This is a genomic window from Streptomyces sp. NPDC057136 (genome assembly GCF_042670885.1).
Taxonomy (GTDB): domain Bacteria; phylum Actinomycetota; class Actinomycetes; order Streptomycetales; family Streptomycetaceae; genus Streptomyces.
In genome coordinates this window covers 54,857-109,961 of the sequence record NZ_JBHUUV010000026.1, presented here as the reverse complement: position 1 = coordinate 109,961, position 55,105 = coordinate 54,857, and the positions used below count along the sequence as shown (strand labels likewise).

General features: G+C 70.1%; 54 protein-coding genes and 1 pseudogene (1 of these 55 only partly in view). 24 read left to right on the top strand and 31 right to left on the bottom strand.

Translation table 11 applies throughout. The features are described 5' to 3' along the window. Nucleotides 1–204: 204 nt before the first annotated feature. The 5 genes and pseudogenes from ACFT7S_RS27030 to ACFT7S_RS27010 form a co-directional block, all read right to left on the bottom strand. Nucleotides 205–359 (bottom strand): annotated as a pseudogene (locus ACFT7S_RS27030) (oxidoreductase); the annotation flags it as partial. Between the two features lie 245 nt (nt 360–604). Beyond that, the gene (locus ACFT7S_RS27025; RefSeq protein WP_382736165.1) at nt 605–1,597 is read right to left on the bottom strand and encodes an alpha/beta hydrolase; all 993 of its coding nucleotides are present in this window, start codon (nt 1,595–1,597) and stop codon (nt 605–607) included. Between the two features lie 156 nt (nt 1,598–1,753). After that, a complete protein-coding gene (locus ACFT7S_RS27020; RefSeq protein WP_382736180.1) occupies nt 1,754–2,815 on the bottom strand; it encodes a helix-turn-helix domain-containing protein in 1,062 nt (353 codons plus the stop codon). 612 nt (nt 2,816–3,427) lie between these two features. Further along, nucleotides 3,428–4,657 carry a low temperature requirement protein A gene (locus ACFT7S_RS27015; protein ID WP_382736163.1) on the bottom strand — a complete coding sequence of 410 codons (1,230 nt, stop codon included), beginning with the start codon at nt 4,655–4,657 and terminating at the stop codon, nt 3,428–3,430. After that, nucleotides 4,654–6,018, bottom strand: a complete 1,365-nt coding sequence (locus ACFT7S_RS27010; protein ID WP_382736161.1) for a dihydrolipoyl dehydrogenase family protein — start codon at nt 6,016–6,018, stop codon at nt 4,654–4,656. Before ACFT7S_RS27010 ends, ACFT7S_RS27015 begins: the two co-directional genes overlap by 4 nt. Before the next feature lie 275 nt (nt 6,019–6,293). Here ACFT7S_RS27010 and ACFT7S_RS27005 point away from each other — a divergent pair, with 275 nt between their 5' ends. The 4 genes from ACFT7S_RS27005 to ACFT7S_RS26990 all read left to right on the top strand — a co-directional run bounded on the left by ACFT7S_RS27005 (nt 6,294) and on the right by ACFT7S_RS26990 (nt 9,181). Then, entirely contained in the window at nt 6,294–6,869 is a 576-nt protein-coding gene (locus tag ACFT7S_RS27005; RefSeq protein WP_382736159.1) for a Dps family protein, read from the top strand. Between the two features lie 141 nt (nt 6,870–7,010). After that, nucleotides 7,011–7,322 carry a hypothetical protein gene (locus ACFT7S_RS27000; RefSeq protein ID WP_382736158.1) on the top strand — a complete coding sequence of 104 codons (312 nt, stop codon included), beginning with the start codon at nt 7,011–7,013 and terminating at the stop codon, nt 7,320–7,322. Between the two features lie 90 nt (nt 7,323–7,412). Further along, nucleotides 7,413–8,534 (top strand): LLM class flavin-dependent oxidoreductase, encoded by a 1,122-nt coding sequence (locus tag ACFT7S_RS26995; RefSeq protein WP_382736156.1) that lies wholly within the window; start codon nt 7,413–7,415, stop codon nt 8,532–8,534. Further along, nucleotides 8,531–9,181 (top strand): FMN reductase, encoded by a 651-nt coding sequence (locus ACFT7S_RS26990; RefSeq protein WP_382736154.1) that lies wholly within the window; start codon nt 8,531–8,533, stop codon nt 9,179–9,181. Before ACFT7S_RS26995 ends, ACFT7S_RS26990 begins: the two co-directional genes overlap by 4 nt. Nucleotides 9,182–9,313: 132 nt before the next feature. Here ACFT7S_RS26990 and ACFT7S_RS26985 read toward each other — a convergent pair whose 3' ends face one another. After that, entirely contained in the window at nt 9,314–10,753 is a 1,440-nt protein-coding gene (locus tag ACFT7S_RS26985; protein ID WP_382736152.1) for a dihydrolipoyl dehydrogenase family protein, read from the bottom strand. A 115-nt stretch (nt 10,754–10,868) separates the two neighbouring features. Between ACFT7S_RS26985 and trxA the strand changes: the two genes are divergently transcribed. Beyond that, nucleotides 10,869–11,252, top strand: a complete 384-nt coding sequence (gene trxA, locus ACFT7S_RS26980; RefSeq protein ID WP_382736150.1) for a thioredoxin — start codon at nt 10,869–10,871, stop codon at nt 11,250–11,252. A gap of 141 nt (nt 11,253–11,393) precedes the next feature. Here the strand turns inward: trxA and ACFT7S_RS26975 are convergent, their stop codons facing one another. The 4 genes from ACFT7S_RS26975 to ACFT7S_RS26960 all read right to left on the bottom strand — a co-directional run bounded on the left by ACFT7S_RS26975 (nt 11,394) and on the right by ACFT7S_RS26960 (nt 14,461). Then, nucleotides 11,394–11,816, bottom strand: coding sequence for a helix-turn-helix domain-containing protein (locus tag ACFT7S_RS26975; RefSeq protein ID WP_382736148.1), 423 nt, complete (start codon nt 11,814–11,816; stop codon nt 11,394–11,396). A gap of 73 nt (nt 11,817–11,889) precedes the next feature. After that, nucleotides 11,890–12,156, bottom strand: a complete 267-nt coding sequence (locus ACFT7S_RS26970; RefSeq protein WP_382736146.1) for a hypothetical protein — start codon at nt 12,154–12,156, stop codon at nt 11,890–11,892. A 61-nt stretch (nt 12,157–12,217) separates the two neighbouring features. After that, on the bottom strand, nt 12,218–13,240 hold the full coding sequence (locus ACFT7S_RS26965; RefSeq protein ID WP_382736145.1) for a LacI family DNA-binding transcriptional regulator: 1,023 nt from the start codon (nt 13,238–13,240) through the stop codon (nt 12,218–12,220). Between the two features lie 69 nt (nt 13,241–13,309). Beyond that, nucleotides 13,310–14,461, bottom strand: a complete 1,152-nt coding sequence (locus tag ACFT7S_RS26960) for a glycosyl hydrolase family 18 protein (protein ID WP_382736143.1) — start codon at nt 14,459–14,461, stop codon at nt 13,310–13,312. A 74-nt stretch (nt 14,462–14,535) separates the two neighbouring features. On the opposite strand from ACFT7S_RS26960, the gene ACFT7S_RS26955 reads away from it, so the two are divergent. After that, complete coding sequence (locus ACFT7S_RS26955; protein WP_382736178.1) at nt 14,536–15,000, top strand: type II toxin-antitoxin system PemK/MazF family toxin; 465 nt, start codon at nt 14,536–14,538, stop codon at nt 14,998–15,000. Here the strand turns inward: ACFT7S_RS26955 and ACFT7S_RS26950 are convergent. Continuing rightward, nucleotides 14,985–15,821 (bottom strand): TIGR02452 family protein, encoded by an 837-nt coding sequence (locus ACFT7S_RS26950; RefSeq protein WP_382736142.1) that lies wholly within the window; start codon nt 15,819–15,821, stop codon nt 14,985–14,987. The genes ACFT7S_RS26955 and ACFT7S_RS26950 overlap by 16 nt on opposite strands. A 148-nt stretch (nt 15,822–15,969) precedes the next feature. On the opposite strand from ACFT7S_RS26950, the gene egtA reads away from it, so the two are divergent. From egtA to egtD, 4 genes are read left to right on the top strand one after another with little or no spacing between them, the layout of a single operon-like run. Then, nucleotides 15,970–17,280 carry an ergothioneine biosynthesis glutamate--cysteine ligase EgtA gene (gene egtA / locus ACFT7S_RS26945; RefSeq protein WP_382736140.1) on the top strand — a complete coding sequence of 437 codons (1,311 nt, stop codon included), beginning with the start codon at nt 15,970–15,972 and terminating at the stop codon, nt 17,278–17,280. Further along, nucleotides 17,277–18,635: an ergothioneine biosynthesis protein EgtB gene (gene egtB, locus ACFT7S_RS26940; protein ID WP_382736138.1), complete on the top strand. Its 1,359-nt coding sequence runs from the start codon at nt 17,277–17,279 to the stop codon at nt 18,633–18,635. The genes egtA and egtB overlap by 4 nt, the downstream gene beginning before the upstream one ends. Then, a complete protein-coding gene (egtC, locus tag ACFT7S_RS26935) occupies nt 18,635–19,390 on the top strand; it encodes an ergothioneine biosynthesis protein EgtC (protein ID WP_382736137.1) in 756 nt (251 codons plus the stop codon). Before egtB ends, egtC begins: the two co-directional genes overlap by 1 nt. After that, a complete protein-coding gene (egtD, locus tag ACFT7S_RS26930; RefSeq protein WP_382736135.1) occupies nt 19,387–20,349 on the top strand; it encodes an L-histidine N(alpha)-methyltransferase in 963 nt (320 codons plus the stop codon). The genes egtC and egtD overlap by 4 nt, the downstream gene beginning before the upstream one ends. Here egtD and ACFT7S_RS26925 read toward each other — a convergent pair. The 4 genes from ACFT7S_RS26925 to ACFT7S_RS26910 form a co-directional block, all read right to left on the bottom strand. After that, a complete protein-coding gene (locus ACFT7S_RS26925; RefSeq protein ID WP_382736133.1) occupies nt 20,292–21,209 on the bottom strand; it encodes a lysophospholipid acyltransferase family protein in 918 nt (305 codons plus the stop codon). The two genes, egtD and ACFT7S_RS26925, sit on opposite strands and share 58 nt — an antisense overlap. Next, nucleotides 21,206–22,015 carry a GNAT family N-acetyltransferase gene (locus ACFT7S_RS26920; protein WP_382736131.1) on the bottom strand — a complete coding sequence of 270 codons (810 nt, stop codon included), beginning with the start codon at nt 22,013–22,015 and terminating at the stop codon, nt 21,206–21,208. Before ACFT7S_RS26920 ends, ACFT7S_RS26925 begins: the two co-directional genes overlap by 4 nt. 295 nt (nt 22,016–22,310) lie before the next feature. Continuing rightward, nucleotides 22,311–22,790: a nitroreductase family deazaflavin-dependent oxidoreductase gene (locus ACFT7S_RS26915; protein WP_382736129.1), complete on the bottom strand. Its 480-nt coding sequence runs from the start codon at nt 22,788–22,790 to the stop codon at nt 22,311–22,313. A 238-nt stretch (nt 22,791–23,028) separates the two neighbouring features. Beyond that, nucleotides 23,029–24,282 (bottom strand): extracellular solute-binding protein, encoded by a 1,254-nt coding sequence (locus ACFT7S_RS26910; RefSeq protein ID WP_382736127.1) that lies wholly within the window; start codon nt 24,280–24,282, stop codon nt 23,029–23,031. Nucleotides 24,283–24,482: 200 nt separating this feature from the next. Between ACFT7S_RS26910 and ACFT7S_RS26905 the strand changes: the two genes are divergently transcribed. Beyond that, on the top strand, nt 24,483–24,698 hold the full coding sequence (locus tag ACFT7S_RS26905; RefSeq protein ID WP_328907291.1) for a dodecin: 216 nt from the start codon (nt 24,483–24,485) through the stop codon (nt 24,696–24,698). Here the strand turns inward: ACFT7S_RS26905 and ACFT7S_RS26900 are convergent, their stop codons facing one another. Next, nucleotides 24,699–25,187: a hypothetical protein gene (locus ACFT7S_RS26900; protein WP_382736125.1), complete on the bottom strand. Its 489-nt coding sequence runs from the start codon at nt 25,185–25,187 to the stop codon at nt 24,699–24,701. It abuts the gene before it with no gap. Between the two features lie 74 nt (nt 25,188–25,261). Here ACFT7S_RS26900 and ACFT7S_RS26895 point away from each other — a divergent pair, with 74 nt between their 5' ends. The 3 genes from ACFT7S_RS26895 to ACFT7S_RS26885 all read left to right on the top strand — a co-directional run bounded on the left by ACFT7S_RS26895 (nt 25,262) and on the right by ACFT7S_RS26885 (nt 29,218). Then, complete coding sequence (locus ACFT7S_RS26895) at nt 25,262–26,266, top strand: MsnO8 family LLM class oxidoreductase (RefSeq protein WP_382736176.1); 1,005 nt, start codon at nt 25,262–25,264, stop codon at nt 26,264–26,266. 77 nt (nt 26,267–26,343) lie between these two features. Further along, nucleotides 26,344–28,764: an ABC transporter gene (locus ACFT7S_RS26890; protein ID WP_382736123.1), complete on the top strand. Its 2,421-nt coding sequence runs from the start codon at nt 26,344–26,346 to the stop codon at nt 28,762–28,764. 88 nt (nt 28,765–28,852) lie between these two features. Further along, nucleotides 28,853–29,218 (top strand): hypothetical protein, encoded by a 366-nt coding sequence (locus ACFT7S_RS26885; RefSeq protein WP_382736121.1) that lies wholly within the window; start codon nt 28,853–28,855, stop codon nt 29,216–29,218. Nucleotides 29,219–29,260: 42 nt separating this feature from the next. On the opposite strand, the gene ACFT7S_RS26880 is transcribed toward ACFT7S_RS26885, so the two are convergent. From ACFT7S_RS26880 to ACFT7S_RS26870, 3 genes are read right to left on the bottom strand one after another with little or no spacing between them, the layout of a single operon-like run. Then, the gene (locus ACFT7S_RS26880) at nt 29,261–30,007 is read right to left on the bottom strand and encodes a succinate dehydrogenase/fumarate reductase iron-sulfur subunit (protein ID WP_382736119.1); all 747 of its coding nucleotides are present in this window, start codon (nt 30,005–30,007) and stop codon (nt 29,261–29,263) included. Next, the gene (locus tag ACFT7S_RS26875) at nt 30,004–31,953 is read right to left on the bottom strand and encodes a fumarate reductase/succinate dehydrogenase flavoprotein subunit (protein WP_382736118.1); all 1,950 of its coding nucleotides are present in this window, start codon (nt 31,951–31,953) and stop codon (nt 30,004–30,006) included. Before ACFT7S_RS26875 ends, ACFT7S_RS26880 begins: the two co-directional genes overlap by 4 nt. A gap of 1 nt (nt 31,954) precedes the next feature. Next, nucleotides 31,955–32,662 (bottom strand): succinate dehydrogenase, encoded by a 708-nt coding sequence (locus ACFT7S_RS26870; protein ID WP_382736116.1) that lies wholly within the window; start codon nt 32,660–32,662, stop codon nt 31,955–31,957. Between the two features lie 96 nt (nt 32,663–32,758). Here ACFT7S_RS26870 and ACFT7S_RS26865 point away from each other — a divergent pair, with 96 nt between their 5' ends. Further along, on the top strand, nt 32,759–33,655 hold the full coding sequence (locus ACFT7S_RS26865) for a LysR family transcriptional regulator (protein ID WP_382736115.1): 897 nt from the start codon (nt 32,759–32,761) through the stop codon (nt 33,653–33,655). A 194-nt stretch (nt 33,656–33,849) separates the two neighbouring features. Here ACFT7S_RS26865 and ACFT7S_RS26860 read toward each other — a convergent pair whose 3' ends face one another. The 3 genes from ACFT7S_RS26860 to ACFT7S_RS26850 all read right to left on the bottom strand — a co-directional run bounded on the left by ACFT7S_RS26860 (nt 33,850) and on the right by ACFT7S_RS26850 (nt 38,008). After that, on the bottom strand, nt 33,850–36,027 hold the full coding sequence (locus tag ACFT7S_RS26860; protein ID WP_382736113.1) for a putative bifunctional diguanylate cyclase/phosphodiesterase: 2,178 nt from the start codon (nt 36,025–36,027) through the stop codon (nt 33,850–33,852). Continuing rightward, nucleotides 36,024–36,842: an SAM-dependent methyltransferase gene (locus ACFT7S_RS26855; protein ID WP_382736111.1), complete on the bottom strand. Its 819-nt coding sequence runs from the start codon at nt 36,840–36,842 to the stop codon at nt 36,024–36,026. The genes ACFT7S_RS26860 and ACFT7S_RS26855 overlap by 4 nt, the downstream gene beginning before the upstream one ends. A gap of 203 nt (nt 36,843–37,045) precedes the next feature. Then, the gene (locus ACFT7S_RS26850) at nt 37,046–38,008 is read right to left on the bottom strand and encodes an SCO0930 family lipoprotein (RefSeq protein ID WP_382736109.1); all 963 of its coding nucleotides are present in this window, start codon (nt 38,006–38,008) and stop codon (nt 37,046–37,048) included. A 357-nt stretch (nt 38,009–38,365) separates the two neighbouring features. Here ACFT7S_RS26850 and ACFT7S_RS26845 point away from each other — a divergent pair, with 357 nt between their 5' ends. The 4 genes from ACFT7S_RS26845 to ACFT7S_RS26830 all read left to right on the top strand — a co-directional run bounded on the left by ACFT7S_RS26845 (nt 38,366) and on the right by ACFT7S_RS26830 (nt 40,270). Beyond that, the gene (locus ACFT7S_RS26845; protein WP_382736107.1) at nt 38,366–38,596 is read left to right on the top strand and encodes a hypothetical protein; all 231 of its coding nucleotides are present in this window, start codon (nt 38,366–38,368) and stop codon (nt 38,594–38,596) included. A gap of 19 nt (nt 38,597–38,615) precedes the next feature. Continuing rightward, nucleotides 38,616–38,750, top strand: coding sequence for a hypothetical protein (locus ACFT7S_RS26840; protein ID WP_382736105.1), 135 nt, complete (start codon nt 38,616–38,618; stop codon nt 38,748–38,750). A 15-nt stretch (nt 38,751–38,765) separates the two neighbouring features. After that, nucleotides 38,766–39,533, top strand: a complete 768-nt coding sequence (locus ACFT7S_RS26835; protein WP_382736103.1) for a hypothetical protein — start codon at nt 38,766–38,768, stop codon at nt 39,531–39,533. Between the two features lie 191 nt (nt 39,534–39,724). Further along, complete coding sequence (locus ACFT7S_RS26830) at nt 39,725–40,270, top strand: hypothetical protein (protein WP_382736101.1); 546 nt, start codon at nt 39,725–39,727, stop codon at nt 40,268–40,270. A gap of 95 nt (nt 40,271–40,365) precedes the next feature. On the opposite strand, the gene ACFT7S_RS26825 is transcribed toward ACFT7S_RS26830, so the two are convergent. Then, entirely contained in the window at nt 40,366–40,860 is a 495-nt protein-coding gene (locus tag ACFT7S_RS26825; RefSeq protein ID WP_382736099.1) for a hypothetical protein, read from the bottom strand. A gap of 346 nt (nt 40,861–41,206) precedes the next feature. Here ACFT7S_RS26825 and ACFT7S_RS26820 point away from each other — a divergent pair, with 346 nt between their 5' ends. Beyond that, entirely contained in the window at nt 41,207–41,866 is a 660-nt protein-coding gene (locus ACFT7S_RS26820) for a class F sortase (protein WP_382736097.1), read from the top strand. Nucleotides 41,867–41,918: 52 nt separating this feature from the next. On the opposite strand, the gene ACFT7S_RS26815 is transcribed toward ACFT7S_RS26820, so the two are convergent. Continuing rightward, nucleotides 41,919–42,761, bottom strand: a complete 843-nt coding sequence (locus tag ACFT7S_RS26815) for a polysaccharide deacetylase family protein (RefSeq protein ID WP_382736096.1) — start codon at nt 42,759–42,761, stop codon at nt 41,919–41,921. Nucleotides 42,762–42,925: 164 nt separating this feature from the next. Here ACFT7S_RS26815 and ACFT7S_RS26810 point away from each other — a divergent pair, with 164 nt between their 5' ends. Continuing rightward, nucleotides 42,926–43,387 carry a universal stress protein gene (locus ACFT7S_RS26810; RefSeq protein ID WP_382736094.1) on the top strand — a complete coding sequence of 154 codons (462 nt, stop codon included), beginning with the start codon at nt 42,926–42,928 and terminating at the stop codon, nt 43,385–43,387. 63 nt (nt 43,388–43,450) lie between these two features. Here ACFT7S_RS26810 and ACFT7S_RS26805 read toward each other — a convergent pair whose 3' ends face one another. The 4 genes from ACFT7S_RS26805 to ACFT7S_RS26790 all read right to left on the bottom strand — a co-directional run bounded on the left by ACFT7S_RS26805 (nt 43,451) and on the right by ACFT7S_RS26790 (nt 48,339). Next, nucleotides 43,451–45,091: a hypothetical protein gene (locus ACFT7S_RS26805; protein ID WP_382736092.1), complete on the bottom strand. Its 1,641-nt coding sequence runs from the start codon at nt 45,089–45,091 to the stop codon at nt 43,451–43,453. Nucleotides 45,092–45,141: 50 nt separating this feature from the next. Beyond that, entirely contained in the window at nt 45,142–46,062 is a 921-nt protein-coding gene (locus tag ACFT7S_RS26800; RefSeq protein ID WP_382736090.1) for a carbohydrate ABC transporter permease, read from the bottom strand. Beyond that, entirely contained in the window at nt 46,059–47,105 is a 1,047-nt protein-coding gene (locus ACFT7S_RS26795) for an ABC transporter permease (protein WP_382736088.1), read from the bottom strand. The genes ACFT7S_RS26800 and ACFT7S_RS26795 overlap by 4 nt, the downstream gene beginning before the upstream one ends. Nucleotides 47,106–47,199: 94 nt before the next feature. Next, nucleotides 47,200–48,339 (bottom strand): ROK family protein, encoded by a 1,140-nt coding sequence (locus ACFT7S_RS26790; protein ID WP_382736086.1) that lies wholly within the window; start codon nt 48,337–48,339, stop codon nt 47,200–47,202. Between the two features lie 97 nt (nt 48,340–48,436). Here ACFT7S_RS26790 and ACFT7S_RS26785 point away from each other — a divergent pair, with 97 nt between their 5' ends. After that, nucleotides 48,437–51,343, top strand: coding sequence for a glycoside hydrolase domain-containing protein (locus ACFT7S_RS26785; RefSeq protein ID WP_382736084.1), 2,907 nt, complete (start codon nt 48,437–48,439; stop codon nt 51,341–51,343). Here the strand turns inward: ACFT7S_RS26785 and ACFT7S_RS26780 are convergent. Then, nucleotides 51,330–52,535 (bottom strand): CapA family protein, encoded by a 1,206-nt coding sequence (locus ACFT7S_RS26780; protein WP_382736082.1) that lies wholly within the window; start codon nt 52,533–52,535, stop codon nt 51,330–51,332. The two genes, ACFT7S_RS26785 and ACFT7S_RS26780, sit on opposite strands and share 14 nt — an antisense overlap. A 269-nt stretch (nt 52,536–52,804) precedes the next feature. On the opposite strand from ACFT7S_RS26780, the gene ACFT7S_RS26775 reads away from it, so the two are divergent. After that, on the top strand, nt 52,805–53,374 hold the full coding sequence (locus ACFT7S_RS26775) for a sigma-70 family RNA polymerase sigma factor (RefSeq protein WP_382736080.1): 570 nt from the start codon (nt 52,805–52,807) through the stop codon (nt 53,372–53,374). Here ACFT7S_RS26775 and ACFT7S_RS26770 read toward each other — a convergent pair. Beyond that, entirely contained in the window at nt 53,308–53,505 is a 198-nt protein-coding gene (locus ACFT7S_RS26770) for a zf-HC2 domain-containing protein (RefSeq protein ID WP_382736078.1), read from the bottom strand. The genes ACFT7S_RS26775 and ACFT7S_RS26770 overlap by 67 nt on opposite strands. A 112-nt stretch (nt 53,506–53,617) precedes the next feature. Between ACFT7S_RS26770 and ACFT7S_RS26765 the strand changes: the two genes are divergently transcribed. Beyond that, entirely contained in the window at nt 53,618–54,127 is a 510-nt protein-coding gene (locus ACFT7S_RS26765) for a hypothetical protein (RefSeq protein ID WP_382736076.1), read from the top strand. 16 nt (nt 54,128–54,143) lie between these two features. Here ACFT7S_RS26765 and ACFT7S_RS26760 read toward each other — a convergent pair whose 3' ends face one another. Beyond that, nucleotides 54,144–55,105, bottom strand: partial view of a sensor histidine kinase gene (locus tag ACFT7S_RS26760; protein ID WP_382736074.1) — the 3' portion only. Its footprint extends 226 nt past the window's final position; only the last 962 of its 1,188 coding nucleotides appear in the window; the start codon falls outside the window, past its right edge; the stop codon is at nt 54,144–54,146.

Genomic DNA, 55,105 nt, shown 5'->3' with positions numbered 1-55,105 from the left:
GCAACGCCCGCCGCCGCGATGTGCCCTGGGTTCGGCATCCCGCTGGGCTGCCGCCGGCCCTGGTGATCACGGCGGAGGCCGACGTGACGTGGGACGAGGGGGAGCAGTATCGATCAGCTGCGCTGCGTCGCGGCCTGTTTCCCGGACCGGTCCATGACTTCGTGTAACTCACGGCCTTACGCGACCGTCTGCCGACGCGGGCGGGCCTCCCGCGCCCCAGTCCTCGGAGGCCGCGAAGACCACGGTCCGGACCACGTGCGAGCACAGGCAGGCGAAGAGTGGCGCAGTGCGTGCTCCAGGGCCAGCGAGTGCCGGGCCAAGCCGCCGGTGGCCCCGATCAGCACCGGCTTGGCGATCAGATGGGAACCGGGCAGGCGTGTCGACGAGGGCTGGCTGGGACCGGCCGAAGCAGTCACGATCCTGAAGGGTTCCACAGTCGTCTTCTTCCTCGTCTCTCGGGCGTGTGCTGCGGCTCGTACCGGTCCGTTCTCCGTCCCGCAGCCGCACCCCAAGCCAACCCGGCACGGGCGGCGGCACCTGCCTGCTCGCGCACGGGGGATGTGCCCTGGGCGCACCTTCGTGCACCCGTCCCGGAGCGGAGGAATCAGCCGCGGTGCCGGTGCAGGGCGACGTGCACGGTGTCGAGGGCCTGGATGAGGGCTGCGCGGGCGGCGGCCGTGTCGCGTAGCGGATCGAGCACCATGAAGCCGTGGATCGTCCCGTGGTAGCGCATGGAGACCACCGCAACGCCGGCCGCCCGGAGCTTCGCCGCGTAGGCCTCACCCTCGTCGCGCAGCACGTCGGCCTCGCTGGTGACCACCAGCGCCGGGGGGAGTCCGGTGAGCTGCTCCAGGGAGGCCTGCAGCGGTGATGCGGTGACCTCGCTGCGCTGCCGTGCATCGGGCAGGTACTGGTCCCAGAACCAGCGCATGGTCTCGCGGCCGAGGAAGTAGCCCTTGGCGAACTCCTGGTACGAGGGGGTGTCGAAGTCGGCGTCGGTGATGGGGCAGAGCAGCACCTGCTGCAGCAGCCGCACCCCGCCGCGCTCCTTGGCGAGCAGGGTCAGCGCCGCCACCAGGTTGCCGCCGGCCGAGTCACCCACGGCGGCCATCCGGCTTCCGTCCAGACCGATCTCGCCGCCTCGCTCGAAGATCCACTTCGCGACCGCGTAGCACTGCTCGACGGCGACCGGATACTGCGCCTCGGGGGCGCGCTCGTACTCGACGAAGACCACGGCCGCGTCTGTACCGAGGGCGAACGCGCGCACCAGGCGCTCATGCGTGCCGGCGTCGCCCAGGACCCAGCCCAGCCCGTGCAGGAACAGCACGACGGGGATCTCGCCGACGCTGTCGGCGGGCCTGACCACCTGTACCCGTACGTGACCGGTCGGCCCGCCCGGCAGTGCGAACCACTCCGTGGAGGTGGCCTCCTCGTCGAGAGGGTCGGGGTCGTCCTTCCCCTGGAGACGGGCAAGGTCCAGCCGGGCATGTTCCAGGTCCGGGTGCGCCGACGGGGGGCAGGTGTGACTGTCCGCGAACGCTCGGGTGGTGCGGTCCAGGACAGGGTGCCGAAGGGGCGAAGGGACGAAGTCGGTCACACGGTCTCCTGCCGAGAGGGCCGAGGGGGCCTGAAGCGAAAGGGTTGTTCGGTGCACCGGGTTCCTGGTCGAGCGGCGGAACGCGATGGGCGGCTGCCGGGCCAAGGCACTGCCGCCGCAGGTACAGGGCGGCCCGCACGGCTCTGAGCGGGGACCTTACCCGCTGGGCTGCGGGAGGTCAGCCACTGGCCGGTCGGCACCGTGGACATCGGCGGCGGCCTTGGGGACGGTCCCGGGCGCCGAGGTGACCGCCGGGGACCGCCCGCCGTCGTCCTGGGCGGTGCGCAGGTTGCGCCATTCACGGGGGGAGACGTCGTAGGCGGCGCGGAAGGCCCGGCTGAAGTGGGCGGGGTTGACGAAGCCCCACCGCTGGGCGACGGCGGACACGGTGGGGGCTGTCCTGCCGCGGCGGGCCAGTTCACGGCCGCACTCCTCCAGGCGCCGTTTCTGGATGAGCCGACCGACGGTGGTCCCCTCACCCTCGAAGATCCGGTGCAGGTACCGGACGGAGATCCGGTGAGTCCGGGCGATGCTCTCCGGCGACAGGTCCGGGTCGCCCAGGTTCCGGTTGATGTGTTCGCGGACGCGCAGCAGCAGGTGGCTGCGGGCGGTGCCCGCGTCCGTGCCGCCCCGGTGGGCGCGCTCGGCGATCAGGGTGGCGAACAGGTCGACGACATTGCCGGCCAGCCGGTCCGCGACGGCCGGCGGGTAGCCGTCGGCCGAGGAGGCCAGGGTCGCCAGGAACGGGAGCAGCATCGCGCCGAAGCCGTCCCCGGTGCCGATGGCGTTGCCCGTGACCTGCCGGATGTCGCTGTCCGGCACGCCCAGCATGCGGCGGGGCAGTTGGAAGACGTGCGTGGCGAACCGCTGCGGATAGTCGAAGGAGTACGGCCGGGTCGTGTCGTACACCACGAGGTCTCCCTCACCCACCTCGGCCCGCCGGCCGTCCTGGATGAAGGTGGCCGTGCCAGATATCTGGACACCGACCGCCACCAGCGCCTCGGACGATCGGGCGATCAGTGCCGGGGTGCGGCTGACCCGCTCCGCGTCGGCCTCCATGGTGGAGACCTGGAGATACCCGAGGCGGTCGGTGGCGATCCGGCCGTCGAACGGGCCGTCGCCCCGCGGGGCGACCGTCATCGGCACCAGCGTCCTGCTCACCGCATCGTTCCAGTACGCGACCTTGTCCCGGTCCGGCACGGAGGCGGTCGTCAACACCAAGCTCAAGTTGCTCTCCGCTCATGGGAAGTGACTCCGGGGCTGCAACGGACGGGAACAGGACGGACGGCTGCACCTCCCGGAAGGCGGCGGCCGGTGCCCGGCAGGGCCGGACAGCTCGTCGTACGGGCAGCAACCTCGCTGGAGAGCGCAACCGGCCTGCTTCGGCGAGGTTTGGGTTCCCGCCCGCACAAAACAGCCAACCAGGGGACCCCTTCGGTCTCCAGGCAGAACCACAGGCAGAAATTTCGGGAGCAGACGGGCACGTCCGGTGCTGTGCCGTACCGGAACAGCACAGGGCACCGTGAGGAAGAGCGACCGGCCCGCAGGACTACTCACCCAACCCTTCACGGCCCGGGCCCTACGAGCGCATCGCCCTGGAAGGACAGCCGGTTCTGCACCGACATCGCGCCGCCGAGCGGGCGAGTCTTCGCCGGAGTGAGCACCACGGACCTCGCCCCCTTCATCCACATGGACCGGATGGGCCAGGTCGACTACGCGTCCGGTGAACCCAAGGGCCACCTGCGGCGAGCAGTTGGAGCCGCCTGGAAGGCACCGCCACCCGGACCACGTCGCCGACGAGCCCGGGGCCATCGGCGACGCAGCCGGTCATCACCCGGGCAACTGGCCGAGCCCGGCGCAGCCACTCCCCCGCGCGGCCGTCCTGCCGTGACCGGCCACCGTGACCACGGCGACCAGGACCGCCAGCAGCAGTCCGACAGTAAGGGTGGGTACGGGCGTGAAGGTGGCCGTGAGGATGAGGCCCGCGGCGAGGGGGAACGGTGTCTGTTCGGCCGCGCCCCTCTGGTGGGGCCTCAGGTGCAGGGCCCAGACGGTGAGCAGGAAGATCGTGGCCGGGACGGTGACGGCGGCAGCGACGGTCGTCGGCGAGGCATCGGTGCGATGGGTGATGTGATCGGCGTTCACTGCCAGGCCGGCTCCCACGGCGGCTGCGGAGGCCAGGATCAGGTAGTGGCCGTAAGCCCAGGTGAACCTTTTGCGGTGAGCCCGGTGCGTCGTGGCAAGCATGGTGTGAGCGGGTCTGGCGAAGTACAGCCACCACATGGCGAAGACAATCAGCAACCCCCCTGCCGCCACCGCGTACAGCCGTCCCGTGCCGTGGTGCTCCGCGAGGGCGCCCCGGACGGCTGTGGCGGCGGCTGCCACGGACTCGCCGAGCACGATGAGCGTGAACAGCCCGTAGCGCTCGGCGATGTGGCGCGGGTGCCATGGTGTCATCCCGGCGGACTGCGCCCACACCGGGACGGAGACCTCGGCCACGATCAACACCGCTATGCCCGGCAGGTGTGCCGAGGCCGGGAGGAAGAGCAGCCCGACCCAACCGAGTTGGCACGCCACCACTCCGGTGGCGAAACGCAGAGCGGTCCTGCGCCGGCCGGGGTCGGAGCGCGCGGCACGCAGCCACAGTGCGGCCAGCGCTGTGCGCATCACGACGTATCCCAGGGTGATGACGCTCAGATCGCCGTCCTCGAACGCCCGCGCCACACCGGCCGCGAGGATGAGGGACCCGGTGATCTGGACCAGCGCCGTCAGCCGGTAGGCGACGTCGTCCGGATCGTATGCGGAGGCAAACCAGGTGAAGTTCATCCACGCCCACCAAATGGTGAAGAAGACGAGCGCGAAGCGCAGGGGACCCGCGGCATAGTGCCCTTCACTCACCGCTTCATGAAGGCCCCCGGACGCCTGCGCCACCGCGACGACGAAGCACAGGTCGAAGAGGAGCTCCAGTGAAGTGGCGGCCCGGTGCGGCTCGTTCGGGTCCCGGCCGTGCATGACCCCCGGGCGCCCGCGTCCGTCCTTGTACGTCGTCGAAGAACTCATCGGCGCAGGGCCCCGAGGGCTGCTTCGACGGTCCGGTGGAAGGTGGGGTAGGTGTAGATCATGTGCCGCAGCTGCTCGATGGACACCTCGGCATGAACGGCGACGTTCAGCCCGTAGAGCACCTCGCCCCCCGACGGACCCGCCGAGGTCGCTCCGACCAGGACACCCCGGTCGGCGTCCTCGACGAGCTTGACGAATCCCTCATTGCCCGCCCCGTGGATCCAGCCGCGCGTGGAGGAGGCGATCGGCACGGAGCTCGTACGGACCCGCAGGCCCTGGTCGCGGGCCTGCCGCTCCGTGAGGCCCACCGCCGCGATCTCCGGGTCGGTGAAGGTGACCCGGGGCAGTGCCCGGTAGTCGGCGTCGGGGCCGGGCTGCCCGAGGATGTCGCGCACCGCTATCTGTGCCTGGTACATCGACACATGGGTGAACGCGCCCCGGCCGGTGATGTCGCCGACCGCCCACAGTCCCTCGCCCGCCCGCAGCTGCCCGTCGGTGTCCACCGAAGCACCCGCCGGGTCGAGACCGACCGTATCGACTCCCAGCGTGGCCAGGTCGACGCGGCGGCCGGTGGCCACGAGGAGCCGCTCGGCGGTGAGCGGCTGCTCCACGCCGTCGAGGTGCACCGTGAACGCAGTGCCGTCATGACTCACCCGCCGGGCCCGAGACGCGGTGAGCACGGTGGCACCGTCGGCCCGCAGGACGCTGTCGGCCAGTTCCCCGGCCTCCGGTTCCTCCGTCGCCAGCAGCCGGTCCTGGCCCTCGACGACGGTGACCACACACCCGAAACGGGCGAAGACCTGGGCGAGTTCGACGCCGATGGCGCCCCCGCCCAGGACCAGCAGGGAAGCGGGCAGCTCCTTGGTCGCCATGGGGTCCCGGTTGGTCCAGTACGGCGTCGTCTCCAAGCCAGGAACCGGTGGGATCCGGGGCCGTGTTCCGGTGGCCAGTACGATGCCGCGCCGGGCCTCGAAGGTACGGCCACCGGCTGTCACCCGGCGTGGCCCGGCCAGGCGCCCGGTGCCGCGGACGAGCCGGCCACCCTTGCCGGTCAGCCGGTCGGCGGCCACCTGATCGTTCCAGTCGTCGGTGGCCTCGCCCCGGATGCGGCCGGCGACCCGGTCCCAGTCCGGAGTCACGTCCACCTCGCCTGCGAGCCCCGGAACGCGACGGGCCTCGGCGAGGAGGTTCCCGGCCCGGATCATCATCTTGCTGGGCACACAACCCCAGTACGGACACTCGCCTCCGACGAGCTCCGCCTCGATCCCCACCACGTCGAGTCCGGCCTCGGCCAAGGTCCCCGCGACGTACTCCCCGCCGGGCCCCAGGCCGACCACGACCACATCCGCCTGCTCACTCATGCGCGTGCCTCTTCTCATTCTTCGTCCGGCGTCCGCTGTCTTGAGAGGGCGGATTCACCGACCGTAGATCGGCACGGCACCCCCACTGCGTCCGCCAGCGCACGAGCTCTTGCCCAGGAGCGAACGCCGGGCGGACACCGCTTCCGGCCCTGATCCGCCGGACAGGCCCTTGTGCGCTGATGAGCATCACCGCATGCGCTCCTGGGCAACCCGGGCCCCGATTCAGCCCTAGCGTCGTTCCCGTAAGCAATCGGAGCACACCCAGGAGGCACCTCATGTCCACTGAATCCAAGCGCTCGGGCAGCCAGCCGTGGCTGCATCAGAAGAGCGACGTCATCCAGGAGTTCGGGACCGTCAAACAGTTCCCGATCGGTCTGTCGTTCCAGACCCGTATGTACTCCTGCCAGCGGCTGAACCAGATCCTGGCCGACACGCAGATCCTCTACGGCCTCTACAAGAAGCACCATTGGCTGATGCGTGGGGCGACCTTCTACCAACTTCACCTGGTCCTGGACAAGCACGCAGGAGAGCAGCTCGAAATCGTCGACACGCTCGCCGAGCGGGTGCAGACCCTTGGCGGTGTGGCCGTGGGTGACCAGCGGCACGTCGCCGAGATCACTGCCATCCCGAGGCCTCCGAACGGTGTGGAGGAGGTCCCCGCCATGCTGTCACGGCTGCTGGAGGCCCACGAGACGATCCTCGCCGACGCCCACGACGCGGCGGCGCGCACCGCGGAACTGGGGGACGACGGCACCAACGACCTGCTCGTCTCCCAGGTGATACGGACCGGCGAACTGCAGTCGTGGTTCCTGGCCGAGCACCTGGTCGACACCCCCCTCGTCCGTACATGAGGACCATCTGGGCTTCTGGCTGATCGCCGCGGTCTTCACCCTGATCATGGCCTTCTCCACCGTGCCCACCCCGCTCTACTGCTAGCCCGTGGCGGCCCCCGCACCCAACTGCTGCTGGGACTGGCTCTTCTGGCGGTCGGCGTGGTCGTGCTGACCGCCGCGGTCCGGGTGTCGAGCCTGGCCCTCTTCCTCGTCGGCAGTGCGGTCTCGGGCGCCGCCGTCGGCACCGCCTTCAAGGGCAGCGTCACCACGGTGTTGTCGCCGGCCGTACCGGAGCGGCGCGGGGAAACCCTCACCGGGCTGTTCCTGGCGGCCTACCTCGGGCTGTCCCTTCCGGTGCTCGGTCTCGGCCTGGCTGTGCAGTCGGTCCGGGTCCCCGAAGCGGTGCTGGTCTTCTCCGGCGTACTGCTGGCCGTCACGGCACTCATCGCGCGCCGGATCACCCGCGGCTGAGCCGCTCCGTCTGCCCCTGCCTTCCGGCGGCCCTGACCCGGCGCCGAACGATCCAGTCACATCAGCAAGCAATCAAGAGAGTTGGACTCCATGCAGTTCGGAATCTTCACCGTCGGGGATGTGACCGCCGACCCCACCACGGGCCGGACGCCGACCGAAGGCGAACGGATCAAGGCGATGACCGCCATCGCGATCAAGGCCGAGGAGGTCGGGCTGGACGTCTTCGCCACCGGTGAACACCACAATCCGCCCTTCGTGCCCTCTTCGCCGACCACCATGCTGGGCTGGGTCGCCGCACGCACCTCGCGGCTGATCCTGTCCACCTCCACCACACTGATCACCACGAACGACCCGGTGAAGATCGCCGAGGACTTCGCGATGCTCCAGCACCTGGCCGACGGCCGGGTCGATCTCATGCTCGGCCGGGGCAACACCGGACCGGTCTACCCGTGGTTCGGCCAGGACATCCGCCAGGGCATCCCACTCGCCGTGGAGAACTACGCGCTGCTGCACAAGCTGTGGCGTGAGGACGTCGTGGACTGGGCCGGCCGCTTCCGCACTCCGCTGCAGGGCTTCACCTCCACCCCACGCCCGCTGGACGGCGTACCGCCCGTGGTGTGGCACGGCTCCATCCGCAGTCCCGAAATAGCCGAGCAGGCCGCCTACTACGGTGACGGCTTCTTCGCCAACAACATTTTCTGGCCCAAGGATCACTTCCGGAAGCTGATCGACCTCTACCGGCAGCGCTACGCCCACTACGGCCACGGCACCGCGGAGCAGGCGATCGTCGGCCTCGGAGGCCAGATCTTCATGCGGAAGAACTCCCAGGACGCGGTACGGGAGTTCCGCCCGTACTTCGACAACGCGCCTGTCTACGGGCACGGGCCGTCGCTTGAGGAGTTCACCCGTGACACCCCGCTGACGGTAGGCAGCCCGCAGGAGGTCATCGACAAGACGCTGGCCTTCCGCGACACATACGGCCATTACCAGCGCCAGCTGTTCCTGATGGATCACGCCGGACTTCCCCTCAAAACCGTCCTGGAACAGCTCGACCTGCTCGGCGAGGAAGTCCTGCCCGTACTCCGTAAGGAGTTCGCCCATGGCCGCCCGGCCGACGTCCCGGACGCGCCTACTCATGCATCGCTGCTCGCCGACCGTGACGCCCATGCGATGCAGGACCGCCAGGACCTGAAGGAGGAGATGTCCAAGTGAAGGACCGAGCGAGCTCCTCTCAGTTCCTGAGACTCGCGGTCGTGTCGGCCGGGCTGAGTGTCCCCTCGTCCACCCGGCTGCTCGCCGACCGGCTCACCGAAGCCGTACGGCAGCAACTGAGCGACGACGGGCGCGAGGTCGAGGTCACCGTCGTCGAGCTTCGCGGCCTGGCCGTCGACATCGCCAACAACCTGGTGACGGGCTACCCCTCACGCTCCCTGGCAGCAGCCCTGGAAGCGGTGACCGAGGCGGACGGGCTCATCGCCGTCACACCAGTCTTCTCAGCCTCCTGCAGCGGACTGTTCAAGTCCTTCTTCGACGTCATGGACAACGGATCCCTGACCGGCACCCCGGTACTGGCCGCGGCGACCGGCGGCACAGCCCGGCACTCGCTGGCCCTGGAACACGCACTGCGCCCGTTGTTCGCCTTCCTGCGGACCGTCGTCGTCCCCACCGCCGTCTACGCGGCCACCGAGGACTGGGGCGGCAGCGGCGACGCCCTCACCGACACCCTGCCCACCCGGATCACCCGCGCGGCCGGCGAACTGGCCGGTCTCATGCGCCTCCGCCCGGACAGTGCCGGGCGACCCGCGCAGGAGACGGTGGTCCCCTTCGAACAGCAACTGGCGGCGCTGCGGCCGGACTAGGTCATGTCCGCGAAGTGGGTTGTTCGTTGGTAAGAGGTCGTCTTGGCGAGCGGCATCGGCAGACAGCGTCCGCAACCGTCGTAGGCACGTTCGATCGCTCCTTCCGCCCCACCCACACTCCGCCGTCTGTCCTCAACCCCTGTACGCCTCCAGAAGCCGCAGCCACACCTCGCTGATCGTCGGGTAGGCCGGGACCGCATGCCACAGGCGGTCGATCGGGACCTCGCCCGCGACCGCGATGGTGGCGGAGTGGAGCAGCTCGCCGATGCCGGGGCCCACGAAGGTGACGCCGAGGAGGATGTTCCGGTCCAGGTCCACGATCATGCGGGCGCGGCCCCGGTAGTCCTGTGCGTACAGGCCGGAGCCCGCGACCGAGGCCAGGTCGTAGTCGACCGCCCGTACCCGGTGGCCCGCGTCCTCCGCCTCCTTGAGCGTGAGGCCGACCGAGGCGGCCTCCGGGTCGGTGAAGACGACCTGGGGGACGGCCGCGTGGTCGGCCGTGGCTGCGTGGGCGCCCCAGCGGTCGGTTTCCAGCAGGGGGACGCCCTGGGCGCGGGCTCCGATCGCGGCACCCGCGATACGGGCCTGGTACTTGCCCTGATGCGTGAGGAGCGCCCGGTGGTTGACGTCGCCGACCGCGTACAGCCAGGTGCTTCCCCGGACACGGCAACTGTCGTCGACGTCGAGCCAGGAGCCGGGTTCCAGGCCCACCGTTTCCAGGCCGAGGTCGTCGGTGCGCGGAGCGCGGCCGGTGGCGAAGAGGATCTCGTCGGCCTCCAGTTGTTCGCCGTTGTCCAGCTCCACGGTGACCGGTCCGTCCGGGGCCGCCCGCCGTACCGCGGTGGCCGACACTCCGGTACGGATGCGGGCACCGGCCTCGGTCAGCGCCTCGGCGACCAGTTCACCGGCGAAGGGCTCCATCTTGGGGAGCAGCCCCTTCCCGCGGATCAGCATCGTCACCTCGGCGCCGAGGGCCTGCCAGACCGTGGCCATCTCGACGCCGACCACGCCGCCGCCCACCACGATCAGTCGGCCCGGTACCTCCTTGGCGCTGGTCGCCTCGCGGCTGGTCCAGGGGCGGGCCTCGGCGACGCCGGCCAGGTCCGGGACCACGGCCCGGCTGCCGGTACAGACGGCCACGGCATACCGGGCGGTGAGCCGGTGCTCCGTGCCCTCGCCCGTGGTGACGGAAACCTGCCTGGGGCCGGTCAGACGGCCCATGCCCCGGTAGATGTGCACGCCGACGCCTTCCAGCCAGCCGGCCTGCCCGTCGTCCTTCCAGTGGGACGCGTACTCGTCGCGGTGGGCCAGAACCGCGTCCGTGTCGAGCGGGCCCTGCACGGCGGCGCTGAGGCCCGGGACGCGGCGGGCGTCCGCCCGTGCGACGACGGGGCGCAGCAGTGCCTTGCTCGGCATGCACGCCCAGTACGAGCATTCGCCCCCGATGAGCTCCGATTCGATCACGGCCGTGCTCAGCCCCGCGGCCCTGGCCCGGTCCGCCACGTTCTCACCGACCGGACCTGCACCGATCACCACAACGTCGTATTCAGCGTTCTCCGCCACTTCAGTCATGCGGACAGTCTGATCGTGGGTGTGCGTGACGGCCACATGGGCAGGCGGAATAGCGCCAGTGCAGTCACCGTTGTGCCCGACAGGTCCGAACGGGCCCAGGAAGAGGTATCAGAGCATGAGCACCGTAGAGCTCACCAAGGAAAACTTCGATCAGGTCGTGAGCGACAACGACTTCGTACTGATCGACTTCTGGGCTTCCTGGTGCGGCCCGTGTCGGCAGTTCGCGCCGGTGTACGACTCGGTCTCCGAGCGTCACCCCGACCTGGTGTTCGCCAAGGTCGACACGGAGGCCCAGCAGGAGCTGGCAGCGGCTTTCGAGATCCGGTCCATTCCGACGCTGATGATCGTCCGGGACAATGTGGCGGTCTTCGCCCAGCCCGGCGCGCTCCCCGAGGCGGCCCTCGAGGATGTCATCGGGCAGGCCCGGAATCTGGACATGGACGAGGTACGCAAGTCCGTCGAGGAGCAGCAGAAGACGCAGGAGCAGAATCAGCCGTAGGTCGAGCCGAGTGCTGATGCTGCGGTGACCGTGCGGACGTCCGCATGGTCAGGGCCCGGTCGGTCTGCGCCGACCGGGTCGCGCAGCATGTGACCGGCCGGTGCGACAGCGAAACGACTCCGTGTGCGAACCGGTTCCGCGTTACTGAAGGTCCGTGTTGCTGAGCGGTTCCTTGTTCCTGACAGGCCGGGTATGAATCTTGGAGACGCACGCCGGGATGCCCTCGCCCTGCTCGTGCCCACGTGCCCGGTACGCGCTCGGGCTCTCGCCCACCAGCTCGGTGAACCGCGTACTGAACGTCCCCAGCGAGGTGCACCCGACCGCGAAGCAGATATCCGTCACCGACAGGTCGCCGCGCCGCAGCAGGGCCTTCGCCCGCTCGATCCTGCGGGTCATCAGATAGCTGTACGGCGTCTCCCCGAACGCGGCACGGAAGCTGCGGGAGAAGTGGCCGGGCGACATGTGGGCCGTGAGTGCCAGGGCAGGGACATTCAGCGGTTCCGCGTAGTCGCGGTCCATCTGGTCGCGCGCCCGGCGTAGCCGGACCAGGTCCGAAAGCGTCACCCGTCCAGGATCGCACGGCCGCCCCTGCCGTGCGGCGCCGTCCGGGCAAGACCCCTGGGTCGCGTCCTGGGGCCTAGTCGTCGGTTCTCTCCGCGATACGGACCGTGAGCCCGTAGTCCACCTCCGCACCGTCCACCAACAGGGCCTCCACGGTGTGCGTCGCCGGGTCGATGTCCGCTTCCATGCCGTCCCCGGCATAGCGGGGGTAGCCCGAGGCCCCGGTGTCGCCGGTGGCCGCCACGACCGCCGAGCGGATGGCGGTGCCGGGTTCGGGGTCCCCGTTGCGGGAATCGGCGAACTCCGGGATCAGCAGGATCTCGTAACTCTGCGGATGGCTCATGCCCAAGACGCTAGACATCCGGTGTGCGCGGCGCATTTCGTCGCGCCTCGCGGCGGCCGGTTCAGCTGGACTCGCGGGGTACGGCCGCGGCGCGCAGCAGGTCGTGGCGTTCCGGGGTTCCGCCGGAGTGGCGCACCAGCCGGTCGATCAGCTCGGCCGGGGGCTGCTCGGCCGCCAGTTCCATCCGGACGCTGCTGAGCCGCGGGCGGAGCAGCCTGCCGAGCACGAGGTCGTCCGCGCCGATCACGGCGGTCTCCCCCGGGATCGAGATGCCGGCGTCCTGGAGCGCCCGCATCAGGAGCATGGCGTACTCGTCGTTGTAGGCGAACACGGCGTCCAGGCCCAGCGTGTGCCAGCGGGCGGCGAGTTGGGCCGCCGACTCCTCCTCGTACCGCAGGGGCAGCGGGTGGATGCGCGCGCCGGCCGCCTCCGCGGTGCGGCGTGCGCCCACCAGCCGTGGTTCGCCGAAGAGGGCGAGACCCGGTTCCTGCGGCAGGACCACGCCGATCCGGCGGCGGCCCCGGGCCAGCAGATGGGCGACCGCGCAGCTGCCGACCACCCGCTGGTCCATGACCAGGGCGTGTGCGCCGTCGACCGGCTGCGGTCCGAGCGTGATGACGGCCTTGGCGCCGGAACGGGTGAGGACGTCTATGCCGTACGGGGTGAGGGCGGGCCCGCCGGGCGAGACGACCGCGACGGGGCGCAGCTCGGCCCAGGCCCTGGCCGCCTCGTCGGCGTCGAGGCCCGCGCTGCCGTACTGCACGACGGTGTAGTCGAGGCGGCGCAGATCCGACTGGAGCTCGTGGAAGAAGCGCTGGTGGAGCGGGCCTGCCGGGATGTGCCAGGTGGGCAGGAGCACCATCCGGCTGTGCCCGGCGCGCAGGCTGCGGGCCGCCGCGTGCGGAACGTAGCCGAGATCGGATGCCGCTTCCCTGACCCGGCGGCGGGTCTGTTCGCTGATCCGTACGGTCGCGTTGTTGTTGAGTACGTAGGACACGGTGGCCCGGGAGACTCCGGCCAGGCGCGCCACGTCGGCGCTGGTCGGCACGGAGGTCTCGGCGGGCTGCTCGGGTAACTGGCTCATGGCGTCCGGCAGTCTTCCAGACCGGTTCGCGGGGCCCCTGTGCCGGGGGCTACGGGGCCGCGAAGTCCGTCATCCTCGGGCGAGGACCGGCCACACGTCGGGGTCCTCGAAGTTCAGGGCCCAGATCGCGGTGTTGCGGACGCCGTGGCGGCGCAGCACCGGCATGTGCGCGGCGACTCCGCGGGCGTCCTGGTACCAGACCTCGCGGCGCTCTGTGCCGTCCAGGTAGCTGAAGTGCGGCGTTCCGGAGACCTTGTCCAGTTGGTAGAGCGCCCCCTCCTTGCGGCGGAGGGCTTCGGCGGTCTTCCACGTCACGTGCCCGGTCTTGGCCTTGCTCGCGGGATCGGCCGGCCAGTCCCAGCCGTAGGCGGGCAGTCCCATCTCCAGTTTGGCCGCCGGGACGAGGGCGGTGGCGCGGGTCAGGATGTCGTCGTACCAGGCGGTGTCGGCGATGGGGCCCGGTGTGCCGCTCGACCAGTGCAGGTTGTAGCCCATGATCCGCATCCGGTCGGCGACGCGGCCGATCGCCGCGTAGTCCCAGATGCGCCCGGTGGTCCTGGTTTTCGGGTACACCGTGATCACGCACTGTTTGCGCAGATTGTGGAGGCGTCCGCAGAGGTCGGTGGCGAGAGCGGTGAAGCCGTCGCGGACCTGACGGTAGGTGCTCTCGCCGGTGGCGGCGATGGTCTCGTAGTCGAGGTCGAGGCCGTCGTAGTCGCGGGTACGGACCGTACGCATCAGCGCGTCGGCGTGTTCCGCGCGCTGCGCGGGGTCGGTGAGGATCGCGGCGAGGGCGCCCTTCTTCATCGTCTCCATGACGGTGGGCACGACCTTCGCTCCGGCCCGGTGCAGTCCGTCGATGATGCGGCGCTCGCCTGCGCCCGGGTGCGGGTCGATCCGGCCGGCCGAAATCGCCTGGTACCAGAAGGGGCTGACGGTGTGCAGTTGCTCCGCGTGGCGCAGCGCGTCCTGGTACGCGCCCTCCTGGTCCCAGTAGGGCAGCCACGCCGACACGGTGCGCGGGAGGGCGGCGCCGCCGCCCGCGTGGGGCCCGGGCTCCGTGCCCGGCTCGTTCGTCGAGAGGGAAGTCGAGTGGGAAGGGGATGGTTGCGGGCGGGCTGACGCCGCGGCAGAAGCCGTGGGGAGCAGGGTCGCTGCGAGCAGGCCTGCGACGGTGAGGGCGACGGTACGGGAAGGATGTGCGAGGAGTCCGATGACCATGTGGTCGAGCCTGATGCCCTTTCAGCTGCCCCGCTCCATGGAATGGGCCGTACAGGTTCTACGGTGTTCGGATGATGTTCCCCCACGGCACAGCCACCACTGACAGCTCGTCCGACTTTCCCGGCCGCAACGGTCCGACCGCCACGACGGAGGCGGACCCGCGCGATGCGGGCCCGGTGCGCACCTCGTACGCCCCCGACCGGGACGGCGATCCCGACCCGGGCGAGATCGTCTGGACCTGGGTGCCTTTCGAGGAGAACGACGGGCGCGGCAAGGACCGGCCCGTGCTGGTGGTGGCGCGTGAGGCGGGCGGGACGCTGCTCGCCGTACAGCTCTCCAGCAAGCAGCACGACCTGGACCGCGAGTGGGTGGCGCTCGGGGCGGGGCCGTGGGACAGCTCGGGCCGTCAGTCCTGGGTCGATCTGGACCGGCTGCTGCGTGTGCACGAGGACGGCATGCGGCGGGAGGCCTGTGCGCTGGACCGGGAGCGGTTCGATCTCGTGGCGGGGCGGCTGCGGGAGCGTTACGGCTGGAGCTGACCGGCGAACGTCCGGGTGAACGCCGCCCGGGCGGCGGAATCGGGGCTGCGGTCGAGGATGCCGAAGACGATCTGTTCGAAGTGGCCCGCGAACCGGCCACCGTCGGAGAGCAGCGCGTGGAACGCGCCGGCCACCTCTGCGGGGTCGTTCCGGAACACGCCGCAGCCCCAGGCGCCGAGCACGAGTCTGCGGTAGCCCCGCACGGCCGCCACTTCGAGGACCCGTTCGGCGCGGCTCACGAGGGCGGCCGGGATGCGGTACGCCTCCTCGGGCGTCCCGCTGCGGATCACTCCGGCGTTGGGTGCCGGAGAGGTGAGGAAGCCCACGGTGTACGGGGTGTCGAGAAGACGGCCCCGGTCGTCCCGGAAGACCGGAACGCCGGGTGAGTGGATCACCCGGTCGGTGTAGAAGGTACTGCGTTCGGCTCGGTGGTGGGCGTAGAAATCGGGGGCTCGGAGCAGGGTCGCGTAGAGCGCGGAGCCGCGGCACAGGGCTTCCTCCTGGGCCTGTGCGCCGTTCAGGTATCCGCCGCCGGGATTGCGGGCCGAGGCGTACGTGAGGACGGCGACCTTGGCCGTTGCCTCGCTGGTCAGCCGGTGTGCGGCCTGCAGACTGCTCTCGCCGGTCACCTCGAAGACCGTGACCCGGTCGGTGTCCAGGACAGCGACGGGAACCGGCTCGGGTCCGTACAGCCGGGTGCCGGAGAGCGCGGCGGTCAGCGCGCGTTCGATACTGACCTCGCGGCCGTCGGACGTGCGGTAGCGGCCGGCCTCGACGATGGCCTCGGTCTCTCGCGCGATGCCGCGCAGTCTCGCGCTCATCGGCGCGCCCCCGTGTGGTGCATACGGGGCATGCTCGGCGTTCCACCGGCATGGACGCAAGCGGATTTACGCATGACGGGGGCACCCTTGTGCGATCTCCCGGAAGGGGTTTGGGTGGTACGGACGTACCTGTACAGGAGGAACGAACATGCCCCCGGAAACCCCCGGCGCAGACCGCCAGGCGGAGCACGGCGTACCGCTCGGTGAGAGTGAGGCCGAGGATTTACTGCGATGTATCTGCTTCAAGACAGGGCCCCCGCGCAAGGTCGGCGTGGAACTCGAATGGCTCATTCACGACCGTGAGCATCCCGACGTTCTCGTAACGGAGGAGCGGCTCGGCGCGGCCGCCGACGCCGTACGCGCCCTGCCTCTGAGCGCGTCCCTGACGTTCGAACCCGGCGGTCAGCTGGAGCTCAGCTCCGCTCCCGCCGACTCCCTGATGGAGTGCGTCGACGCCGCGGCCGCCGATCTCGCCGCCGTACGTGACACGCTCGGGCGGGCGGGTCTCGTCCCTGTCGGCCTCGGTGTCGATCCGTGGCATCCCCCGCGCCGGCTGCTGCGGGAGCCTCGCTACGCGGCCATGGAACACTCCTTCGACCGGTCGGGCCCGGCCGGGCGCGCCATGATGTGCACGTCCGCGTCCATCCAGGTCTGTCTGGACGCCGGTGAGGAGGAGCCGGGGCCGCTCGGGTACGGGCGGCGCTGGCAGCTGGCGCATCTGCTGGGTGCCGTGCTCGTGGCCGCATTCGCCAACTCGCCGTTCCAGCAGGGCCGGGCCACGGGCTGGCGCTCCACCCGTCAGGCGCTCTGGGCCGAGCTCGATCCCGCCCGGTCGCTTGCTCCGTCCGACCGTCTCGCGCCGCGCGACGCGTGGACTGCCCACGCTCTCGATACCCCGGTGATGTGCATCCGGGGCGGGGACGGCCCCTGGGAGGTACCCGACGGGCTCACGTTCCGGGACTGGATGCGCGGCGGCGGGCCGAGGCCACCCGTACGGGCCGATCTCGACTACCACCTCACGACGCTCTTTCCGCCGGTCCGTCCGCGTGGACACCTTGAGCTGCGCATGATCGACGCGCAGAACGGTGAAGACGGGTGGCTCGTGCCGCTCGCCGTCACCACGGCCCTGTTCGACGATCCGGAGGCAGCGGAGACCGTGTACCGCACCGTGAAACCGCTGGCCGAGACGGCGGGCCCGCTGGCCGCACCGCGCAATCCGCTGTGGACCGGCGCCGCCCGTGACGGTCTGAGAGACCCGGAGCTGCGGGCCGCGGCGGTCGTCTGCTTCGAGGTGGCTCTCGACGCGCTGCCCCGGATCGGGGCGAGCAAGACCGTGCGGGACACCGTCGCGGACTTCCACGAACGGTTCGTCGCCCGGGGTCGATGTCCGGCCGACGACCTGACCGACCGCACACCCGACGGGTTCGCACCGCTCCAGGGAAGGGGCACCCACTCATGACCGACCTCTCCGCCGAGGGCTTCCCGGACATCTCGTCCGAGGCCGTGGAGCGGGACCCCGAAGCTCTCAGGCAGCGTGCCCTCGCCGCGCTCCTGACGGCCCGCGAGCGCACCGCTCTGCTCACCGACAGCGTGGACGACGGCGAACTGACCGCGCAGCACTCCCCGTTGATGTCTCCGCTGGTCTGGGACCTGGCGCACATCGGCAATCAGGAGGAGCAGTGGCTCCTTCGGGCCGTCGGGGGACGCGAGGCGATGCGTCCCGAGATCGACGGCTTGTACGACGCCTTCGAGCACCCGCGGGCGAGCCGCCCTTCGCTGCCGCTGTTGGCACCCGCCGAGGCACGGGCCTACGCCGCCGACGTACGCGGCCGGGCACTGGACATCCTGGAAGGAACCCCGCTGCACGAGGGCGGCCGGCCGCTCGTGCGGGCCGGGTTCGCCTTCGGAATGATCGCGCAGCACGAACAGCAGCACGACGAAACGATGCTGATCACCCATCAGTTGAGGTCGGGCCCCGCCGCACTCTCCGCACCGGAGCCGCCCGCCCCCACGGACGCGGCCGGTCTTTCCGCCGAAGTCATCGTGCCCGAGGGGCCGTTCACGATGGGCACCTCGGCCGATCCCTGGGCGCTGGACAATGAACGGCCCGCGCACCGGCGGGAGGTGGCGGGATTCTTCATCGACACCTCTCCGGTCACCTGTGGTGACTACGAGCGCTTCATCGAGGACGGCGGATACTCCGAGCGACGCTGGTGGGCGCCGGAGGGCTGGGACATGATCAACGCACACGGTCTCACCGCACCCCTGTTCTGGCACCGGGACGCCGGGCAGTGGCTGCGACGCCGCTTCGGGGTGACCGAGCCGGTGCCGCGGGACGAGCCGGTGCTGCACGTCAGCTGGTACGAGGCGGACGCGTACGCCCGCTGGGCGGGCAGGCGGCTGCCCACGGAGAGCGAGTGGGAGAAGGCGGCTCGCCACGACCCGGCCTCGGAACGCTCGATGCGCTATCCGTGGGGCGACGAGGACCCGAGCCCCGAGCACGCCAATCTGGGCCAGCGACACCTCCGCCCCGCCGAGGCCGGCGCCTATGCGGCGGGCCGGTCGCCGCTCGGTGTGGGCCAGTTGATGGGCGATGTGTGGGAGTGGACGTCGAGCGACTTTCTCCCGTACCCCGGTTTCGCGCCGTTCCCGTACCGGGAGTACTCCGACGTCTTCTTCGGCCCGGAGCACAAGGTGCTGCGCGGGGGTTCGTTCGCCGTGGACGCGGTGGCCTGCCGCGGCACGTTCCGTAACTGGGACCTTCCGGTGCGCCGGCAGATCTTCTCCGGCTTCCGCACCGCGAGGGATGCCTGATGTGCCGTCATCTTGCGTACGTGGGTGTTCCGGTGGCCCTCGGTGAAGTCCTGGTGTCACCGGCGCACTCCCTGGTACGCCAGTCCTGGGAGCCGCGCCGCCAGCGGTACGGGACCGTCAACGCGGATGGTTTCGGGGTCGGTTGGTACGCGGACGGGGACCCGGTGCCGGGTCGCTACCGGCGCCAGGGGCCCGTCTGGGGCGACGAGACGTTCGCCGACCTCGCCCGGGTCGTACGGAGCACGACGATCCTCGCCGCTGTCCGTGACGCGACCGAGGCGGGCGCGGACGGTGAGGCGGCTGCCGCGCCGTTCGCCGCGGACGGCCTGTTGTTCAGCCACAACGGAGCGGTGAAGGGCTGGCCGGCCTCCCTGGCGCCCCTGGCCGGCACCCTGCCCGCCGCCGAACTGCTGACCCTCGCCGCCCGCAGCGACTCGGCACTGATCTGGGCGCTCGTACGCCACCGGATCGCCGAGGGCGACACCATCCCGCAGGCCGTCGCCGACACCGTTCTCGATATCGCGGCCCGGGCCCCCGGTTCGCGGCTGAATCTGCTGCTCACCGACGGTTCCACGATCGTGGCGACCGCCTGGGGCGACACCCTCTGGTATCTCACGGAGCCGGGACGCCGCACGGTGGTGGCCTCGGAGCCGTACGACGACGATCCGCTGTGGCGCGAGGTTCCCGACCGCACCCTGCTCACCGCGACCCGCACCGATGTACTGCTGACCCCGCTCAAGGAGCCCACCGCGTGAGTCCCTTCCAACTGACCCGCACCCTGCCGGTGGACGCGACGGACGCGGCGCTGCGCGCCGACGTGCTCAGCGGCCTGAACCGGCAGCCGAAGACGCTGCCGCCCAAGTGGTTCTACGACGCGCACGGCAGCGAGCTGTTCGAGGAGATCACCCGGCTCCCCGAGTACTACCCGACGCGTGCCGAGCGCGAGATCCTCGTGGCCCGCGCCTCGCAGATCGCGGAGGCGTCAGGGGCCCGGACCCTGATCGAACTCGGCTCGGGCTCCTCGGAGAAGACCCGGCATCTGCTGGACGCCCTTCCGGAGTTGCACACTTATGTACCGGTCGATGTCAGCGAGAGCGCGCTGAAGGGCGCGGCCGACGTGCTGCTCGCCGAGCGGCCGGGCCTCTCGGTGCACGCGCTCATCGCCGACTTCACCCATGTCCTGCGCCTGCCCGATACGCCGGGGCCGCGACTGGTCGCGTTCCTGGGTGGGACGATCGGGAATCTGCTCCCGGAGGAGAGGGAGCAGTTCCTGCACTCCGTAAGGGAGTTGCTCTCCCCCGGCGACAGTCTGCTGCTCGGCACGGATCTGGTGAAGGACGAAGCGACACTCGTCGCAGCGTACGACGACGCGGCCGGGGTGACGGCGGCGTTCAACAAGAACGTGCTGTCCGTGGTGAACCGTGAGCTGGGGGCCGACTTCCAGCTCGGTGACTTCGACCATGTCGCGGTGTGGGACCCACGCCTGGAATGGATCGAGATGCGGCTGCGCGCCCGCCGGGCCCTCACGGTGAAGATCCCGGAGGTGGACCTCGTCGTGACGTTCGAGGCCGGGGAGGAGATGCGCACGGAGGTATCGGCGAAGTTCCGCGAGGAGGGGGTACGGGGCGAGCTGGCCGATGCCGGGCTGCGGCTGGATCACTGGTGGACGGATACGGCGGGCCGCTTCGCGCTGTCGCTGGCGACGGCGTTCTGAGCGGCGCTGGCGAGCGCGCGTCTGCCGGGTTCGGCCGCCGCGAGGATCGGCGGGAGGAGGCGGAGCTCCGCGGTGAGCCCGGCGGCCGTCACCACGCGCCAGAGGGACGCGGCGAGGGGATCGTCGCCGACGAACGCGACCGCGCCCGTATGACCCGGGTGGCCCGCTGAAGGGTCCCCACAGGGTCCGGCCGGGGCCCCGTCCACAGTGGCGGGGCCCCTTCGCGCGGCGCGGTAGCTGAGGCGTACCGGCCGGACGGTGGCGCCCGCGTCGATCGCCGCCTGGAACACAGCGGGCCCGAACCGCCCGCCGGGCCCCCGCCCGCAGCGGGTGGTGCCCTCCGGGAAGACCACCACCCGGGACCCGGCCCGCAGCGCCTCCGCCACGGCGCGCACGGCGTCCGGCAGGGCGCGCAGGCGGTCCCGTTCGATGAAGAGCGTGCCGCCGAGGGCGGCGAGCGGGCCGAGCACCGGCCAGTCGCGGATCTCCCTCTTGCCGAGCATCCGGCCGGGGAGCACGGCCGCCACGAGCGGGATGTCCAGCCAGGAGACGTGGTTGGCGACCACCAGTTCGCCCGCCGAGCGCTCCGCCAGTACGCCCGCCCCCTTCTCCACCGGCTCCCCGGTGATCAGCACCCGTACCCCGAAGGCCCGCACCACCGCGTACGCCCACCGACGGATCAGCCGGTCGCGGTGAGCGGCCCCGAGGAGCAGCACGGCGGGGACGCACACCACTCCGAACAGGGTGAGCACGCACCCGGCGACGAGCAGGACGGTGGCCGGCAGCGGCCCCCGTCTCGCGCCCCGATGGCCGGCGCAGTCGTGCGGCGTACAGGGGGCGACGGGCAGCCAGCCGCTCATCGCAGCGGGGCGAGGGAGAGGAAGTGGCGCAGATAGCGCGGGTCCGTGCGACGCAGGGAGAGCAGGACGTAGAGGTCGGCGACGTTGAAGTCGGGGTCGTACGCGGGTGCTCCGCAGACCCAGGCCCCGAGGCGGATGTAGCCGCGGAGCAGCGGCGGCAGGGCGGCGCGGGCCGCGGGTGCCCCGGCGGGTCCGGTGGCGCTCCAGAGGCGGTGCGGGGTGACCCAGTACTCCTCGGGCGCCAGGTGCTTCGCCCGTACGGTGTCCCAGCTGGCGGCGGCGAGTGCGCCGCCGTCGGCGAGGGGTATGGAGCAGCAGCCGGCCAGCCAGCTGTGGCCGCTGCGTTCCATGTAGCGGGCGAGTCCGGCCCAGATGAGGGCGATGACGGCGCCGTCCCGGTGTGCGGGGTGGACACAGGACCGGCCGACCTCGACGAGGTCGTCCCGGATGGGCGTCAGCCTGCCGAGGTCGAACTCGCTCTCCGCGTAGAGGCGTCCGGCGATGCGGGCCCGCTCGGGGGGCAGCAGCCGGTAGGTGGCGACGACGTCACCGGTGGCTGTCTCACGTACCAGCAGGTGGTCGCAGTAGGCGTCGAAGGCGTCGCTGTCGAGACCGGGTTCGGGGCTGTCGAGCAGGGCGCCGAGCTCTCCGGCGAAGACCTGGTGACGCAGCCGCTGGGCGGCGCGTACGTCGTCCTGGTCGACGGCGAGGGAGACCCGGTAGGCCGGGGCGGTCGCCCGGGCGGTGTCCGGGGCGGGGACAAAGGGGGTGAGAGGAGTGAGGGGAGTGAGGGGCAGCGCGGTCATGGCAGTCTCCGGGGACGGATCAGCAAGGGCGGCTGCCGGGCCGCCGCAGTGCTGCGACGGCCCGGCCCCTTACTTCTTCCGTGACCGGCTGGACTCGACGTGACCGCAACGGAGAGTCGGGATGTGCGACGGCTGAATCCCGGGCTCAGGATTCCTCGGGTCGCGGCTGGGCAGGGAGAGTGCCGCGGGTCAGGTGGCCGGCCGGGGCAGGGCGGGAGTCGGGTGAATGCGCTGGTCAGCTGGTGTCGCCAGGGACAGGCGCGGGAGTTCCGCAGGCTGAACCGGCTGTGCCACGTCAGTGATCCTCGGCTGCCGGCTCCAGAACGAAGACCGGGATCACACGGTCCGTCTTCTTCTGGTAGTCGGCATAGTCCGGGTACGCCTCGACGGCTCGAGCCCACCACACGACCTTCTCGTCCCCGGTCACCTCGCGTGCGAGCATGTCCTGGCGCACCGGGCCGTCCTGAAGCTCCACCCGGGGGTCGGCCTCCACGTTGTGGTACCAGACCGGGTGTTTGGGGGCTCCTCCCAGGGAGGCGACCACGGCATAGGAGCCATCGTGCTCCACCCGCATGACCGGGGTCTTGCGGATCTTGCCGCTCTTCGCGCCCACGGTGGTCAGGATGACGACAGGCAGGTCCCGCCGCTTCACGTCCGCCGGACCGACCAGGCTGCCCAGCGTCGTTCCTTCCGTGCCACCGGAGCTTTCGTACAGCTCCACCTGGTCCCTTACCAACTGCTGCGTGCTCGGCTCGTACTCGCCTTTGAGCGGCATGTTGCCTACCTCCATGCTGTCGAAACTGCACCCGGCGGCGGCCTCCGCCTCGGCCGGGGTGCGGGGCGTATTGCTCAGGCCTGGGTGTCGTCGTAGGCCAGGTTGCCGCCCAGCTCGCGTGAGACCTCGGCCTGGGCGAGGAGTTCCCGGGCCTTGGCTTCGGCAAACTCGATGGCGTCCGCACCGGCTACGGAGCGCAGCGGCAGTTTGCCGGCCGTGGTTGCCGAGAAGTGGGCGGTCAGCTGCGCGCGAGTATCGCTGTGATGCGCTCCGATGCCGAGGCGGCTTCCGCGACCGGGTCGCCGCCTTCGAGGACGGCGGTCATGTACGGCTTGATCGGGTTGGCGGCCTCGACGGCCGCCCACTGGGGCGAGTTGGGAGTGGCGCGGCCACGGGTGGCTCCCTCGGCCATTGCGGCGGTGCCTTCCTGGCCTTCGATGACGGGGGCGAGGCTCGGTTTGTTGGGTACGTAGCTCATGGCCCTGGCCAGTTCGGTCTGCCACTTCCTGCTCGCCAGCGCCTTGATCACTTCGATGCCCGCGCTGCGGTGGTCCGCCTTCTCCGGCACGATCAGATCGGAGCCGCCGGTGAAGACCGAACCCGGGGCCTTCGCCGTCTTGCCGGGAATGGGAAAGTAGCCGAGCTTTCCCTTGAGTTCGGGGTTCTTCTGCTCGATCAGGGCGGCGCTGCCGGGCACCGAAATGATCTGGGCGACGTCGCCCCCGGCGAACACGTCGGTCTGCGGGGGCTTCTCCTCGTCGGCGTCCTTGGGACCATTGCCGAGGGACTGGAGTTCCTTGTAGAAGTTCATGCCCTTGAGCGCGGCGGGAGAGTCGAGCGCGCCCTTCCAGTCGCCGCCGTTCTCGTCTGCGAGTTCACCGCCCTCGTCCCAGATGAACCCGGCGAGTACGTACCAGTTCTGGCCGGCGAGGTAGATGCCCTGAGTGCCGTAGCTGTTGAGCTCCTCGGTGTCCTTGAGCCATTCACGGCGTGTCCTGGGCGGAGTCTCGATGCCCGCGCGGGCGAAGAGTTCCTTGTTGTAGATCACCACCCGATTGGCCGCGTACCAGGGGATTCCGTACTGCATGCCGTTGATGCTGCCGGGCTCGGCGAGACCGGGCAGCCAATCCTCGCTGCCGAGGTCGCGCATCGATTCGAGGGTGAGGTCGCGCAGTCCGCCGCTCTCGGCGTACTGAGCGACCTGGGTGTTGCCGACCTCGATCACGTCCGGCGCGTCGTCGCTGTCGAGGGCCGCGGTGACCTTGGGGCCGATGCCGCTCCACTCCTGAATCTTGAACTCCAGCCGGACGGAGGCGTTCTCGCTCTCGTACGACTCCGTGAAGCGGTCCAGGAAATCCTGCGAGACGCTGTCCTTCATCAGCCACAGCGTCACCGTGACATCACCTCCGCCCGCGCCCGGGAGGAAGCCGCAGCCACTCAGCACTACGGAGGATACGAGCGCGACGGCTCCGGCCAGCATGCGGTTCTTCACGTGGTCACCTTCTGCGAAACGGCACGACGGAACAGGACCCGGTGTGGGGGACTGCGGGCGGCGCTCGCACGGGCGTGTGGCTGGATTTTGGTATGGACCAATGGGTAGGTCAAGGGCCGGTCAAAGGCCGATCACCGAACCCGATCCCTCGCGCACCGCTCCCGGGTGAGGCACCGTGGAGGCACGAGAGGAGACATAAGATGTCCAATCACACGTATCGGGTCACTGAAATCGTAGGAACCTCCGAGGAAGGCATCGATGCCGCGATCCGCAACGGCATCGCGAGGGCTTCGGAAACTTTGCACAATCTCGATTGGTTCGAGATGACACAGGTGCGCGGGCATATCGAGGACGGGCGGATCGCGCACTACCAGGTGGGCCTGAAGGTGGGCTTCCGACTCGACGAAGGCACCTGATCAGGTACGCCCCTCGCGTTCCTGCGCGTCCTCGAGTACGGGTGAGGGCGTCGCCCAACGGGCTCGCACCACCGTGAATCCGGCCGTCTCGGCCGCGTCACAGACCAGTTCGTCGTCGTCGACGAGGACCCGGACGTCACGCTCCCGGCCCAGCCGCTTCAGGATTTCCAGCTTGGTGCGGCGGGCCGGCCGCCGGTCGCCGTTGCGCCGCATGTACACGCGCCCCTCCGGCAGCCCCTGCAGCGCCAGCCAGGCCAGCGTGTCGCGGCGGCACCGTTCCGGGCGGCCCGTCAGATACACGATTTCGCAGTCCTGCGCACCGGCCAGTGCCAGCCGGACGCCTACCTCCAATGGCGGATCGTCGACGGCGGCGGAGAAGAACGCCTCCCAGTTGCGCCGGGCACCCTCCAGGAAATGCTGCCGGTGCGCGGTGTCCGCGAGCGTGCCGTCCAGATCGAATACGGCCAGCGGCCGAGCGTCGTCTTTCACAAGCGTGAGCGTAGGACGGCCGGCGCGCCGGGGAATCCCCAGGGAGCGCACACGTTGAACCATGCGTGAGCTCTGTGATCGCACGCACCCGTTTCTCCGTCCAGGACCGCTCCCGTACGCGCGAGGGGCACGACAGCGCGCAGGCGCTGCGGGACACCGTACGGCTGGCCGGTACGGCCGAGGCGCTCGGCTATCACCGTTTCTGGGTCTCCGAGCACCACAGCGTGCCCGGCGTCGCCGGTTCGGCGCCGACCGTGCTCGCCGCGGCCGTCGCGGCCGCCACCTCCACCATCCGGGTGGGTACCGGTGGAGTGATGCTGCCCAATCACCAGCCCCTCGTCGTGGCGGAGCAGTTCGGGGTGCTCGCCTCCCTGTTCCCCGGGCGGATCGACATGGGCCTGGGCCGGTCGGTGGGCTTCACGGACGGCATCCGCAGGGCGCTGGGCCGCGACAAGGAGGACGCCGACGACTTCGCCGTACAGCTCGCCGAGTTGCTCGGCTGGCTGGACGGCACCCAGGGGACGTACCCGCAGGTGCACGCCCATCCCGCCGAGGGCCTGCGCATACCGCCGTACGTCCTGGCGACGGGCGAGGGTGCAGCCATCGCCGCCGCGGCGGGTCTCCCGCTGGTCGTGGGCGACATGCGCGGCCGGGAGAAGCTCGTGCACGCCGTCGAGGGCTACCGCAGGGACTTCCGGCCGTCCGCCTGGTCGGCCGCCCCCTATGTCGTCGTGGCGGGCACGGTCGCCGTCGCAGGGACCGCGGAGGAAGCCCGGCGGCTGCTCGTCCCGGAGGCCTGGTCCATGGCGTACTCGCGGACGCACGGCTCCTTTCCGCCGCTCGCCCCGGCCGAGCGGATCGAGGAGCTGACGATGACCGCGAAGGAGCGGGGGTTCTACGAGAGCGGGCTGCGGGGGCACGTGGCCGGCACGGAGGAGCAGGTCGCCGCGGAACTCGAGGTGGTCATCAAGGAGACCGGGGCGGACGAAGTGCTGGTCACCACCAGTTCGTACGACCGTGAGGGCGTAGTGGACTCGTTGCGCCGGCTGGCGCGGCTCGCAGGTCTGACCGGCGCGTGAATCCGCGTCTCCTGACCCCTCTCACCACCTAGAATCAACCGTTTATCCCGTTTGCCGATCGGTTCGGAGCCGCGCCCATGCACACCCCCCACGATCCGTATGTCCGGGTGCGCGGCGCCCGTGAGCACAACCTTCAGGACGTTCATGTCGATATCCCGCGCGACACCCTCACCGTTTTCACCGGTGTCTCGGGTTCCGGCAAGTCCTCGCTCGCCTTCGGGACGATCTACGCGGAGGCCCAGCGCCGGTACTTCGAGTCCGTCGCCCCGTACGCCCGGCGGCTGATCCACCAGGTGGGCGCTCCCGATGTCGGTGAGATCACCGGGCTGCCGCCCGCCGTCTCGCTGGAGCAACGCCGTTCGGCGCCGGGATCGCGCTCGTCGGTCGGCACAGTCACCACTCTGTCGAACTCGCTGCGCATGCTGTTCTCCCGGGCCGGTGACTATCCGCCGGGCTCCGAGCGGCTCGATTCCGACGCGTTCTCGCCGAACACGGCCGCCGGGGCGTGCCCCGAGTGCCACGGGATCGGCCGTATCCACCGCACCACCGAGGAACTGCTCGTCCCCGATCCCTCCCTGTCGATCCGGGACGGTGCCATCGCCGCCTGGCCGGGCGCCTGGCAGGGCAAGAATCTGCGCGATGTGCTGGACGCACTGGGCTACGACGTGGACCGGCCGTGGCGGGAACTGGCCCCGCAGGACCGGGAGTGGATTCTCTTCACGGACGAACAGCCGGTGGTGACGGTCCATCCGGTACGGGACGCGAACCGCATCCAACGCCCTTACCAGGGTACGTACATGAGCGCGCGGCGCTATGTGATGCACACCTTCGCCGACTCCCGGAGCAGGACGCTGCGTGCGAAGGCCGAGCTCTTCCTGACCAGTGCGCCCTGCCCGGTCTGCGGGGGCAGCCGGCTGCGGCCCGAAGCGATGGCCGTCACCTTCGCCGGACATACGATCGCCGAACTCGCCGCGCTGCCCCTCTCCGCTCTCGCCGCGGTGCTCCACCGGGCGGGCGGAGGCGAGACGGCACACGTGCTGACGGCCGATCTCCTGGCCCGGATCGGGACGGTCACGGAGCTGGGTCTCGGCTATCTCAGTCTCGACCGTACGGCCCCCACGCTGTCCTCCGGCGAGTTGCAGCGCCTCCGGCTCGCCACGCAGCTGCGGTCGGGGCTCTTCGGGGTGGTGTACGTGCTCGACGAGCCCTCGGCCGGGCTGCATCCGGCGGACACCGAGTCGCTGCTCACCGTCCTCGGACGGCTGAAGGATTCCGGCAACACCGTGTTCGTCGTGGAGCACCAGCTCGATGTGGTGCGGCAGGCGGACTGGCTGGTCGATGTGGGGCCGCTGGCGGGTGAGCACGGCGGCCGGGTGCTGCACAGCGGACCTCCGGCCGGGCTCGCGGACGTGGCCGAGTCCGCGACCCGCCGGTTCCTCTTCGACGAGGACCCGGCTCCCGCGCGGGAGCCCCGTACGCCCTCAGGGTGGCTGAAACTGAACGGGGTCGACCAGCACAATGTGCGCGGTGTCGACGCCGCCTTCCCGCTCGGGGTGTTCACGGCGGTGACCGGAGTCTCCGGGTCGGGCAAGTCCACGCTGGTCGGTCAGGTCCTGGCCGGGGTGCTCGCCGACCGGCAGGCGTCGGGCACCGCGGACCTCCCCGGCATCCCGGAGACGGAGGGCTGCGCGTCGGCGGAGGGACTGGAGGCGGTGGACCGCCTGGTCCAGGTCGACCAGAAGCCGATCGGACGCACGCCACGTTCCAATCTGGCCACGTACACGGGGCTCTTCGATGTCGTACGGAAGCTGTTCGCCGAGTCGGAAACAGCGCGGGAACGGGGCTACAAGGCGGGCCGGTTCTCGTTCAACGTGACGGGCGGCCGGTGCGAGACCTGCCAGGGCGAGGGCTTCGTCTCGGTGGAACTCCTCTTCCTGCCCAGTACGTACGCGCCCTGCCCGGACTGCCATGGCGCGCGCTACAACCCGCAGACCCTGGACGTCACCCTGAGCGGCCTCACGATCGCTCAGGTGCTGGATCTGACCGTGGAGTCGGCGGCCGCGTTCTTCGCCGGGACTCCGGCTGCCGAGCGCAGCCTGCGCACACTGCTCGATGTGGGGCTCGGCTATCTGCGGCTCGGCCAGCCCGCGACGGAGCTGTCCGGCGGCGAGGCCCAGCGCATCAAACTCGCCACCGAACTCCAGCGCACCCGTCGCGGCCACACGCTGTATCTGCTCGACGAGCCGACCACCGGGCTGCATCCCGCCGATGTCGAGGTGCTGATGCGGCAGTTGCACGGCCTGGTCGACGCCCGCAACACGGTGGTGGTCGTCGAGCACGACATGGCCGTGGTGGCGGGCGCCGACTGGGTGATCGACCTGGGACCCGGCGGCGGCGACCAGGGCGGCCGGCTCGTCGCCGAGGGCACGCCGGCGGAGGTCGCGCGGGCGGGCGGGAGCCGTACGGCGCCGTATCTCTCGCGGGCCCTGGGGGCGTGACCGGAAGGTCCACCGGGCCGTCCGGTCACCGATGCCGACCATGGAACATGGGAATCACCGTGACCCGGCCCTGAGAGAGGACACACCCGTGGGCATCTACGTGTCGGTCAGAGGATGGTTGGAGTGCGACGAGAGGCAACTCGCCGCCGCCCAAGAGATCATCTCGTCCCACCACGACGATCACTACTCCAACGGATGGGGCACGCCTCGCCAGCACGTCAACTGGACCCACTACCTCTTCTACGGCGCCGACCTCCGGCAGTCGGCCCTGGACCGGCTCGTCGACCAGGTCGGAGAGATCGCGCGGATCCCGGCTTCCGATGACGACGGAGACCGCATCAGGGGCCTGTTCCTCGCCAGCCACGAAGTCGACGGCACGACTGAATGGCAGGTCCGCGAGGGCCACCTCTTCGTCTCCCCGGGCAACGCCAGACACCGGTACCTCGACGGATAGCCCGAAGCCCGTCCGGCGATTGAGGACAAGAGACGGTCATTGCTACCGCCGGACCTTGCGGGTTGCGCGGAGCCACTCCTTGTTCATTGCGGCGATCGATGGCAGCGGGATGCCCTTGGGGCAGGCCGTGGCACACTCCCCCGTCAGGGTGCAGCCGCCGAAGCCCTCCTCGTCCATGGTGGCCACCATGTCGAGGACCCGGGTCTCGCGCTCGGGTGCGCCCTGGGGCAGCACGTTGAGGTGGTTGATCTTCGCCGAGGTGAAGAGCATCGCCGAGCCGTTGGGGCAGGCCGCCACGCAGGCGCCGCAGCCGATGCACTCCGCGTGTTCGAACGCGAAGTCGGCGTCCGGCTTGGGCACGGGGGTCGCGTGTGCGTCGGGTGCGGTGCCGGTCGGGGCGGAGATGTAGCCGCCTGACTGGATGATCCGGTCGAAGGCCGAGCGGTCCACGACCAGGTCCTTGACGACCGGGAAGGAGGCGGCCCGCCACGGCTCGACGTCGATCGTCTGGCCGTCCTGGAAGGACCGCATGTGGAGCTGGCAGGTGGTGGTGCGCTCCGGGCCGTGGGCATCGCCGTTGATGACGAGGCTGCAGGCGCCGCAGATGCCCTCGCGGCAGTCGTGGTCGAAGGCGACGGGCTCGTCCCCGTCGAGGATGAGCTCCTCGTTGAGGGTGTCGAGCATCTCCAGGAACGACATGTCCGGGGAGATGCCGTCGACTTCGTAGGTGGCCATGGCGCCGGGCTCTTCGGCGTTCTGCTGGCGCCAGACGCGCAGGGTGAGCTTCATGCGTAGCTCCGCTGAGTGGGGTGGACGTACTCGAAGACGAGGTCTTCCTTGTGCAGGACGGGGGCGTCGCCCGTGCCCGAGAACTCCCAGGCGGCGACGTACGAGAACTCCTCGTCCCGGCGGGCGGCTTCGCCCTCGGGGGTCTGTGATTCCTCGCGGAAGTGGCCGCCGCAGGATTCGGCGCGGTGCAGGGCGTCGAGGCACATGAGCTCGGCGAGCTCCAGGTAGTCGACGATGCGATTGGCCTTCTCCAGCGACTGGTTGAACTGCTCGCCGGTGCCGGGCACCTTGATGCGCCGCCAGAACTCCTCCCGGATCTGCGGGAGTCGGTCGAGCGCCTTGCGCAGCCCTTCCTCGGTGCGGCCCATGCCGCAGAACTCCCACATGAGTTCACCGATCTCCCGGTGGAAGGAGTCGGGGGTGCGGTCGCCGTCGACGCAGAGGAGGAGGTTGATCCGGTCCTCGGTCTCGGCGATCGTCGCCGCGACGGCCGGGTGGGTGGCGTCGACCTCGTCGGTGTGCGGGTTGCGGGCCAGGTAGTCGTTGATCGTGGACGGCAGGACGAAGTAGCCGTCGGCGAGACCCTGCATCAGCGCCGAGGCACCGAGGCGGTTGGCGCCGTGGTCGGAGAAGTTCGCCTCGCCGATCGCGAAGAGGCCGGGGACGGTGGTCTGGAGGTCGTAGTCGACCCAGAGTCCGCCCATCGTGTAGTGCACGGCCGGGTAGATCCGCATGGGTGTCTCGTACGGATTCTCCGCGGTGATCTGCGCGTACATGTCGAAGAGGTTGCCGTACTTCTCCTCGACCTTCGCCTTTCCCATACGGGCGATGGCGTCGGCGAAGTCGAGGTAGACGCCCTGGCCGCCGGGGCCGACCCCGCGGCCCTCGTCGCAGACGTTCTTCGCGGCTCGGGAGGCGATGTCACGGGGCACGAGGTTGCCGAAGGCGGGGTAGATGCGCTCCAGGTAGTAGTCGCGCTCGTCCTCGGGGATCTCCTTGGCGGGCCGTTCGTCGCGCTTCGCCTTCGGCACCCAGATGCGGCCGTCGTTGCGCAGCGACTCGCTCATCAGCGTCAGCTTGGACTGGTGGTCACCGGTGCGCGGGATGCAGGTGGGGTGGATCTGGGTGAAGCATGGGTTGGCGAAGTACGCGCCGCGGCGGTGGGCGCGCCAGATGGCGGTGACGTTGGAGTTCATGGCGTTCGTCGACAGATAGAAGACGTTGCCGTATCCCCCGCTGGCCAGGACGACGGCGTCGGCGAAGTACGTGTCGATCTTTCCGGTGATCAGATCGCGGGCGACGATGCCGCGGGCCTTTCCGTCGACGACGATCAGGTCGAGCATCTCCGTACGGGCATGGAGTTCGACGTTGCCCGCGGCGATCTGCCGGGCGAGTGCCTGGTAGGCGCCGAGGAGGAGTTGCTGTCCGGTCTGGCCGCGGGCGTAGAAGGTGCGGGAGACCTGGACGCCGCCGAAGGAACGGTTGTCGAGCAGTCCGCCGTACTCGCGGGCGAAGGGCACACCCTGGGCGACGCACTGGTCGATGATCTCGACGGAGATCTGGGCGAGCCGGTGAACGTTGGACTCGCGGGCGCGGAAGTCGCCGCCCTTCACGGTGTCGTAGAAGAGCCGGTGCACGGAGTCGCCGTCGTTGCGGTAGTTCTTCGCGGCGTTGATGCCGCCCTGGGCGGCGACGGAGTGGGCGCGGCGGGGCGAGTCCTGGAAGCAGAACTGGACGACGTGGTAGCCCTGTTCGGCGAGCGTGGCGCCGGCCGAGCCGCCGGCGAGGCCGGTGCCGACGACGATGACGGTGTGCTTGCGGCGGTTGGCCGGGTTGACCAGCTTGGCCTCGAAGCGGCGGGTGTCCCAGCGGTCGGCGACGGGGCCGGTGGGGGCCTTCTCGTCGACGAGGGGCGCGCCCGTCCCGTACTGCGTGTAGTCGCTCATATCAGCTCACCACTCCGGTCATGACAGCGACGGGCACGGCGATGAATCCCGCCGTCAGCACCAGCGCGAGGGCGTTGGCCGTCGTCTTGAGGACGCGGTCGCGGGTCGCGCTGCCCACGCCGAGGGTCTGCGCGGCGCTCCAGAACCCGTGCTGGACGTGCAGGCCGAGGGCGAGCATCGCGACGATGTAGATGGCGTTGCCGTACCAGGTCGAGAAGGTGTCGATGACGTTCTGGTACGGGCGTCCGGACTGGAATCCTCCCGGGTGCACCGTGCCGGTGGTCAGGTCGAGGATGTGCCAGACGATGAACAGCGCGAGGATGATCCCGCCCCAGCGCATGGTGCGCGTGGCATAGCTCGCGCGCGGCTTCTTGTGGACGTACTTGCTGGGGCGGGCCTTGATGTCGCGGCGGCTCAGCTGGTACGCGGACACCGCGTGCAGGACCACGGCGGCTACCAGCCCCACCCGGACGAGCCACAGCGCCCACTCGTAGTGGAGGAAGGGCTCGCCCATGGTACGCAGCCAGTGGGCGTAGTGGTTGAACTCCCCGGACCCGAAGAAGATCTTCAGGTTGCCGATCATGTGGACGACCAAGTAGAGGAGCATGACCAGGCCGCTCACAGCCATGATCGCTTTCTTGCCGACGGTTGAGTCCCAGAGCGTGCGCGTCATGGACGGCCGCCGGTCCGTCCGCGTTGCCAATGCCATGGACACGACGCTAGGGCCGGAGGGCCTCATCAGTCCAAGACATGGAATGGGTCATCTCCATAGCCTGCCCCTATCGCGGGAGGCTATCGTCGGCTCATGCAGTTCCAACAGCTCGCCTACTTCGTCGCCGTGGCCGAGGCCCGGCACTTCACCCGCGCCGCCGAGGAGGTCCATGTCTCGCAGCCCTCGCTCTCCCAGCAGATCAAGGCACTGGAGAGTGAGCTCGGCGCCGAGCTGTTCAGCCGGGCCCGGGGCAACATCACGCTGACCGACGCCGGCGAGGCGCTGCTGCCACTGGCCCGCCGGATCCTCGCCGACGCCGATACGGCGCGGCACGAGGTGCAGGAGCTGGTCCAGCTGCGCCGGGGGCGCATCAGGCTCGGTGCCACGCCCAGCCTCTGCACCGGTCTGCTGCCCGACGTGCTGCGGGCCTTCCACGATCTGCACCCCGGGATTCAGCTGCTGCTGGAGGAGGGCGGCTCGCACGACCTCGTACGGCAGCTGGCGCGTGGGGCGCTGGATCTCGCGCTCGTCGTGCTCCCCCTGCCGGCCGCGTCGCCCGCGCTGACCACGGTGGAGCTGCTGCACGAGGACCTGGTCGTGGTGTCGTCGGCTGCTGGGCCCGCGCCGGGGCGGAAGGGGCGGGTACGGATCGCCGATCTCCAGGGCGAGCCGCTGGTGATGTTCCGGCACGGCTACGACCTGCGGGAGCTGACCGTCGCCGCGTGCCGGGCCGAGGGCTTCGATCCGTCGTTCACGGTGGAGGGCGGCGAGATGGACGCGGTCCTCGGCTTCGTACGGGCGGGGCTCGGCGTGGCGGTGGTGCCGAGCATGGTCGCGAACCGGGCCGGGCACGATCTGCGGACGACGCCGTTGGCGTCGCCGGGGCTGCGGCGGACGATCGCGCTGGCCCACCGCAGTGACGTGGCGCCGCCGCGGGCTGCGCGGGAGCTGCAGAGGGTGTTGTTGGAGCGGGGGCGGGGCGGCGCGTGAGGGTGTGCGGCGCCGCCGCCCCCGTGTGTCCTCAATCGCCGGACTGGCTTGATGTGCCGGACCAGGGCCTTGCCTCACCCGGGTCCGGCTTTGTCCTCAATCGCCGGACGGGCTGATAGGCGCCCCGGACAGGCTTGGCTTCGCCCTATGAGCAGGGGCAAAACCAAGCCCGTCCGGCGATTGAGGACGTCCCCTCACACCGCGTCGGCCAGGAGCAAGGTGTGGATGCGGTCCGGGGCGCCCGGGCGGGCGTAGTACCAGCCCTGGGCCGTGTCGCAGCCGAGCTGCCGGAGCTGCTCCGCCTGGGCGCCGGTCTCCACGCCCTCCACTGTCACGGCCAGATTCAGGCTGTGGGCGAGCGAGACGATCCCCTCGACGATCTTCAGGTCGACCGGGTCGGCCGGGTGCTGCTGCATGCCCTGCGTGAACGAACGGTCGAGCTTGAGCACGCTCACCGGCAGCCGCCGGAGATTCGCCAGGTTCGAATAGCCCGTACCGAAGTCGTCGAGCGCTATATCGACGCCCATCTCCGCGAGTTGCCGCAGCGGCTTGAGGAGATCGTCGTCGGCGCCGATCAGCGCCGACTCGGTGACCTCCAGGCAGAGCGCGCCCGGCTCGAGACCGGAACGCTCCAGTACGTCCACCGTCTCGGCGACCAGCCGGGGGTGGTGCAACTGGGTCGGCGAGAGGTTGACGTTGATCCGCAGCGGGCCGCCGTCACTGTGCCGTTCCTGCCAGAAGTTGGCCTGCTTCACGGACTCCTCCAGCACCCACCGCCCCAACGGCACGATGAGACCGGTGTGTTCGGCGAGCGGAATGAAGCGGTCGGGGCCGAGCACACCGTGCTGCGGATGGCACCACCGCACCAGCGCCTCCGCGCCGTGCACGCTGCCGTCGCCGAGGTGCACCAGGGGCTGGTACTCGATGAAGAACTCGCCCCGGTCCAGCGCCGCAGGCAGCGCGGTGGTCAGCCCGTGCCGGGTGATCGCTCGGGCGTCGGCCTCCGCGTCCGCGAGCTCGAAGCGGTTGCCGCCGGCCGACTTGGCCCGGTACATCGTGATGTCGGCGCTGCGCAGCACCTCGGCGGCGGTACGTGCACCGGCGGCCGGTCCTTCGACCACGCCGATGGAGCCCCGTACGGTCAGCTCGCGGCCGTCGAGCCGGATCGGCGTGGCCAGCACCCCGAGGATCCGGCAGGCCAGCTCGTCGATCTCGTCCTCGGTGTGCGGCCCGGTGGTCAGGGCCACGAACTCGTCGCCGCCGAGCCGCGCCACCATCTCGCCCGGTGCGGTCGCACAGCTCTGCAGCCGGTCCGCGACCTCGACGAGCAGCCGGTCCCCCGCCGCGTGGCCCAGACTGTCGTTGATCGCCTTGAAGCCGTCGAGGTCGAGGTAGCAGAGCCCGAAGCGGGTTCCGCCCTTCGCCGCGAGCGTCTTCTCCAGCCGCTCGAAGAACAGGGTCCGGTTGGGCAGCCCGGTGAGCGCGTCATGGGTGGCCTCGTAGCGCAGCCGCAGGTTGAGCAGCCGGCGCTCGGTGGTGTCCTCCATGAGCGCGAGCTGGTATTCGGGCCGGCCCTCGGAGTCGCGCAGCAGCGACACCGTGAGGTTGGTCCACAGGACGGTGCCGTCGTTGCGGTAGTAGGGCTTCTCGACGTGATAGTGCTCGCGTTCGCCGCGTACCAGCTCGTTGTAGTACTTCCACACGTGCGGTGAGTCCTCGGGGTGGACCCACTCGTTCACCTTGTGGCTGCGGACGTGGTGTTCGAGGCCGCCGAACATCCGGGTGAGGGTGTCGTTGACCTCCAGGATGTTGCCGTCCAGGTCCGCGATACCGATGCCGATCGCCGCGTCCTTGAACACGGCGCGGAACCGTGCCTCGGTCGCGTGCAGGGCGTGTTCGGCGTGGGAGCGGGCGGTGAACGCCGAGCGGGCGATGGCCTCCTGTTCGGAGAGGGTCCGCTCGCGCAGCGCCAGCGTGAATCCGCCGGCGAGCGCGTGCTGCATCCGCGCGCAGCGGGCCCGGCTGTCCTCGGTCGAGAGCTCCAGCGGTCCGTTGCCTCCGCAGTAGAGCACCAGGTACGAGTCGATGACGCCGAGCGTCGAGCTGAGCGCGTCCGGGTCCGTGCAGTGCGCGGCGACGAGCGCGGCCCCGACCCGGTGTGCGGGCGCCGGGTCGAAGGGCCGTGCGTGCAGGATCTCGTTCAGCTCGCGTGCCAGCGGCAGCAGATGCTGTTCGAACTCCTGGCGTGTCATGGAGGTGGCCGTGGACGGAAAGATCGCCCGGCTCCAGATCGTGGCGAATCTTCGGAGCCGGCCCTCGGGACCGTCCGGTTCCGCGTCCGGGGCTCCGGACGCCTGGGCGGGGATGCTCACGCCTTGCGTCCCACTCCTGCGAAGCCCGAGAAGGCGAACGGGTCTTCCTGGCCCTCCACCACGGGGGTGTCCGGACGCCAGTCGGGCATCGAGACGAGGCCGGGGTCGACCATCTCGTACCCCTCGAAGAAGCGGCTCACCTCGGCGCGTGACCGCATGACGAGCGGGTTGCGGATGGTGCGGTAGACGTCGACCGTGCCGCCCGCCTCGGCCTCGGTGAGCGGTATCCCCTCGTACGAGGCGTGGGTCATGACGAGCAGGCTGCCGGGGGCGAGTGCCTCGCGCAGTTCGGCGACTGCGGCGTACGGGTCGTCGGCGTCCTCGACGAAGTGCAGTACCGCGACGAGGAGCAGCGCGACCGGCTGGTCGAAGTCGAGGAGTCCGGCGATCTCGGGGTTCTTCAGGATGTCCTGGGGGCGGCGCAGATCGGCGGCGGCGATCACGGTGTTCCCGACGCCCTCCAGCACCGCCTGGCTGTGTGCGACGGCGACCGGGTCGTGGTCGACGTACGCCACCTTGGCCCCGGGGTCGGCGGCCTGGGCGACTTCGTGAACATTGCCGAAGGTCGGAATGCCGGAACCGATGTCCAGAAACTGGCTGATGCCCTCAGTTGCGGCGTACTGCACGGCCCGGCGCATAAAGGCGCGATTCGCCTGCATGATCTTGGGAAGGCCCGGCATGAACTCCATGGCCTTACGGGCCGCTTCCCGGTCCACCTCGAAATTGTGCGATCCGCCCAGATAGAAGTCATACATGCGGGACACGCTCGGCACCGAAATGTCAATGCCCTGCGGTGCCCAGGCGGGACGCTCCATCGATGTCTCCAACAAGTCGCCACGGCGATCCGGCCATGTTCATGGTCAGTGTTGACCAGAGGCTACTGATCGACCGCCAAGAGAGCGAGCGGAAACGGAAATTCGCGGTCCGTTATTGGTCACACACCAGGAGCATGTGCGGCGGTCCGTCGCTGCGGGTGAACATTCAGCGACGGACCGGCACACCGGGCGCGCGGATTCTCCTACTTGGGCGCTCCGACCAGTTTCGCGTCGGGCGACACCGCGTACCATGTCCCCCCGACGCCCTGCCCGTTGGTGTCTCCGGGGTTGGCGTCGCCGGAGAAGGTGTAAATCGGCCAGCAGTCGAGCGTCTGTTGCTTGATACCGTCGGGCCGGTCGAAGGTGACAAAGCCCTTCGTGGTGATCCCCTCCACCTCATTCTTCGCCACCGGGTCGACTGCGGGCCACTTCTTGAGGCAGTCACCCGTGCAGGCTGATTTCATGGGCCACGCGGTGTCCTTCTTGAACCGGTAGACCGTCATACCGCGCTTGTCGACGACGATGTCCCCGAGTTTCGGGTCCTTGCGGACCGAAAGCCCCGCGAGGTCCGCAGGCTCCGCTTCGCCGCCCTCTTCGGCGTTCACCGCGGCCTTCTTCCCGTCCGGCGCGGCGGCGAACCACGTCCCGCCGACACCCTGCCCGTTGGCGTCTCCCGGGCCGGTGTCCTTGGCGTACCGGTACATCGGCCAGCCCGCGACGGTGAGTTGCTTTGTCCCGTCGGCGCGCACGACCTCTCCGAGCAGTGCGGCATCGGTGCCTGCGGCGGCCACGGCATTGCCTGCGGGCACGACAGGCCAGGTCTTCGCACACTCGCCCTCGCAATTCGATGCGGGCGGACTCGCGGTGTCCTTGTCGAAGCGATAGAGCGTGAAGCCCGCACTGTCGGTGAGCACCTTGCCCAGACTCTTGCTGTCCCACACGGCGAGCTGCCCGGCCTCCTTGGGCGCGGCGGCTTCCCCTCCGGCCTCCGAGCCGTAGCCGCCGTCGGAGCCGTATCCGCTGTCGGCCGGCTGCTCGCCGGGGACGGCGTTGCCCACGACCTGGCCGTTCGGCGTGGCGGGGCCCTTCTCCTGACCGCACGCCGTCGTCAGCGCGAGCAGGGCCGTCGCCGTCACCGCGAGCGAGGCGTTGCGCCAGGTGTTCATGTCGACTCCCGTTGTCCTTATGCCGGTTGCGACGCGAGTCCGCGTCGTTCATGGCCCTAGGTACGGGCGGCCGGTCCCTCCGTGTTCAACCGGTCGCGCAGAAAGTTTCCCCGCCCGCAAACGCGAACCGAACAAGATCCCCACCATCAGGGGAATGCTCGTCCGCCCTGGCGTGTCCGGCCTCGGCCGGGTCCATGCTCCCGTCGTGTACGGATCTCGCATCGGGCGGCTCTCGGCAGCCGCCGCCCTCGTATGGCTGTGCGCGGTGCCCGTGCCCGCGACCGGTGACAGTTGCGCGGTCGCCTCCATCGGGCAGGGCGACGGCAGTTCGTCGGTCGCCGTGGCGGGCGGGGGGAGTTGCACGGCGGTCTCGGAACCGCCACCGCCACCGCCACCGCCTCCTCCACCGCCCCCGGAACCACCGCCACCCCCTCCTCCGGAGCCGCCACCACCGCCTCCGCCGCCCGCTCCCCCGCCTCCACCGGCCCCGGAGCCACCACCGCCGCCTCCTCCCCCGCCGCCCCCGCCCCCGGCCCCCGCGCCGCCGGAACCGGAACCCTCGCCGCCGCCCCCGTCCGCACGCCCTGAGCCCCCGCCGCCCAAGCCGGTGGCGATCCCCACCTACCGCAAGGCCACCCGTAAAGCACCGCGCAGCGGCCCGTCCCTGGTCTCGCTCACCCTGCTGATCACCGCACCCGCGGTATTCGCCGTCGCCGTCCTGCGTCCGCGCTCGTCCCGTTGATCCACGGAGATACCCATGTCGGAATGGCTTGTTCTGACCATTGCCATGGCCTCGGCCTGCGCTGTTGTCCTCACCATCGCGGTCCTCAACAACCGGCGTATCGGCGAGGACGACGACCCGTCCGAGACACCGGACGTCATCGAGTACATGACGATGATGATCGGCGTGGTGTACGCGATCGTGCTCGGCCTCGCTATCGCGGGCGTCTGGGAGGGGCGCAGCGCGGCCCAGGAGTCCGTACGCCTGGAGGCCCAGGCCCTGCACGAAGTGAGCGCACGGTCCTCCGTCTATCCGGTCGAGGTCCGCGACCGTATCCGCACCGATGTCGATGCCTATGTCACCTATGTGGTCGTCGACGAGTGGAAGGCCATGACCGAGACGGGGAGCCTCACCGAGCGGGGCACCCAGCTGCTGGACCGCGTACGGGCCGATGTCACGGACTACCGGCCGAAGACCGACCACGAGGGGCAGGCGTATCAGCCACTGGTGGACCAGGTGGCCGCGGCCGATGACGCACGCGGCTCCCGGGGGCAGAGCGCGGGCGCGACGATGCCCGGGGTGGTGTGGTTCGGCCTGATCACCGGAGCGATGGTCACGGTGGGGCTGATCTTCACGCTGCAGATCCGCAGAACGTTCCGCGAACTGTTGCTCGCGGGCCTCTTCAGCGTGCTGATCGCCTTCCTGCTCTTCCTGATCTGGGACTTCGACTCACCCTTCGGACGGGGCATCTCGGCCACCACCGCACCGTTCGTCGATCTGTTCCCGCACGCCACCGGCGGATAGCCGCCAGGCCGCCGACGCGCCCCCGGCCGACACCTCTCCGGTGCGCCGGCCGGGGGACAAGGCTGCCCCATTCGCCGGACCCCGATCGCGGGCGGTATGAGCCACTTCTAGCGTTTCGGGCATCGAGGTGCATTTCTGCTGTTTTGTGGAACCGTTCCGCAACTGCTCCTCGGGGACCCGGAGGATTCACCATGCGCGCGATACGTGTCGCACCCGTTGCCCTGCTCGGATCCGTCGCTCTCTCCCTGACGGCTCCGGCCACGGCCGCATACGCCGTTTCGGACAGCACGACCAAGCCCTTCACCCCGTCGGTCACCCCCTCGGCGATCGCGCCGGGCGGCCAGGTCACCCTGGGCGCCATGGGGTGCGATCGGGCCGCGACTGCATCGTCGGGCGTGTTCGACACGACGACGATCCCCAGTGGGCAGTCGGCCACGGCCACGGTCGACTGGGACGCCAAGCGGGGTGCCGTCTACCAGGTGACGTTCAACTGCGGCGGCACCGTACGAATGGCCAGCCTGACCATCACCGGCGGCGCGACTAGCACACCTACGAGAACGCCCACGACGACTCCGACCGCCACTTCCACCGCGCTCGCCCCCAGTGGTGTGCAGGGTGGTCTGGGTGGCAGCGTCGACGGCATCGACGCCGGCGAGATCGCTGCGGGTACCGCCCTGGTGCTCGCTGCCGCAGGCGGCACCGTGTATGTCATGCGCAGGCGGCGAGGCAGCCACTGACCGGCATGAACCGCCGGACGCACGACAGTCGCCCCGAGTCCTGATCCAGGACTCGGGGCGACAGTTGTATCGGGCCGGGCGGGAGGTTCGACGCCTTAGACCGCCGCATGGCCGGTCCGTCGACGGCGGACGATGAAGACGGCGCCGCCGATGGCCGAGGCGGCCACCAGTCCACCACCGATCTGCATCTCGATCGAGTTCGGCCCCATGGAGCCGCCGAGACCACCCTGAGCGCCCTGACCGGCGAGCACAGTGAACCTGTGCGTGGCGATCACATCGCTGTCATTGCACTTCACCGACAGGTTGTACTGCCCAGGGGTCGCGCTGTCCCGGATGCGCGCGGTGGCGAACCCCGTCCGGCCCTCCGACAGCCGCACCGTCGGGAATGCGTTCGACGAAACCTCGCCGCCCGCGCGACCACAGCCCTCTGCGCTGACCTGCAAGGTGGCGCCCTGGTGGACCGAGGACGGGTTGACGGTGACATTGGTCGGGCCTCTGCCCTGACTGCCACCCGCGGCAGCCAGCGGGGCAGCCAGCCCGATGGTCACGAAAGCGGTCGCGGTGACCGCGAAAGCGCGTGAAGCACGCATCGTTGAACCTCCAGCGGGAAGCGCCCCGGAGTCATGTCCTCCGGGATGGATCGATGGATACGCGTCCCACGACGAACACTCACCAGATCTTCCGGTTGTCGCACTTCGGCACTGCTCCACCCTGGTGAGCCGACACGCCGTGCGGAGACCCCCGAACCTGACGGAGCCGCAGGTCACAGACTGTCAGAAGTATTATCTGCTCATTACTCCGAAGAGTCCGATCCGGGGCCGCCCGGGGTGAACGCCGCGGCGGCTGCGCATCCGGCCGCCACCCGTTCGCCCTTCCCTGATCGCCGCCACCGCGCCCCGCACTTAGCGTTCCAATCGTCGCGACGAAGGGAGAACCATGGGCCGGGACCACTGGGGAGCCAAGCGGACCAGACGCGCGCCGTGGGGAGCGATCGCCCTGGTGCTGCTCACGGGCCTCGCCCTCATGCGGAACGGCACCGATATCGCCGCGGGGCCACCGCAGCCCGCTGCGGCCGCCTCGCTGAAGGAACGTCAGGACCCCGCGGCGGCGCCACTCGTAAGCGAGCCCGTCCAGCCGCTGCCGTACGCGCCCGCCGCCCGCGTGAAGATCGGCTCGATCCAAGTGGACGCACCGATGATCGATGTGAACCTGGGCCCGGACGGCTGGATCGAGGCACCTCCCCCGCAGGACCCCAACCTCGCGGGCTGGTACCAGAACGGCATCTCGCCCGGCCAGCGGGGCACCGCCGTGGTCGTCGGCCATGTCGACAACATGTCCGGGCCGGCCGTCTTCTACGGGCTGGGCTCGACCGAGAAGGGGCAGCACATCGAGGTGACCCGCTACGACGGCCGGGTCGCTGTGTTCGAGGTGTACGGGGTCGACGTCTTCGCCAAGAACGACTTCCCCGGAGCCCGGGTGTACGGGGACACGGGCCATGCGGAGCTCCGGGTCATCACCTGTGGCGGCGGCTACTCCAAGGCCGGCGGGTACGACGGGAACGTGGTCGTCTTCGCCCGGATGGTCGCGACGCGCTGAATGGTACGAGCGCGCGGCGGCCGCCGCCGCGCGCTCACCTGCCGCCCTGCGCTCACCTGCGGAGCGGAACCGTGATGCGGTAGCCGTCGGCGAGCAGTTCGGGCAGATACCGGCGCAGAGCGGCGACGCTCTGCGAACGGTCACCGCCCGAGTCGTGGGACAGCACCACGACGCCGGGTGCCGCACCGTCCAGGACCCGGCTGACGATGATGTCGGTGCCCGGCGCGGTCCAGTCGAGGGTGTCGACGGTCCAGGCCAGGGGTTCCATGCCCAGGGCTGCGCTGATCTCGAACGAGTTACGGTTCCATGCCCCGTACGGCGCCCGGTACCAGAGCGGCGCTTCGCCGAGCGTCTTCTCGACGATGTCGCTGGTACGGCCCAGCTCGTCGCGGATACCGGCCCGGGACAGCCCGGTGATCAGCGGGTGGGACCAGGAGTGGTTGGCGACGATATGCCCGTCGGCCGCCATCTCGCGCAGCAGGTCCTGGTTGTCGACGGCCATCTCGCCGCAGACGAAGAACATCGCACGGACCCGGTGCTCGCGCAGGGTGGCCAGGATGCCCGGGGTGTACCGGGGATCGGGGCCGTCGTCGAAGCTGAGCACCATGGAACGCCCGAGGTCCGGCAGCTCCTCCAGCGGCCTCGTGCGAACGGCCGGCGCCGGTCTTCGGAACCGGGGCGGCGTGTGGGCCGTCATGGGCTGGAGGCGGTACGTCGAGGGCCTCGCCCGTGCTTGTGCGGGCGGCGCTGCGGCTCCCGCGGGCAGCGCGCCACCGGGGCGGACGGGCGTGGCGGCGGGGTCCGCGGCGATCAGGTGCACGGCGGTGGCGGCTCCGAGACCGAGGGCGAGCCGGAGCAGTGTGCGTCGTTCCAGGGGCTGCTGATCGGATTTCATGACCAACTGCTCGCACGGCTGTCCACCCGCTCGCACCCCCGACACCGTGAGCGAGTCGTTTTGCACCCGATGGGACCAGCGAACCACCGCTGACCGGCGGCCCTTCGGGGGCTGCGGTGCGACCAGGAGAGGCTCCCGCGAGGGGAGCCGATAGCCTCACTGCCGTGACAGACCAGCAACGCCATCAGTTCGAACGTGGCACTGACGGCCCCAAAGTGATCGTCGCGGGCATCGACGGATCCGAGTCCTCCATGCGCGCCGCCGCCTACGCGGCCGGACTGGCCCGACGGCAGAACGCCATGCTCGCCCTCGTCTACGTCCAGCCGGTGATGCCCGCCGGGGCGGCGTTCGGGGCGCCGGTCGCCGAAGTCACCGGCGAGGTCGCGGAGAGCCTGGTGAACGAGATCCGCGAGTCGACGGAGCGGCTCAAGGACATATGGAACGTGCGGTGGGAGTTCCACACCTTCCGCGGCGATCCGTACAACGGTCTTGTCAGCGCGGCCGACGAGCTGAAGGCGGACGCCGTCGTGGTCGGGGCGTCGGAGTCGGCCGGGCACCGGTTCATCGGTTCGGTGGCCGTCCGGCTGGTGAAGGCCGGCCGCTGGCCGGTCACCGTCGTCCCGTAACGGCATACGGCGCCGGGGCGGCGCGGGCGGCCCGCCGGTAGCGAGCGCTCGCGCCGCCGTTCCTCACGCGCTCTGCTCGATCGACTTCTGGAACTCCCCGGCCATGCGGTCCAGGCCCTTGGAGTGCCACTCGGACCAGAACGGCTTCCACTCGCTGATCTTCTTGCGGCCGCTGACGATGTCGTTGACCAGGTCGGTGGCCTCGGTGGACATCCGTCCGTAGTGCTCGGTGTACGCGTCGGAGTAGTGCCCGACGGTCGGGTTGGCTATCGCCGTCTCGGTGAGCTTCTGCTCGACCTCGTAGATCGTCTGCACGTCCTGCGGCCCCTGGGTGCCGGGGAAGAGCGAGGGCTGGAGCACGAAGGGGGCGATCGTGGCGGTGGACAGGCCGCTGTGGAGCCCTTCGACCTGTTGTTTGCCCTTCTTCGTACGCTGCGGGAAGCCCTTGGCGTCGTAGGTGAAGTCGACTCCCTCCGTACCGAACTCGACGAACTCGCGCTCCTTCGTTCCGTACGGCGCGGCCAGGTAGTCGAGGAGGCCGAGCAGCATGCGTACGCGCTTCTCGTCGCCCTTCTTGATGGCCGTGTAACCGATCGTGCCCAGGTGGTAGTGGTGGTTGGGCTGCCCACCCCCGGCGGCGAACGGAATCATGATCTCGGCGCCGAGCGACGGGTCATTGGTACGGAGGTTGGCGCGGCCGCCCGAGGGGTTGGCGAACACCACGGCACCGATGGTGCCCTGGGCCATCTTCAGATAGGCGTCGGCCATCTTCGGGTTGCCCGGATAGAAGACGCCGGCCTTCTTGAGCCCGAGGACGAAGTTCAGGGCCTCCATGTACTCGTCGGTCTCCTGGAACCAGGTGAGCGAACCGTCCTTGTTCAGCCGCCACTTGTTGGGGGCCCCGTAACACTGGCTGAGTACGCTCACGGCGTTGACGTAGATCGGTTCCAGCGCCCACACCTTGCCGCCGGTGACCTCCTTGCACTTGGACAGGAACTCTTCGGGGCTGGTCGCGGAGAGCCCGCCCGCCTTCTCCCAGACCTTGGGGTTGCCGCCGTAGACCTGCCCGAACGCGGGGTAGGGGCTGGGCGCTCCCCAGATCTTGCCGTTGACGACGGCGGTCTTCCAGTGGGCGGGGGTCATAGCGGCGAGGTTCGGGTAGTCCTTGACCGCGTCGCCCGAGACGTACTCGGTGATGTCGGCGCACTTGGCCTCGAGCAGTTCGGCGATGTGCTGAATGCCCTGGTTCGGCGGTATCCACATCAGGTCGGGCAGCTCGCCGCCCGCGACCGTCGCGGAGAACTTCTCCTCGTAGCCGGGGTCGGTGCCCAGGATCGCCGAGAGGTCGAGGTTCAGCTCTTTGTTGAGCTTCTGCCAGTGCGGGTTGGAGCCCTTGGGGAGCGGCGGCTGCGTCCAGATCTCGGTGAGCACCGTGACCTTCGAGCCGTCGCCCGGTGCCTTCGCGACGCTCTGGATCAGTTCCTTCGGGTAGGAGAGGAAGCCTGCCGAGAGCCCCTTCGCGTTCGCCGGAAGGTCGGGGGTGACCTTGGTGAAGGGGACGTACGAGGGCAGTTTCACCTTGGCCGAGGCCGCTTCGCCCTTCTTGGCCGCTGGCGATCCGCAGCCGGTGAGCGCGGTGGTGGCCGCGCCCGCCGCGACCGCGGTGCTCAGGCTCAGGAAGGTGCGTCGGGACATGCCTGTCATGGGGAATCTCCGCAACGGGATGAGGGGTACGGAACGGGGAGGGGCGTGGGTCAGCCCTTGATGGCGCCGGTGAGGACGCCCTTGGTGAAGTACTTCTGGAGGAACGGGTAGAGCATCAGGATCGGGATCAGCGCGAGCATGACCACCGCCATGGAGATCGACTGCTGCGGCGGCATATGGGCCACGCCGAGCTGGTCGGCGGCAATCTGCTTGTTCTGCACGACGTAGGTGCGCAGGAGCAGCTGGATCGGCCACTTGCCGGAGTCGTTGAGGTAGAGCATCGCGTTGAAGAACGCGTTCCAGTACGTCACCGCGTAGAAGAGGCCGACGACGGCGATGACACCTTTGGAGAGCGGGAGGACGATCCGGGTCAGGATGCGCCAGTCCCCCGCGCCGTCGATCCGGGCGGCCTGGTAGAGCTCCTCGGGGATGTTCATGAAGAACGCCCGCATCACGACCAGGTTGAACGCGTTGACCAGGCCGGGCAGGATCAGCGCCCAGTAGGAGTCGAGCATGCCGAGCTGCTTGACCATGACGTACATCGGGATCATGCCGGGTGCGAAGAGCAGGGTGAACAGGACCAGCAGCAGGACGGGTTTGCTGCCCGGCACACCGCGCTTGCTCAGCGCGTAGGCCAGGGCGATGGTGGTGAGCAGCGAGAGTGCCGTACCGACCGCGGTGATCAGCACGCTGACGGTGACCGCCCGGGTGACCAGTCCCCCGGAGAGGATGGTGCGGTACGCCTGGAGGGTCGGCTCGGTCGGGAAGAGGACGAAGCCGCCCGCCGCCGTGATCTCTTCGCGGGAGGCGAGGCTGGTGGAGAGGACGACCACGAAGGGCACCATCATCACGATCACGACGACGGTGATGACGAGGGCCTTGGCGGTCGAGCCGAGCCGGGTGGGCGGTTCTTCCCAAGCGGGGCGGCGGTCTGCCGGCCGAGGCTTCAACAGGGGCATTCCGATGCTCATTTGCTGTACACCCCTTGCTCTCCGAATGCGTGGGCCAGCCGGTTGGCACCCCAGATCATCAGGGCGCCGACGACGCCCTTGACCAGGCCGGCGGCGGCCCCGATGCCCCAGTCGCCGTAGACGACGCCGTGGTAGTAGACGTAGGTGTCGAGGACCTCGGCGGCCCTGGCGCCGACGGCGTCGCGCTGGAGCAGGAACTGTTCGAAGCCGACGGACAGTACGTCACCGAGGCGCAGGACCAGCAGCATGACCGTGACGCCGCGCACGGCCGGCAGCGTGATGTGCCACATCCGGCGCCACCGTCCGGCGCCGTCGACGGCTGCGGACTCGTACAGGCTCTGGTCGACGTTGGCGAGCGCCGCGAGGTAGATGATCATGCCCCAGCCGATGTCCTTCCAGATCACCTGCGCGGTGATCAGCATCGGGAAGGTGGAGGGGTCGTCCATCACGTCGAGGGGGGATAGTCCCTGATCGCGCAGGAAGTTGCTGATCAGGCCCGCGCCGCCGAGGACCTGCTGGAAGAGGGCGACGACCAGCACCCACGAGATGAAGTGCGGAAGGTAGACGACGCTCTGGACGAACTTCTTGACGCGGGTGCTGACCAGGCTGTTGATGAGCAGCGCCAGGGCCAGCGGCGCGGGGAAGAAGAAGATCAGCTGGAGCGCGGCGAAGGCCAGTGTGTTGCGTACCGACTCCCAGAACGCGGGGTCGGCGAAGGTCTCCTGGAAGTTGGCGAGGCCGACCAGGGGGCTCTCCTTGAAGCCGATGAAGGGCTGGTAGTCCTGGAAGGCGACGATGTTGCCCAGCATCGGCACATAGAAGAAGACGGCGAAGAAGAGCAGGCCCGGCGCCATCAGGGCGAGCATCACCCAGTTGTTGCGCAGCCGGACCCGAAGGGGTATCCGCCGCAGGGGCGGCAGTCCGCCGGGGGCCTTGGAGCCCTTGGGGTCTTTGGGGTCTTTCGGGTCTTTCGGTGGCGAGGCAGCCCGGGGGCTGGTGGCTGTTACAGGGGATGTCACACGTTCTCCCTGGCCTGGCGGCATGACGGGGGCCTGACGGCACGGCGAGTTTAGAAACCAACTTTCGGAAAAGAGTGGCCACATCATCGAATCGCCGCAGGCTCACGTCAACAGCCAATCAGTCCTGAGAAGTTGGACTTTTCTGCGCACCGTGCTCGATGTGTTCCAATGCCAGCCGGGCTGCCCCGATTGCGGTCGATTCCTCTCCAAGTGCGGAGATCTGTACAGCCGGTGCATACGGGCAGCGGGCGGCGAGCCGTTCGGCGAACGGCTCACTGAGCAGCGCTCCCGCCCGTGAGATGCCGCCACCGAGCACCACCGCCTGCGGGTCCAGTACGGCCACGTGCCGTGCCAGGCTGTCGGCCAGGGCTTCGGCGAAGGCACGCAGGGTGTAGCGGGCGCCCCCGTCGCCCGCCGCCGCGGCCGTCACCACGGCCCGGGCGGCGTTCTCGCGGGTAGGCTCCCCGTCGCCCCGGTGCCCGGCGAACCAGTCGAGCAGACGCTGATAGGAGAGCGCCCAGCCGTCGTCGGAGACCATCTCCCCCGCCGCCCCGTTGTAGCCCCGGTGCAGGTCACCGCGGAGCCAGAGGCCGATACCGAGCCGGTTGCCGATGTAGAGATAGACGCAGTCCGGCACTCCGACCGCCACTCCGGTGGTGCATTCGGCGAGGGTCGCCAGCTGGATGTCGTTGCCCACGACGACCCGGCCGCGACCGGCGCCGGCCAGCTCGTGGGCCAGGTCCAGACCCGTCCAGCCGGGCAGCGAGTCACTCTCGGCGACCCGTCCCCCGGTGTCCACCATGCCGCTCGTGCCGATGCCGGTGGCGAGCGGGACGACCCCGGCCGCCGCCGGCTGCGCCAGACAGCCGGCGATCGCCCTGCGTACCGCGTCCAGCCGTTCCCGCGCCGGAAGTTCGGGGGTGACGGCGATCCGTTCCGTGGCGACCGTGCGGCCGAGCAGATCGGCGGCCAGGACCAGGACCTTGTGGGCTCCGATGTCGACGCCGAGGACGTGCCCGGCCTCGGCCCGGAAGCGGAATCGCCGCGCCGGGCGCCCCACGGACCCGCTGTTGGCCCCCAGTTCCACGAGGCGGCCCTCGCGCAGCAACTGGGCGGTGAGGTCCTGTGCCGTCGGCCGGGACACCCCGATCAGCCCGGCGAGTTCCGGCACGGTGACCTCGTCGCGCTCCCGTACGACCCTCAGCGCCGCGGCCGCGTTCAGCCGGCGCAACAGCGAGGCGTCCCCACCCCGGTCCATGGCAGCTCCCTTGACAGCGTGATCGTCGGCTCCCCATGGTGTCCCATGGCAATTGAGCAACTTACCTAATAAATAGCGCCCTTGAGGGAGTGCGGAGATGGCTCAGCAGGATCGGCATCCCGAGCTGGAGTGCGGGCTCGGTTCATGGGACAACGAGGCCTACGGCAATCACCGGATGCTGGTCCGCGTGACCTCGGGCCGTGAGGTGGTGGGGGCCGAGCTGCCCTGGAGGCGCACCGATCCGGACCCGCGCTCCGTCGATGTGCTGGTGCTCGCCCCGTCGGGCCGCCGGATTCGCAACACGGTGCCGGTGGAGGTGACGGCCGAGCGCGGCCGGATCGCCTTCGAGCCGGTCGAGGGCCCCGGCACGTACGCCGTGCACTATCTGCCGTACGCGCACACCGGCCGCCCCTACTATCCGCAGGCCGCCTACCGGCAGCCCACCCCGACAGCCGATCCCGGCTGGGTGCACCGCTGCGGGCTCCAGGACCCGGAGCGCGGCTGGCCCCGCCTCGAACGGGCGGAGACCTTCCGTTACGAGGCGGTGAGCGCCGTCGACTCGTTCGCACCGCTGGGCTTCGCGGCCACCGAAGAGGAGCGCGTGGCGCTGACGGCCGCGCATCCGCACGAGCCGTTCCTGCTCTTCGGCGAGGACCGGGCACACCCGCTCGGCCGGATCGGGCGGTTGCCCGCGCGCTGGGCGAGGTCGGCGCCGTTCGGCGCCTTCTCCGGGGCCGCGGCGCTCGGCGAGTTCTATGTGCTCCAGAGCGGGATTCACGCGGTGGCGGCGCTGGAGGAGGTCACCGCGGAGGTCCGCGGTCTGCCGTTCCCGTCCCGCTGCCTCAGCACAGGGGGCACCGACGCGCGCGGCCTGCGCTTCGAAAAGCGGATCGATATCGGTGCCGGGCGGGTGCACGCGCTCTGGTTCGGGCTCGACGTGCCGCAGGACGCCGAGCCCGGTGCGTACGAGGGTGAGATCGCCGTGCGCGCCCGGGGCACGGCGGAACGGGTGCTGCCGCTGCGCATCACCGTCGGTCCGGAGAGCGTCGCCGATCACGGCGCCGGGGAGCCTGCGCGGCTGGCCCGGCTGCGGTGGCTCGACTCGACGCTCGGCCAGGACGACGAGGTGGTGGCGCCGTTCACCCCGGTGAAGGCCCAGGGGCGCCGGCTGGAGATCCTCGGGCGATCCGTGGAGCTGGGCGACGACGGCCTGCCGCACCGCCTCACCTCCTCGTTCACACCCCGGGTGACCGGCACCGAGGGCCCGGAGCAGGAGCTGCTCGCGGCCCCGGTGACTCTCACCGTCGGCCGCCCCCTCGACCGGGGGTCGCTGACGCTCGACCAGCCGGGCCCCGCCCGGGTCCGCTGGTCCACCACGGCGACCGGGCCGGGCCTGCGGCTGCGGACCGAGGGCGAGCTGGAGGCCGACGGCTTCCTCGTCGTACGGGCGACCCTGGAGGCCACCGAGGCGCTCGACACGGAGGTCCGGCTCGATGTGCCGCTCCATGCCGGGATCGCGCGGTACGCCATGGGCCTGGGGCTGCCGGGGCAGAACTGCCCGGACTCCTTCGACTGGAGCTGGGACACCCCGACCCGTAATCAGGACGCCCTCTGGCTCGGCGCGCCGTCGGCCGGACTTCAGCTGTCACTCCGCGACGAGCACTACACCCGCCCGCTCAACACCAACTACTACCGCGAGAAGCCGCTGGTCACGCCGCGTTCGTGGGCCGGGGACGGGGACGGCGGCATCCGGCTGCGTACCGCTGACGGCGTACGGACCCTGACCGCGTTCAGCGGGCCGCTGCGGCTCGCCGCCGGGGAGCGCCGCCGCTTCGAACTGCGGCTGCTGCTCACGCCGTTCAAGCCGCTCCAGCCCGCGCGCCGACTGACCGACCGCTACTACCACGCGTACGCGTCCCCGGCGGAGGTCGCCGCGTACGGTGCCAACGTCGTCAATCTGCACCACGCCACTCCGCCCAACCCGTACATCAACGACCCGCTGCTCGCCGCCGACGTACTGCGCGCCTACACGGAGGACGCCCACCGGCTCGGCATCCGCGTCAAGGTGTACGACACCGTGCGCGAACTGACCCGGCACACACCCGAGCTGCCCGCGCTGGCCTCGTTCGGGGACGAGGTCCTCGCGCCGGGGCCCGGCGGCGGGCACGCCTGGCTGCGCGAGCATCTGGGCACCGACTACGTGCCGGGGTGGGTGGCATCGGACGTCGGGGATGTAGCCGTGGTCACCTCGGGCGACTCCCGCTGGCACAACTCCTATGTGTGCGGGATCGACCGGCTGCGGCAGCGGATCGGCGTCGACGGGCTGTACCTCGACGACGTGGCGTACGACCGGACGACGATGAAACGGGTACGCAAGGCCCTCACCGGGCCGGGCTCCACCCCGCCGGTCATCGATCTGCACTCCTGCAACCAGTACCGGGAGCCGGACGGTTTCGCCTCCAGCGCCAATCTGTACGCGGAGCTGATGCCGTACACCGACCGGCTCTGGCTCGGCGAGCTCTTCGACTACGAGAACACGGACCCGGCGTACTGGCTGGTGGAGCTGTCCGGGATTCCGTTCGGTCTGATGGGCGAGATGCTGGAGGGCGGTGGCAACCCGTGGCGCGGGCTGGTCTTCGGGATGACGGCGCGGGCCCCGATGACGGATGTGCGCCCGCTGTGGCGGGCCTTCGACGCACTGCGGCTGCCGGAGGCAGAACTGACAGGCTGGTGGGCGGACACGGCGCCCGTCTCCACCGGACGTGCCGATGTCCTGGCCTCCACCTGGGAGGGTCCCGGCGGGACCGTCACCGCGCTGGCCTCGTGGGCGGCGCAGCCGGTGGAGTGCGTGCTGACGGCGGCCGGCGGACCGGTGGCGGCGTACGCACCGGCGATCGAGGGCTTCCAGCCGGAGCGGACCTTCGCGGCGGGTGAGCCGGTCCCGGTCGCCCCGGGACGCGGCTGGCTGCTCACGATGGAGTTCGCTTCCGTCACTTCCCCATGAGGAGTCCGTCCTCGGCCGCACCACGGCCGAGGACGACGTCGCGGATACGGTCGCGTACCTCGCGGTGATGGTCGGCGCCTCCGTCGATGGCGGTGTTGAGATTGACGACACGGCCGGCGGTGGTGTCGAACCACTGGGGGACGAACTCGGCCTTCTCCACCGTCCAGCGCTTCCCCGGTTCCCTGGGCGGCGCGAAGGTGAAGCGGCCCAAGGAGCTCTGGTTGCCGCGCGGGTCCTGGGCACCCTCGTAGTTGATCATCGCCCCGGCGATCTGGTCGCCCATGCCGTAGATGATCCAGGTGCCGTTGACCTTCTCGTACGCCTGCGGGACATGGGCGTGCGTGCCGAGGATCAGGTCGATGTCCGGGCGGCCCGCGGAGGTGGCGGCGGTGAGCTGCCGGCCGAGGGTGAGCTGCTTCTCGTCGGGTTCGTCCTGCCACTCGGTGCCCCAGTGCAGGGAGACGGCCACCACGTCGGCGCCCGCCCTCCGGGCCGCCCGCGCGTCGGCCACGATCTTCTGTTCGTCGATCAGGTTGACCGCCCAGGGCTGCCCTTCCGGCAGCGGCACGTCGTTGGTGCCGTAGGTGTAGGCGAGATGGGCGACCTTGGCCGCGTGCTTGCCCGTGCCCGCCTTCAGGAAGGTGGGGCGGGCCGCCTCGGCGGCGGAGCGGGCGGAGCCTGCGTGCGCGATGCCCTCCTTGTCGAGGGCGTCGAGGGTGCGGCGGATGCCGCCCGCCCCGTCGTCGAGCGTGTGGTTCGACGCGGTGGAGCAGGAGTCGAATCCGGTGGCGCGCAGGCCCTGCGCCACCTCGGGCGGCGATGTGAAGGAGGGGTAGCCGGTGTAGGGGCCACCGTCCTCCCCGTACACCGTCTCCATGTGACAGATCGCCAGGTCCGCCCGGGAGACGACGGGTGCGGCGCCCTTGAGCATCGGGCGGAAGTCGTAGCCCGGGCCACCGGTGTCCGCCGCTGCCCGGTCGATGACCGAGGAGTGCGGCAGGATGTCACCGGAGGCCACGAGCGTGAAGGCGCGTGCCTTGTCGGCGGCGACGCCGCCCGCCCCCTGGCCGGCCTCTCCGGCGGCCGTCTGCCGCCCGGCCTCCCCCGGGGCCGGCTGCCCGCTGCACGCTGTTGCCGCGGCGAGCAGCACGGTGACGGCGGCCACCGTGCCTTTTCGGATGCGCTTCGTCATCTGCCCGGCTCCCAGTTCGACTCATTTCGGACAACTGACTACACATATAGTCATACCGCCGAGTCAAGGATCAACGGCTCGCGCCCCCCTGAATCGGTCGTATCGCCGCCGTCCGACCGTTCACCGCACCACTCGCCGCTCCGTGCGACCGCTCGTCGCAGACCTCGGTGCACTGCCTGTTCCTCCAGGCCCGAATGCGTTCGTATACGGCAGGCGGCAGCGAGGCGGCAGGGGCCTCTCCGGGAAGGGACGGGACGTTCACCATGACCATGACCACGACGAAGACCGGCGAGCGGGCCCTCGCGGATCTGCAGCGGGAGCACGGCCCCGCGCTGTTCCACTTCCTGCTGGGCCTGACCTTCGGCGACCGGCAGCGTGCGGAGGATCTGCTCCAGGAGACGCTGGTACGCGCCTGGCAGCACCCGGAGGCGTTCGACGCCCCCTACGACTCGATGCGCCCCTGGCTCTTCACCGTCGGCCGGCGCCTCGCCATCGACGCCCGCCGGTCACGCCTGGCCCGTCCGGCGGAGGTGAGCGACGCCGTGCTGGAGAGCGCCCCCGCACCGCAGGACACCGCGGACTCGGCGGTCCGCGCGCTCGATGTGCGCGAGGCGGTGAAGACGCTCAGCCCGGAGCACCGCGCGGTGCTGGTGCAGATCTACTTCCGCGGCATGAGCGTGGGCGAGACGGCGCAGGAGCTCGGCATACCCGCGGGCACCGTCAAGTCCCGTTCGTACTATGCGCTGCGACTCCTGTCCCGCAGTCTGCCCGGCTACTCCAGCAAGTCCTCCTCGTTGAGCAGGCCGAGCATGGCCGACGCCTCCGCGACCTCGACATAGGCGCCCGCACAGCCGTCACAGTGCTGAAGATGCCGGGAGACCCTGACGCATTCCCCGGCGGCCAGCGCATCCAGCACGTACGCGCCGAGCAACTGCCGCACATGCGGGACCTCGGCACGGTCGGCGGTCATCTCAACCTCGCATCTCCTGAACGAACTTGCTCTTCTGCCCACGCGAGGCATGCGCCCCCGGTTCAATGCTCCGTGAAGCCCTGCTGCCGAGTATGGAAAGAGGCGAGGCGGGATGCATCCGGAACGCACGGATGGGACAGGTGGGGGCGGGCTGCTGATCCCGATGGCCTGGCTGTACGCCGAGTACCTCGCGGATGAAGTGCTGCTGACCGGCGATCTCATGGAGCCGACAACACTGGAATACCGCGCCGGGCGGGATGCGCTCGCTCTGACGATCTTCCTGTCCGACGGGGCGGTGGCCGACGCGCTGCCCGCCGCCCGGGTGGACGAGTTACGGCTGCTGACGGCGTACGGAACGGCCTGGCGGCAGTGGATCTGCGAGCGCCTCGACGAGCTGGACCGGCGGGCAGCTCCCGGCAGCCCGCCGGACCCCGGTCTCACGCTGGCGCGTGCGGCCTGGCGGTGGCTGGAGGAGACCGAGCTGCTCGCCGCGGATCTCGACACGATCGGCGCGCCGTCCTGGGCGCCGCCGGGCCGCGCGGAGGAGGAGGCCGCTCAGGTGTGGACTCCGGCGTGGCAGCTCGGACTGCCGCTGGGCCATCTGGCCGTCCACCTCTACTGAAGGCACGCGACCACCCTCACGAACCGTGAACCCCCGCACGGTATTTGGGCAGCCGCAGCGTGATCTTCATGCCCGCGCCGACGCCCGTCTCGATGACGAGCCCGTAGTCGTCGCCGTACACCTGCCTGAGACGCTCGTCCACATTGAGCAGTCCGATGCCGGTCGAGGTGCCGCCCTCGCCGCGCAGGATCTGCCGCAGCCGCTCCGGGTCCATGCCGGTGCCGTCGTCCTCGATGACGACCTCGGCCTCCGACCCGGCGTCCAGGGCGCTGATCGTGATCCGGCTGTCGGTGACCGCGCCTTCGAGGCCGTGCTTGACGGCGTTCTCGACCAGGGGCTGGAGGCAGAGGAACGGCAGCGCGACGGGGAGTACCTCGGGGGCGACCTGGAGCGTGACGGACAGTCGCTCACCGAAGCGGGCCCGAACGAGCGCCAGATACTGGTCGATGGAGTGCAGTTCGTCGGCGAGAGTGGTGAACTCCCCGTGCCGGCGGAAGGAGTAGCGGGTGAAGTCGGCGAATTCCAGCAGAAGTTCGCGCGCCTGCTCGGGGTCGGTGCGGACGAACGAGGCGATCGCGGCAAGGGAGTTGAAGATGAAGTGCGGGGAGATCTGTGCCCGCAGCGCCTTGATCTCGGCTTCGATGAGCTTCGTGCGGGAGCGGTCGAGTTCGGCGAGTTCCAGCTGTACGCAGACCCAGCGGGCCACCTCCCCCGCCGCCCGCGCCAGCACGGCCGATTCGCGCGGGGCATAGGCGACCAGCGTGCCGAGCACCCGGTGGTCGACGGTCAGCGGGACGGCGACGGCCCAGCGAAGTGGGCAGTCGAGGTCCGCGCAGTCGGTGTGGAAGGCGGTGTCCCGGCCGCTGGCGAGGAGCCCCTGGACGTGCTCCATCACCCCCTTGCCGTGATGGTCCCCGTCGCCGTCCCACACCAGGACCCGGTCGCGGTCGGTGAGGCAGAGGGCGTCCGTGCCCAGCA

Bases quoted from the DNA above. Each gene is read 5' to 3' on its own strand.
- ACFT7S_RS26815 (WP_382736096.1), bottom strand. From the start codon at position 42,761: ATGAAATCCGATCAGCAGCCCCTGGAACGACGCACACTGCTCCGGCTC.
- ACFT7S_RS26785 (WP_382736084.1), top strand. From the start codon at position 48,437: ATGGCTCAGCAGGATCGGCATCCCGAGCTGGAGTGCGGGCTCGGTTCA.
- trxA (WP_382736150.1), top strand. From the start codon at position 10,869: ATGAGCACCGTAGAGCTCACCAAGGAAAACTTCGATCAGGTCGTGAGC.
- egtB (WP_382736138.1), top strand. From the start codon at position 17,277: ATGACCGACCTCTCCGCCGAGGGCTTCCCGGACATCTCGTCCGAGGCC.
- ACFT7S_RS26905 (WP_328907291.1), top strand. From the start codon at position 24,483: ATGTCCAATCACACGTATCGGGTCACTGAAATCGTAGGAACCTCCGAG.
- ACFT7S_RS26985 (WP_382736152.1), bottom strand. From the start codon at position 10,753: ATGACTGAAGTGGCGGAGAACGCTGAATACGACGTTGTGGTGATCGGT.
- ACFT7S_RS26970 (WP_382736146.1), bottom strand. From the start codon at position 12,156: ATGAGCCATCCGCAGAGTTACGAGATCCTGCTGATCCCGGAGTTCGCC.
- ACFT7S_RS26950 (WP_382736142.1), bottom strand. From the start codon at position 15,821: ATGAGCGCGAGACTGCGCGGCATCGCGCGAGAGACCGAGGCCATCGTC.
- ACFT7S_RS26995 (WP_382736156.1), top strand. From the start codon at position 7,413: ATGCAGTTCGGAATCTTCACCGTCGGGGATGTGACCGCCGACCCCACC.
- egtC (WP_382736137.1), top strand. From the start codon at position 18,635: ATGTGCCGTCATCTTGCGTACGTGGGTGTTCCGGTGGCCCTCGGTGAA.
- ACFT7S_RS26775 (WP_382736080.1), top strand. From the start codon at position 52,805: ATGACCACGACGAAGACCGGCGAGCGGGCCCTCGCGGATCTGCAGCGG.
- ACFT7S_RS26925 (WP_382736133.1), bottom strand. From the start codon at position 21,209: ATGAGCGGCTGGCTGCCCGTCGCCCCCTGTACGCCGCACGACTGCGCC.
- ACFT7S_RS26855 (WP_382736111.1), bottom strand. From the start codon at position 36,842: ATGGAGCGTCCCGCCTGGGCACCGCAGGGCATTGACATTTCGGTGCCG.
- ACFT7S_RS26830 (WP_382736101.1), top strand. From the start codon at position 39,725: ATGCGCGCGATACGTGTCGCACCCGTTGCCCTGCTCGGATCCGTCGCT.
- ACFT7S_RS26795 (WP_382736088.1), bottom strand. From the start codon at position 47,105: ATGCCGCCAGGCCAGGGAGAACGTGTGACATCCCCTGTAACAGCCACC.
- ACFT7S_RS27015 (WP_382736163.1), bottom strand. From the start codon at position 4,657: ATGAGTTCTTCGACGACGTACAAGGACGGACGCGGGCGCCCGGGGGTC.
- ACFT7S_RS26805 (WP_382736092.1), bottom strand. From the start codon at position 45,091: ATGACAGGCATGTCCCGACGCACCTTCCTGAGCCTGAGCACCGCGGTC.
- ACFT7S_RS26865 (WP_382736115.1), top strand. From the start codon at position 32,759: ATGCAGTTCCAACAGCTCGCCTACTTCGTCGCCGTGGCCGAGGCCCGG.
- ACFT7S_RS26765 (WP_382736076.1), top strand. From the start codon at position 53,618: ATGCATCCGGAACGCACGGATGGGACAGGTGGGGGCGGGCTGCTGATC.
- ACFT7S_RS27005 (WP_382736159.1), top strand. From the start codon at position 6,294: ATGTCCACTGAATCCAAGCGCTCGGGCAGCCAGCCGTGGCTGCATCAG.
- ACFT7S_RS26870 (WP_382736116.1), bottom strand. From the start codon at position 32,662: ATGGCATTGGCAACGCGGACGGACCGGCGGCCGTCCATGACGCGCACG.
- ACFT7S_RS26780 (WP_382736082.1), bottom strand. From the start codon at position 52,535: ATGACGAAGCGCATCCGAAAAGGCACGGTGGCCGCCGTCACCGTGCTG.
- ACFT7S_RS26960 (WP_382736143.1), bottom strand. From the start codon at position 14,461: ATGGTCATCGGACTCCTCGCACATCCTTCCCGTACCGTCGCCCTCACC.
- ACFT7S_RS26915 (WP_382736129.1), bottom strand. From the start codon at position 22,790: ATGCCGCTCAAAGGCGAGTACGAGCCGAGCACGCAGCAGTTGGTAAGG.
- ACFT7S_RS26955 (WP_382736178.1), top strand. From the start codon at position 14,536: ATGTTCCCCCACGGCACAGCCACCACTGACAGCTCGTCCGACTTTCCC.
- ACFT7S_RS26800 (WP_382736090.1), bottom strand. From the start codon at position 46,062: ATGAGCATCGGAATGCCCCTGTTGAAGCCTCGGCCGGCAGACCGCCGC.
- ACFT7S_RS26890 (WP_382736123.1), top strand. From the start codon at position 26,344: ATGCACACCCCCCACGATCCGTATGTCCGGGTGCGCGGCGCCCGTGAG.
- ACFT7S_RS26820 (WP_382736097.1), top strand. From the start codon at position 41,207: ATGGGCCGGGACCACTGGGGAGCCAAGCGGACCAGACGCGCGCCGTGG.
- ACFT7S_RS26835 (WP_382736103.1), top strand. From the start codon at position 38,766: ATGTCGGAATGGCTTGTTCTGACCATTGCCATGGCCTCGGCCTGCGCT.
- ACFT7S_RS27010 (WP_382736161.1), bottom strand. From the start codon at position 6,018: ATGAGTGAGCAGGCGGATGTGGTCGTGGTCGGCCTGGGGCCCGGCGGG.
- ACFT7S_RS26880 (WP_382736119.1), bottom strand. From the start codon at position 30,007: ATGAAGCTCACCCTGCGCGTCTGGCGCCAGCAGAACGCCGAAGAGCCC.
- egtA (WP_382736140.1), top strand. From the start codon at position 15,970: ATGCCCCCGGAAACCCCCGGCGCAGACCGCCAGGCGGAGCACGGCGTA.
- ACFT7S_RS26790 (WP_382736086.1), bottom strand. From the start codon at position 48,339: ATGGACCGGGGTGGGGACGCCTCGCTGTTGCGCCGGCTGAACGCGGCC.
- ACFT7S_RS26850 (WP_382736109.1), bottom strand. From the start codon at position 38,008: ATGAACACCTGGCGCAACGCCTCGCTCGCGGTGACGGCGACGGCCCTG.
- ACFT7S_RS26875 (WP_382736118.1), bottom strand. From the start codon at position 31,953: ATGAGCGACTACACGCAGTACGGGACGGGCGCGCCCCTCGTCGACGAG.
- ACFT7S_RS26965 (WP_382736145.1), bottom strand. From the start codon at position 13,240: ATGAGCCAGTTACCCGAGCAGCCCGCCGAGACCTCCGTGCCGACCAGC.
- ACFT7S_RS26770 (WP_382736078.1), bottom strand. From the start codon at position 53,505: ATGACCGCCGACCGTGCCGAGGTCCCGCATGTGCGGCAGTTGCTCGGC.
- ACFT7S_RS26825 (WP_382736099.1), bottom strand. From the start codon at position 40,860: ATGCGTGCTTCACGCGCTTTCGCGGTCACCGCGACCGCTTTCGTGACC.
- ACFT7S_RS26920 (WP_382736131.1), bottom strand. From the start codon at position 22,015: ATGACCGCGCTGCCCCTCACTCCCCTCACTCCTCTCACCCCCTTTGTC.